This window comes from Devosia sp. CN2-171 (assembly GCF_049354815.1).
In the GTDB taxonomy this organism is placed as follows: Bacteria; Pseudomonadota; Alphaproteobacteria; order Rhizobiales; family Devosiaceae; genus Devosia_A.
This window is the reverse complement of the sequence record NZ_CP186479.1, coordinates 3368258-3424116: the sequence shown is the minus strand read 5'-3', so window position 1 is coordinate 3424116 and position 55859 is coordinate 3368258. Positions and strand designations below refer to the sequence as shown.

The 55859-nt window shown below is 61.4% G+C and carries 59 protein-coding genes and 1 tRNA gene (2 of these 60 running past the window's edge); 39 read left to right on the top strand and 21 right to left on the bottom strand.

The features are described 5' to 3' along the window. Window positions 1-57, top strand: the end of a protein-coding gene (locus tag ACOYW5_RS17010; protein ID WP_423066079.1) for a GMC family oxidoreductase. 1566 nt of this gene lie to the left of the window's left edge; only the last 57 of its 1623 coding nucleotides appear in the window; its start codon lies off the left edge, out of view; it ends in the stop codon at window positions 55-57. A gap of 36 nt (window positions 58-93) precedes the next feature. Next, window positions 94-1545, top strand: coding sequence for an NAD-dependent succinate-semialdehyde dehydrogenase (locus ACOYW5_RS17005; protein ID WP_423066078.1), 1452 nt, complete (start codon window positions 94-96; stop codon window positions 1543-1545). A 122-nt stretch (window positions 1546-1667) separates the two neighbouring features. Here ACOYW5_RS17005 and ACOYW5_RS17000 read toward each other — a convergent pair whose 3' ends face one another. Both ACOYW5_RS17000 and ACOYW5_RS16995 read right to left on the bottom strand, forming a co-directional pair. Next, window positions 1668-2027, bottom strand: a complete 360-nt coding sequence (locus ACOYW5_RS17000; RefSeq protein WP_423066077.1) for a hypothetical protein — start codon at window positions 2025-2027, stop codon at window positions 1668-1670. A 78-nt stretch (window positions 2028-2105) separates the two neighbouring features. Continuing rightward, window positions 2106-3560, bottom strand: coding sequence for an aldehyde dehydrogenase family protein (locus ACOYW5_RS16995; protein ID WP_423066076.1), 1455 nt, complete (start codon window positions 3558-3560; stop codon window positions 2106-2108). A gap of 402 nt (window positions 3561-3962) precedes the next feature. On the opposite strand from ACOYW5_RS16995, the gene ACOYW5_RS16990 reads away from it, so the two are divergent. The 7 genes from ACOYW5_RS16990 to ACOYW5_RS16960 all read left to right on the top strand — a co-directional run bounded on the left by ACOYW5_RS16990 (window position 3963) and on the right by ACOYW5_RS16960 (window position 11249). Beyond that, on the top strand, window positions 3963-4706 hold the full coding sequence (locus ACOYW5_RS16990; protein ID WP_423066075.1) for an SDR family oxidoreductase: 744 nt from the start codon (window positions 3963-3965) through the stop codon (window positions 4704-4706). A 120-nt stretch (window positions 4707-4826) separates the two neighbouring features. Next, window positions 4827-5729 carry an SMP-30/gluconolactonase/LRE family protein gene (locus ACOYW5_RS16985; protein ID WP_423066074.1) on the top strand — a complete coding sequence of 301 codons (903 nt, stop codon included), beginning with the start codon at window positions 4827-4829 and terminating at the stop codon, window positions 5727-5729. A gap of 60 nt (window positions 5730-5789) precedes the next feature. Continuing rightward, window positions 5790-6575: an SDR family NAD(P)-dependent oxidoreductase gene (locus tag ACOYW5_RS16980; RefSeq protein ID WP_423066073.1), complete on the top strand. Its 786-nt coding sequence runs from the start codon at window positions 5790-5792 to the stop codon at window positions 6573-6575. Then, window positions 6460-7941 (top strand): NAD(P)-binding domain-containing protein, encoded by a 1482-nt coding sequence (locus ACOYW5_RS16975; protein WP_423066072.1) that lies wholly within the window; start codon window positions 6460-6462, stop codon window positions 7939-7941. Before ACOYW5_RS16980 ends, ACOYW5_RS16975 begins: the two co-directional genes overlap by 116 nt. Further along, window positions 7934-9496, top strand: a complete 1563-nt coding sequence (locus ACOYW5_RS16970) for a sugar ABC transporter ATP-binding protein (RefSeq protein ID WP_423066071.1) — start codon at window positions 7934-7936, stop codon at window positions 9494-9496. The genes ACOYW5_RS16975 and ACOYW5_RS16970 overlap by 8 nt, the downstream gene beginning before the upstream one ends. Continuing rightward, complete coding sequence (locus tag ACOYW5_RS16965) at window positions 9493-10746, top strand: ABC transporter permease (protein WP_423066070.1); 1254 nt, start codon at window positions 9493-9495, stop codon at window positions 10744-10746. The genes ACOYW5_RS16970 and ACOYW5_RS16965 overlap by 4 nt, the downstream gene beginning before the upstream one ends. 161 nt (window positions 10747-10907) lie before the next feature. Next, a complete protein-coding gene (locus ACOYW5_RS16960; RefSeq protein ID WP_423066069.1) occupies window positions 10908-11249 on the top strand; it encodes a cyclophilin-like fold protein in 342 nt (113 codons plus the stop codon). Between the two features lie 83 nt (window positions 11250-11332). Here ACOYW5_RS16960 and ACOYW5_RS16955 read toward each other — a convergent pair whose 3' ends face one another. Beyond that, window positions 11333-12724 carry a helix-turn-helix domain-containing protein gene (locus ACOYW5_RS16955; RefSeq protein ID WP_423066068.1) on the bottom strand — a complete coding sequence of 464 codons (1392 nt, stop codon included), beginning with the start codon at window positions 12722-12724 and terminating at the stop codon, window positions 11333-11335. 139 nt (window positions 12725-12863) lie between these two features. Here ACOYW5_RS16955 and ACOYW5_RS16950 point away from each other — a divergent pair, with 139 nt between their 5' ends. From ACOYW5_RS16950 to ACOYW5_RS16940, 3 genes are all read left to right on the top strand, one after another. Next, on the top strand, window positions 12864-13091 hold the full coding sequence (locus ACOYW5_RS16950; RefSeq protein WP_423066067.1) for a hypothetical protein: 228 nt from the start codon (window positions 12864-12866) through the stop codon (window positions 13089-13091). Between the two features lie 38 nt (window positions 13092-13129). Next, on the top strand, window positions 13130-14425 hold the full coding sequence (aceA, locus tag ACOYW5_RS16945) for an isocitrate lyase (protein ID WP_423066066.1): 1296 nt from the start codon (window positions 13130-13132) through the stop codon (window positions 14423-14425). 182 nt (window positions 14426-14607) lie between these two features. Then, window positions 14608-15060 (top strand): cyclophilin-like fold protein, encoded by a 453-nt coding sequence (locus ACOYW5_RS16940; protein ID WP_423066065.1) that lies wholly within the window; start codon window positions 14608-14610, stop codon window positions 15058-15060. A 310-nt stretch (window positions 15061-15370) separates the two neighbouring features. Here the strand turns inward: ACOYW5_RS16940 and ACOYW5_RS16935 are convergent, their stop codons facing one another. From ACOYW5_RS16935 to ACOYW5_RS16900, 8 genes are all read right to left on the bottom strand, one after another. Further along, complete coding sequence (locus ACOYW5_RS16935) at window positions 15371-16417, bottom strand: NAD(P)-dependent alcohol dehydrogenase (RefSeq protein ID WP_423066064.1); 1047 nt, start codon at window positions 16415-16417, stop codon at window positions 15371-15373. Continuing rightward, window positions 16414-17355, bottom strand: a complete 942-nt coding sequence (locus tag ACOYW5_RS16930) for an AraC family transcriptional regulator (protein ID WP_423066063.1) — start codon at window positions 17353-17355, stop codon at window positions 16414-16416. The genes ACOYW5_RS16935 and ACOYW5_RS16930 overlap by 4 nt, the downstream gene beginning before the upstream one ends. Window positions 17356-17370: 15 nt before the next feature. After that, the gene (locus ACOYW5_RS16925) at window positions 17371-18369 is read right to left on the bottom strand and encodes an ABC transporter ATP-binding protein (RefSeq protein ID WP_423066062.1); all 999 of its coding nucleotides are present in this window, start codon (window positions 18367-18369) and stop codon (window positions 17371-17373) included. 10 nt (window positions 18370-18379) lie between these two features. Beyond that, window positions 18380-19207, bottom strand: a complete 828-nt coding sequence (locus ACOYW5_RS16920; RefSeq protein WP_423066061.1) for a carbohydrate ABC transporter permease — start codon at window positions 19205-19207, stop codon at window positions 18380-18382. Window positions 19208-19217: 10 nt separating this feature from the next. Further along, the gene (locus tag ACOYW5_RS16915; protein ID WP_423069485.1) at window positions 19218-20051 is read right to left on the bottom strand and encodes a carbohydrate ABC transporter permease; all 834 of its coding nucleotides are present in this window, start codon (window positions 20049-20051) and stop codon (window positions 19218-19220) included. A 110-nt stretch (window positions 20052-20161) separates the two neighbouring features. Then, window positions 20162-22396 carry a methyl-accepting chemotaxis protein gene (locus ACOYW5_RS16910; RefSeq protein WP_423066060.1) on the bottom strand — a complete coding sequence of 745 codons (2235 nt, stop codon included), beginning with the start codon at window positions 22394-22396 and terminating at the stop codon, window positions 20162-20164. Window positions 22397-22520: 124 nt separating this feature from the next. Further along, the gene (locus ACOYW5_RS16905) at window positions 22521-23825 is read right to left on the bottom strand and encodes an ABC transporter substrate-binding protein (RefSeq protein WP_423066059.1); all 1305 of its coding nucleotides are present in this window, start codon (window positions 23823-23825) and stop codon (window positions 22521-22523) included. Between the two features lie 706 nt (window positions 23826-24531). Further along, entirely contained in the window at window positions 24532-25521 is a 990-nt protein-coding gene (locus ACOYW5_RS16900; protein WP_423066058.1) for an aldo/keto reductase, read from the bottom strand. Window positions 25522-26309: 788 nt separating this feature from the next. Between ACOYW5_RS16900 and ACOYW5_RS16895 the strand changes: the two genes are divergently transcribed. From ACOYW5_RS16895 to ACOYW5_RS16885, 3 genes are read left to right on the top strand one after another with little or no spacing between them, the layout of a single operon-like run. Further along, entirely contained in the window at window positions 26310-26924 is a 615-nt protein-coding gene (locus ACOYW5_RS16895; protein WP_423066057.1) for a DUF3489 domain-containing protein, read from the top strand. Continuing rightward, window positions 26921-27466 carry a DUF2924 domain-containing protein gene (locus ACOYW5_RS16890; RefSeq protein WP_423066056.1) on the top strand — a complete coding sequence of 182 codons (546 nt, stop codon included), beginning with the start codon at window positions 26921-26923 and terminating at the stop codon, window positions 27464-27466. The genes ACOYW5_RS16895 and ACOYW5_RS16890 overlap by 4 nt, the downstream gene beginning before the upstream one ends. 28 nt (window positions 27467-27494) lie before the next feature. Beyond that, entirely contained in the window at window positions 27495-29174 is a 1680-nt protein-coding gene (locus ACOYW5_RS16885; protein WP_423069484.1) for a recombinase family protein, read from the top strand. 13 nt (window positions 29175-29187) lie between these two features. Here the strand turns inward: ACOYW5_RS16885 and ACOYW5_RS16880 are convergent, their stop codons facing one another. Continuing rightward, window positions 29188-29391 (bottom strand): hypothetical protein, encoded by a 204-nt coding sequence (locus ACOYW5_RS16880; RefSeq protein WP_423066055.1) that lies wholly within the window; start codon window positions 29389-29391, stop codon window positions 29188-29190. Window positions 29392-29966: 575 nt separating this feature from the next. On the opposite strand from ACOYW5_RS16880, the gene ACOYW5_RS16875 reads away from it, so the two are divergent. Both ACOYW5_RS16875 and ACOYW5_RS16870 read left to right on the top strand, forming a co-directional pair. Continuing rightward, window positions 29967-30512, top strand: coding sequence for a hypothetical protein (locus tag ACOYW5_RS16875; protein WP_423066054.1), 546 nt, complete (start codon window positions 29967-29969; stop codon window positions 30510-30512). 100 nt (window positions 30513-30612) lie between these two features. After that, complete coding sequence (locus ACOYW5_RS16870) at window positions 30613-30939, top strand: hypothetical protein (protein ID WP_423066053.1); 327 nt, start codon at window positions 30613-30615, stop codon at window positions 30937-30939. A 427-nt stretch (window positions 30940-31366) separates the two neighbouring features. Here ACOYW5_RS16870 and ACOYW5_RS16865 read toward each other — a convergent pair whose 3' ends face one another. The 3 genes from ACOYW5_RS16865 to ACOYW5_RS16855 are packed head-to-tail and all read right to left on the bottom strand — an operon-like array spanning window position 31367 to window position 33794. After that, window positions 31367-31969, bottom strand: coding sequence for a hypothetical protein (locus ACOYW5_RS16865; RefSeq protein ID WP_423066052.1), 603 nt, complete (start codon window positions 31967-31969; stop codon window positions 31367-31369). Window positions 31970-31977: 8 nt separating this feature from the next. After that, window positions 31978-32871: a nucleotidyltransferase domain-containing protein gene (locus tag ACOYW5_RS16860; protein ID WP_423066051.1), complete on the bottom strand. Its 894-nt coding sequence runs from the start codon at window positions 32869-32871 to the stop codon at window positions 31978-31980. Continuing rightward, window positions 32868-33794, bottom strand: a complete 927-nt coding sequence (locus ACOYW5_RS16855; RefSeq protein ID WP_423066050.1) for a patatin-like phospholipase family protein — start codon at window positions 33792-33794, stop codon at window positions 32868-32870. The genes ACOYW5_RS16860 and ACOYW5_RS16855 overlap by 4 nt, the downstream gene beginning before the upstream one ends. A gap of 118 nt (window positions 33795-33912) precedes the next feature. Between ACOYW5_RS16855 and ACOYW5_RS16850 the strand changes: the two genes are divergently transcribed. Further along, window positions 33913-34272, top strand: coding sequence for a RusA family crossover junction endodeoxyribonuclease (locus tag ACOYW5_RS16850; RefSeq protein WP_423066049.1), 360 nt, complete (start codon window positions 33913-33915; stop codon window positions 34270-34272). On the opposite strand, the gene ACOYW5_RS16845 is transcribed toward ACOYW5_RS16850, so the two are convergent. Continuing rightward, window positions 34269-35444 (bottom strand): DUF3644 domain-containing protein, encoded by a 1176-nt coding sequence (locus ACOYW5_RS16845; RefSeq protein WP_423066048.1) that lies wholly within the window; start codon window positions 35442-35444, stop codon window positions 34269-34271. The genes ACOYW5_RS16850 and ACOYW5_RS16845 overlap by 4 nt on opposite strands. A 635-nt stretch (window positions 35445-36079) precedes the next feature. Between ACOYW5_RS16845 and ACOYW5_RS16840 the strand changes: the two genes are divergently transcribed. The 6 genes from ACOYW5_RS16840 to ACOYW5_RS16815 all read left to right on the top strand — a co-directional run bounded on the left by ACOYW5_RS16840 (window position 36080) and on the right by ACOYW5_RS16815 (window position 39571). Further along, window positions 36080-36460, top strand: a complete 381-nt coding sequence (locus ACOYW5_RS16840; protein WP_423066047.1) for a hypothetical protein — start codon at window positions 36080-36082, stop codon at window positions 36458-36460. Continuing rightward, window positions 36450-36737 carry a hypothetical protein gene (locus tag ACOYW5_RS16835; protein ID WP_423066046.1) on the top strand — a complete coding sequence of 96 codons (288 nt, stop codon included), beginning with the start codon at window positions 36450-36452 and terminating at the stop codon, window positions 36735-36737. Before ACOYW5_RS16840 ends, ACOYW5_RS16835 begins: the two co-directional genes overlap by 11 nt. A gap of 2 nt (window positions 36738-36739) precedes the next feature. After that, entirely contained in the window at window positions 36740-37039 is a 300-nt protein-coding gene (locus ACOYW5_RS16830; protein ID WP_423066045.1) for a hypothetical protein, read from the top strand. A 68-nt stretch (window positions 37040-37107) separates the two neighbouring features. After that, complete coding sequence (locus ACOYW5_RS16825) at window positions 37108-37764, top strand: hypothetical protein (protein ID WP_423066044.1); 657 nt, start codon at window positions 37108-37110, stop codon at window positions 37762-37764. 401 nt (window positions 37765-38165) lie between these two features. Beyond that, entirely contained in the window at window positions 38166-38459 is a 294-nt protein-coding gene (locus ACOYW5_RS16820; RefSeq protein ID WP_423066043.1) for a hypothetical protein, read from the top strand. A 509-nt stretch (window positions 38460-38968) separates the two neighbouring features. Continuing rightward, entirely contained in the window at window positions 38969-39571 is a 603-nt protein-coding gene (locus ACOYW5_RS16815) for a 2-hydroxychromene-2-carboxylate isomerase (protein WP_423066042.1), read from the top strand. Between the two features lie 157 nt (window positions 39572-39728). Here ACOYW5_RS16815 and ACOYW5_RS16810 read toward each other — a convergent pair whose 3' ends face one another. From ACOYW5_RS16810 to ACOYW5_RS16800, 3 genes are all read right to left on the bottom strand, one after another. Further along, the gene (locus tag ACOYW5_RS16810) at window positions 39729-40859 is read right to left on the bottom strand and encodes a Gfo/Idh/MocA family protein (protein ID WP_423066041.1); all 1131 of its coding nucleotides are present in this window, start codon (window positions 40857-40859) and stop codon (window positions 39729-39731) included. A 105-nt stretch (window positions 40860-40964) separates the two neighbouring features. Further along, the gene (locus ACOYW5_RS16805; RefSeq protein ID WP_423066040.1) at window positions 40965-41798 is read right to left on the bottom strand and encodes a DUF2182 domain-containing protein; all 834 of its coding nucleotides are present in this window, start codon (window positions 41796-41798) and stop codon (window positions 40965-40967) included. A 4-nt stretch (window positions 41799-41802) separates the two neighbouring features. Next, the gene (locus tag ACOYW5_RS16800; protein ID WP_423066039.1) at window positions 41803-42438 is read right to left on the bottom strand and encodes a DUF1326 domain-containing protein; all 636 of its coding nucleotides are present in this window, start codon (window positions 42436-42438) and stop codon (window positions 41803-41805) included. A gap of 288 nt (window positions 42439-42726) precedes the next feature. On the opposite strand from ACOYW5_RS16800, the gene ACOYW5_RS16795 reads away from it, so the two are divergent. After that, window positions 42727-42891, top strand: coding sequence for a hypothetical protein (locus ACOYW5_RS16795; RefSeq protein ID WP_423066038.1), 165 nt, complete (start codon window positions 42727-42729; stop codon window positions 42889-42891). Between the two features lie 258 nt (window positions 42892-43149). Here the strand turns inward: ACOYW5_RS16795 and ACOYW5_RS16790 are convergent, their stop codons facing one another. Together ACOYW5_RS16790 and ACOYW5_RS16785 are read right to left on the bottom strand one after the other, a co-directional pair. Next, window positions 43150-43875: an MBL fold metallo-hydrolase gene (locus ACOYW5_RS16790; RefSeq protein ID WP_423066037.1), complete on the bottom strand. Its 726-nt coding sequence runs from the start codon at window positions 43873-43875 to the stop codon at window positions 43150-43152. Window positions 43876-44438: 563 nt separating this feature from the next. Further along, window positions 44439-44528 (bottom strand) — tRNA-Ser (locus ACOYW5_RS16785). A 95-nt stretch (window positions 44529-44623) separates the two neighbouring features. Between ACOYW5_RS16785 and ACOYW5_RS16780 the strand changes: the two genes are divergently transcribed. From ACOYW5_RS16780 to ACOYW5_RS16715, 14 genes are all read left to right on the top strand, one after another. Continuing rightward, the gene (locus tag ACOYW5_RS16780) at window positions 44624-45079 is read left to right on the top strand and encodes a gamma-glutamylcyclotransferase family protein (protein ID WP_423066036.1); all 456 of its coding nucleotides are present in this window, start codon (window positions 44624-44626) and stop codon (window positions 45077-45079) included. A 245-nt stretch (window positions 45080-45324) separates the two neighbouring features. Further along, the gene (rplU, locus tag ACOYW5_RS16775; protein WP_423066035.1) at window positions 45325-45954 is read left to right on the top strand and encodes a 50S ribosomal protein L21; all 630 of its coding nucleotides are present in this window, start codon (window positions 45325-45327) and stop codon (window positions 45952-45954) included. 12 nt (window positions 45955-45966) lie between these two features. Then, complete coding sequence (rpmA, locus tag ACOYW5_RS16770) at window positions 45967-46236, top strand: 50S ribosomal protein L27 (RefSeq protein ID WP_423066034.1); 270 nt, start codon at window positions 45967-45969, stop codon at window positions 46234-46236. Between the two features lie 134 nt (window positions 46237-46370). After that, a complete protein-coding gene (locus ACOYW5_RS16765; protein WP_423066033.1) occupies window positions 46371-47036 on the top strand; it encodes a Type 1 glutamine amidotransferase-like domain-containing protein in 666 nt (221 codons plus the stop codon). Continuing rightward, window positions 47036-47680 carry a GNAT family N-acetyltransferase gene (locus tag ACOYW5_RS16760; protein WP_423066032.1) on the top strand — a complete coding sequence of 215 codons (645 nt, stop codon included), beginning with the start codon at window positions 47036-47038 and terminating at the stop codon, window positions 47678-47680. Before ACOYW5_RS16765 ends, ACOYW5_RS16760 begins: the two co-directional genes overlap by 1 nt. Continuing rightward, window positions 47671-48228, top strand: coding sequence for a GNAT family N-acetyltransferase (locus ACOYW5_RS16755; RefSeq protein WP_423066031.1), 558 nt, complete (start codon window positions 47671-47673; stop codon window positions 48226-48228). The genes ACOYW5_RS16760 and ACOYW5_RS16755 overlap by 10 nt, the downstream gene beginning before the upstream one ends. Further along, window positions 48225-49268 carry a GTPase ObgE gene (obgE, locus tag ACOYW5_RS16750; protein WP_423066030.1) on the top strand — a complete coding sequence of 348 codons (1044 nt, stop codon included), beginning with the start codon at window positions 48225-48227 and terminating at the stop codon, window positions 49266-49268. Before ACOYW5_RS16755 ends, obgE begins: the two co-directional genes overlap by 4 nt. Beyond that, window positions 49268-50404 (top strand): glutamate 5-kinase, encoded by a 1137-nt coding sequence (proB, locus tag ACOYW5_RS16745; RefSeq protein WP_423066029.1) that lies wholly within the window; start codon window positions 49268-49270, stop codon window positions 50402-50404. Before obgE ends, proB begins: the two co-directional genes overlap by 1 nt. Then, complete coding sequence (locus ACOYW5_RS16740; protein ID WP_423066028.1) at window positions 50404-51699, top strand: glutamate-5-semialdehyde dehydrogenase; 1296 nt, start codon at window positions 50404-50406, stop codon at window positions 51697-51699. Before proB ends, ACOYW5_RS16740 begins: the two co-directional genes overlap by 1 nt. Before the next feature lie 11 nt (window positions 51700-51710). Then, the gene (locus ACOYW5_RS16735) at window positions 51711-52340 is read left to right on the top strand and encodes a nicotinate-nucleotide adenylyltransferase (protein ID WP_423066027.1); all 630 of its coding nucleotides are present in this window, start codon (window positions 51711-51713) and stop codon (window positions 52338-52340) included. A 243-nt stretch (window positions 52341-52583) separates the two neighbouring features. Continuing rightward, entirely contained in the window at window positions 52584-52910 is a 327-nt protein-coding gene (rsfS, locus tag ACOYW5_RS16730; RefSeq protein WP_423069483.1) for a ribosome silencing factor, read from the top strand. Window positions 52911-52935: 25 nt separating this feature from the next. Continuing rightward, complete coding sequence (gene rlmH / locus ACOYW5_RS16725; protein ID WP_423066026.1) at window positions 52936-53415, top strand: 23S rRNA (pseudouridine(1915)-N(3))-methyltransferase RlmH; 480 nt, start codon at window positions 52936-52938, stop codon at window positions 53413-53415. Window positions 53416-53674: 259 nt separating this feature from the next. Beyond that, window positions 53675-55099 (top strand): murein hydrolase activator EnvC family protein, encoded by a 1425-nt coding sequence (locus ACOYW5_RS16720; protein WP_423066025.1) that lies wholly within the window; start codon window positions 53675-53677, stop codon window positions 55097-55099. Between the two features lie 4 nt (window positions 55100-55103). Continuing rightward, window positions 55104-55859 carry the 5' portion of a S41 family peptidase gene (locus tag ACOYW5_RS16715; RefSeq protein WP_423066024.1) on the top strand. Its footprint extends 591 nt past the window's final position, so only the first 756 of its 1347 coding nucleotides appear in the window; the start codon lies at window positions 55104-55106; its stop codon lies off the right edge, out of view.

Genomic DNA, 55859 nt, shown 5'->3' with positions numbered 1-55859 from the left:
AAAGCTGTCGACCTCGTCCTCGAGGATCGGTTGCCTCGGCGTTCGATTGCCAGCTGAAGATCCAACTTGGGCTGTCCTTAGGAGAAAGTGCCAATGGCAATGGGAATCAAGAGCGCGGGCCGGATTGGCCTCTACATAGACGGCGAGTGGATTTTCGATCGCCCCAGCGCGTGTGAGGTGCGGAACCCAGCGACCGAGAAGTTGATCGCTGTCGTACCCGGCGCAACTACGGATGACGTCGACCGGGCCCTTGGCGCCGCGGATCGTGGCTTTCGCGTGTGGCGAGACACACCGCCGCAGCAGCGAAACATCATTATTGCGAGGGCAGTCGCCCTCGTGCGCGCCCGCCTCGAGGAAATCGCCCAGGCCATCACGCGTGAGAACGGCAAGCTGATTGCGGATGCTCGTATTGAAGTCGAACGATCAGCAAGTTTTTTCGACTGGGACATGGCCCAGGCCCTTCGCGCCTACGGCGTGATTGTTCCTGGTGAGGCCCAGATGCAGAAGATGATCCTGCGGCAACCGATAGGGCCGGTGGTCGCGTTTACGCCTTGGAACGTGCCGCTCAGCGCCCCATCACGCAAGATCAGCGGAGCGTTGTGCTCCGGGTGCTCCATCATCATCAAGCCTGCGGGCGAAACGCCAACCGCTGCAGTGATCATGACCGAGTGCTTCGAGGAAGCTGGGCTACCACCCGGCGTGCTCAATCTGGTGTTCGGTAAGTCTGCGGAGATCTCTCCCGTTCTGATCGCTTCCCCGATTTCCCGGCTGGTTACGCTCACCGGTTCGGTGCGGGTGGGCAAACAGCTATCGGAGATGGCGGGCGCCGCTATGAAGCCCGTGCTGATGGAGTTGGGCGGACATGCGCCGGTCATCGTGTGCGAAGGCGTGAACCCTTCTGAAGTCGCGCGAAGGGCCGTGCGTAGCAAGATCCGGATCAATGCGCAGTGGTGCGCTGCGCCTGGTCGGTTCCTGGTGCACCAGAGCATCTACGAGGACTTTGTCGCCGCTTACGCCCAAGAGGCACGATCGGTCCGCGTGTCCGATGGCCTCGACCCCGCCGCCGAACTCGGCCCGGTTACAAGCGCCCGCCGTCTCGACGCAATGCAACACCTCGTCGATGACGCCGTAGCACGCGGTGGTCGGGTTGCCGTCGGTGGCAACAGGGTCGGCGACCGTGGCTACTTCTTCGCCCCTACCCTGCTCACTGACATTCCTCTCGACGCCGCGATAATGATCGAGGAGCCATTCGGTCCGGTTGGAGCTTGCGTGCCGTTTGCGACTTTGGACGAGGCGCTTGCTATCGCCAACAGTCTGCCTGTCGGGCTGGCATCTTTTGGCTTCACCAACAGCCTCGAGGATGCGGAGCGGCTGAGCCGCGAGCTGGACGTGGGTGTACTGTCCATCAACCACTTCGGCGCCCCGGACCCGGACACGCCGTTTGGCGGTGTCAGGGATAGCGGCGTCGGTCGGGAGGGAGGGCCCTGGAGCCTCGACTCCTATATGACCACCAGGACAATCCTGCAGTCGACCGCACGGGTCTGAAGTCGGGCGGCGCTCCGAGGGGAGCCCATTTGCGAAGACGCTTTGGTTGAATAGTCGTCGGCCGGGGGATCAACGCCGGCCCTAACTCAATCCGACGCCCACCAACTACGCCGCTGCTGTACCTAAGAGCGATGCTCGTGGATGGCGACCCAGTCGCCGGCCACCTTGTGGAGCACAATCGTGCTCGTCACGTAAGTTGGTTCGAGCCCTGCAACTGACCAAGTCTTCATGACCAGGCGCTGCGTCACTATTGCTATGTGTTGGACCAACGCCACGTGCTGGTGTGTCGCCCCGAACTCGACCACCGGCAACAGTCGGTCGCGGTTGCCCCCGCTGTGGACCAGCCCCAAATACTGGTGCGGGGTTGACGGGACGTAGTTGCACTCGGGCGCAACAATCGTGGCGTTTGTGGCAAAGCGCGAGGCGTAAGCATCCGACCGACCGCCTGCGAAGTCGTCAACTATCTTGGTTGCGGCCTTCATGGCCTGTACCCTCAACGGCGGCACCGTGTGCCCCCCATAGCCTGCCTACTGCGGCTGCTCCGCGCCATCCCGGCACCTTCAGTAGGCGAGCTCCGGCAGCAGGCCTGCTTCATCTTCGAACCCAAAGACCGACTTGATCTCCAAGTATTCCTCGAGACCGAATACACCCATTGACCGCCCGATTCCGGACTGCTTGTAGCCACCCATCGGTGCGTAAGAGTTGGTGTTAGCGCCGTTGAAGCTGATCCTGCCGGCACGCAGGCCGCTGGCAAATTCATAGCCACGAGTGCGGTCGCCGCTGAAGACATAGCCACCGAGTCCAAAGACCGAATTGTTTGCGATCTCAAGTGCCTGTTCCTCACTCGAATAAGGTATGACGGCAAGGACCGGGCCGAAGATCTCCTCTCGCGCGATCGTCATCTGAGGATCGACGTCCACAAACACCGTAGGCTGCGTGAAATACCCTCGGTTGAGTCCAGCAGGTCGTCCAAGCCCCCCTGCGACAAGCCGCGCACCTTCGTCCAGCCCGGCTTGAATGTACCGTTGCACGCTCTCGAACTGGGCGGCGTTGACCAGCGGCCCCATTGTGGTTTCGGCTACACGGGGATCGCCCAGCCGGTACTTGTTCACCTCATCGACGAGGTACGGCACCACCGCTTCGATTTGACCCTCGTGGATGAGCATGCGCGTCGGGGCGTGACAGGACTGGCCTGCGTTGGTGAAGCAACGTTGGATGTTCCAACGCGCTGCTTTTTCAAGATCGGCGTCCTTGAGCACAATGTTGGCCGACTTGCCGCCCAACTCCAGCGAAACGCGCTTCACGGTTCGCGCCGCAGCCTCACCGACCTTTATTCCGGCACCCGTAGAGCCGGTGAAGGACACCATGTCGACATCCGGATGCGAAGCCAGCGCCTCCCCCACCACCCTGCCGCGGCCGATCACCAAGTTGAATACACCGGGAGGTGTACCAGCCTGATCGAGGACCTCGGTCAGGACAATTGCACTCAACGGTGAGGCGTCGCTGGGCTTGAGCACCATCGTGCAGCCAGCCGCCAGCCCATAGATGAGCTTGATGACGGGCGTTTGGACTGGCCAGTTCCAAGGCGAAATGAGCGCACAAACACCGATCGGCTCGCGTCGGACGATGGTGTCCGCCAGCCGTGTCTCGAAGTGATACTGCTCAAGCAAGTCACGGGCGACTTTCATGTGGCCGACCGGCCCCACCGTTTGGGCACGCATGCTGATTGGGATGCCCACCTCCTGGGCCATAATCTCAGCAATCTCGTCTTGCCGCGCCTCGTAGGCGGCAATAATCCGGTCGATCAGCGCGATCCGCTCCTGAACACTGGTGCGTGAGAAGCTCGCGAATGCGCCCCGAGCGGCTGCAACGGCCCTGTTGGCATCCTCGACGCCACCACCGGTACTGATCGTGGCAAAGGCCTCTTCAGTAAAGGGGTCGATCACCACCCTCTCGCCGCCAGCAGACGGTTCCACCCAGCTGCCGCCGATATAGAGCTGTCGGTAGTTCTTCATCTTACAACTCCGTCGACTCTGCGCTTCAGCCGTCGTCTTCCAGAACTCACCATTTGTTCTGCGGACGCAAAAGCCGGAAATGATTGTTCGGCGCACATGGATCGCTGACGAGCTTGGATACCGGTCCAACCCCGGTAGGTCGAGACTCTAATCGGCCCTTATCTTTGCTTCTGCCGCAAAAATCTTTTGCCGTGTGTCAAGTAGCGCCTCCCCTGGCATGGGGCTAGTCTGGTTATAAGCACGCCGCAGAGGACGATCGTCCTCCGACAGGCGAACGCGTGGCCAGGGCAAAGAACATCACAGCTCGCACACAACGAGTAGATGGTGCCGCCAGGCCTAGGTCCGTCCGGACCGAAAGCGGCTGCAGACAAAGAGCCAAACGGCGTAGGTGGGAGGACAACTTTGACGGAATTGTCGGGAAAGACGGCGCTGATTACCGGAGCGCTCGGTACTATTGGGCGGGCTCTGGTGAAGAGCTATGCCGAACAAGGTGCGAGCGTCATTGCCCTTGACCGGCCAGACGCGGAAGGTGCCGTTGCGACGCTCGCGGCAATCGCTCCCGGCATTCGCTATTTCGGCTGCGACCTTGAGGACCTTGTTGGTACGCAAGCGGCAGTGACCGAGTTGGTCAAGGAAGTCGGTGGGGTCGACATCCTGGTCAACAATGCCGCGTATGTGCACAATCGTCCCTACGACGCATTCAGCATCGAAGAATACGAGCAGGAGTTGCGCATCAACTCCAGCGCGGCGTTCGTCCTGAGCCGTGTGGTCAGCACCCACATGAAGGAGCGCCGCCAAGGCAGAATCATCAACCTCACGTCAATGACGCTGACCGGCCATTGGGACGGCTTCGTGCCTTATATCGCCTCTAAGGGGGCGATGCTCGGGCTGATCAAGGGCTTCGCGCGCGAGCTTGGATCGTTTGGCATTACCGTCAACGGCATATCGCCTGGCGCGGTGATGTCCGAGGCAGAGTTCCGGCACTACGGTGACCGGCAAGAGGAATACCACAACTGGATCCTCGAGCGCCAAAGCGTCAAGCGGCGCATCGAACCAGCCGACATCGCCAACCTCGCCGTCTTTCTGGCTTCGCCACGCGCTGATCTCATCAGCGGCCAGAACATACAGGTGGATGGCGGCTGGTAGCACGGCCGTGGGCGTTCAAGGCGCCCCGTAGAGCCGCGACCGCAGAAAATAGGCCGGGGAGCCGATGAGGGTCCGGGCAACACATGCGACGTTCGCACAAGGCAGCTGAGGAGGTGTCTGATGACGACGTTGAAGGCGCAGCACTTTACTGACGACTTCATCTTTCTTGAGGGGCCTAAGTGGCGTGAGGGTGAGCTCTGGGTGTCGGACGTCTTCGATCATCGGGTCTACGCCATCGCCGCCGATACCAGCCGCAGGGTTGTGTGCGAAGTTCCGCAAAGGCCCTCCGGACTCGGCTTTCTGCCCGACGGATCGCTGATCATAGTTTCGTCCAAAGACCGTCGCCTGCTCAGACTGAAGGAAGGGCACACAACCGAGTATGCTGACCTCAGCAGCCATGCGACCGGCGACGTGAACGACTTCGCCGTCGATCCAATGGGACGAATATATGTCGGCAACTTCGGCTACGACTACGACGCCGGCGAGCCGCGAAAAGCCACTTCGCTGCATCGCGTTGATCCCGACGGATCAATAACTGAAGTCGCCACGGGCGTCGAATTTCCCAACGGGTCGGTGGTGATCGACAACGGCCGGACCCTCGTGGTCGCTGAGACCTGGGCCGGACGGGTTACGGCCTTCGATATCGATGATGAAGGGCGGCTAAGCAACCGCAGGCTGTTCGCCGACATGCCAGGCCGCGAGCCGGATGGGATCTGCGCCGATGCCGAGGGCGCAATCTGGGTCGCCTGCTTCAATACTGGCGAGTTCGTAAGGGTGCTGCACGGAGGAAAGATCACTCATCGGTATCGAGTTGAAGGACGGGGGGTTTCCTGCACGCTTGGCGGGCCGGACGGCCGGCAGCTCTTCCTGAGCGCATACCTGGGTCCTGTCTCGGATTTGGTCCAAGGACGGCGCCTGGGTACGCTTTTGATCGCCGAGGTGGATGTTCCGATGCAAGATTTCGTTCCGGCGACCCTAAAACATGCGGTGTCGAGCAGCGAGATGGCTCTGCGCGCTACATAACAACACAAGCGCGGGCAAAATCGGTCTGCGAACGGCAAGGCATAGTGAGGGGGAATGAGTATGCGGTTGAAGGATAAAGTCGCCATTGTTACCGGCGGAGCGTCAGGTATCGGCAGGGCAGCGATTGATCTCTTCGCCAGCGAAGGCGCAAGCGTCGTTATTGCCGACATCAATGCCTCCGCCATTGAAGCCGCCGTCGGTGAGCTGCGCAACGCTGGTCACAAGGCCGCGGGCCACATGTGTGACGTGACACGGCGCGAGGACACTCACGAGTTCATGAAAATGGTGCATGCCGAGTTCGGTCGCATCGATGTGCTGGTCAACAATGCCGGCATTACCCGCTATCGGCCCTTTGCCGAGGCGACGAGTGAGGATTGGGACGCCGTGCTCGGCGTCGACCTTAAGGGCGTGTTCTTCTGCTCCCAAGCAGCTGCACCATTCATGCGGCGGCAGGGCTACGGCCGCATCGTCAACATCTCATCGGCCCTCGGTACCGGCGCGGCGCCGCACAACACGGCCGGTTCACCTGGCGGGAGTGCCGCCTACGCTTCGGCCAAGGCTGGCGTCATAATGCTGACCAAGACGCTGGCTCGCGAACTTGGGCCTGATGGGATCACCGTTAATTGCGTGGCCCCTGGCACATTCCTCACCCCGATCTCTGCTTCGAACCGGACGCCGGATGAGGTCGAGGAACACCTGGAGCACCGACGCAGGAACCTTCTCTTGCGGCGTGTCGGCACCCTGGACGAGTTGGCTTCTGTCATCCTGTTCTTTGCCTCGGATCAGGCAAGCTACGTCACCGGCCAGACCCTCAGCGTGGACGGTGGACGATCCGACAGGATGTAGGCGAGCCGTGGAGCAAGAAGGAGGACGACGTGAGACAGAAGATCGTGAAGTGGAACAAGTGAGCGTCGGCTATATCGGGCTTGGCGCCATGGGAGGGTCCCTGGCGCGTCATCTGGTCGCCGGTCACAACCTGGCCGTGTATGACCTCAACTCTGAAACTCTCGCCAGCTTCACCGAGCTTGGCGCTCGTGTTGCAGCGTCCTCCCGCGACCTCGCGGCAACGACCGATATAGTCATCATCTGTTTGCCGAGAAGCTCCGATGTGGAAAGGCTTCTCTTCGGCGAGAATGGGATCGCATCGGCGCTCTCGCCGGGCCAGCTCATAATCGACCAGACGAGCGGCGAACCCGCACTCACCGCGAAACTCGCCGGCAGGCTAGCAGAGGGCGGCGTCCTCTACATGGACGCTCCTGTTAGTGGCGGTATCCCAGCCGCGCAAAACCGCTCGGTTACGATAATCGCCTCCGGTTCCGAGGCGGCTTGGACGCGGGGCGAGGTCGTCTTGCGCGCCATGAGCACCAAGGTCTTCCGTTGCGGCGCCCGGGTTGGTGACGGGCAGGCGATGAAGCTTGTCACCAACGGCATAGGTGCTTGTTACCGGTTGGCAACGCTCGAAATGGCGACGCTATGGTGCCGCTTCGGCTTGCCGCTCGAACAGTTTGTGGCAGCACTCAACGCCAGCGCCGGTGCCAATTTTACTTCGCGCAACATGCTGATTGGCTTGGTCGAAGGCAGGCCGACCACGAACTTCAGCATGCCGCTCATGGTCAAGGACCTTAACGGCATCATCGATGTAGCCGCCAGGCTCGGTATTCCCATCCCACTCACCAGCACGGCGCGGAGCCTGATGCAGGGTGCGATCGGCTTGTTCGGCAAGGAGGCACGCCTCGAAGACATCGTCCCGTTCACCGAGATGTTGTCCTCAGTCGGCCTGAGACCCGCCCATCGCACGGAAGGGATGAACCTTCCCTCCGGACTCACGCCGAGTGAGCTCTCGACTTTGCTGATTGAGGCTATCGTCGCATGCAACGTGATCGGGGTTCTTGAGTGCACCCGCGTCGGACTGGGCTTTGGGCTTGAACTCGAGGCAATCGCCCGCGTCATCGACATGGGGTCTGCCTGGAGTGAAGTCGCGCAACCTCTGCTTTCTGCACTCGGAGCCGATGGGTTCGACCCCGGAAGGTACGCTGCTGAACGCATGTCGCTCGCCGCGACGTCCAGTCTGGCGCGGCAGGTCGGACTGCCCTTCATCGTGGCCTCGCTCGCCGAGTATCTCTGGTGCAACCTCGAGATCAGTTCGGAAGTTGGCGTCGGGGGAGCACCGACGCCGTACGGGACCAAGTTTCGGAGCGCCATCCATGGTTGACATCGCACCGCTCATGCGGATCGAGGGGGTGGTCAAGGCTTTTCCCAATGGCACTCTCGCCTTGAAAGGCGTCGACCTGGATATTGAGCGTGGCAAGGTACATGGCCTTCTGGGAGCCAACGGCGCCGGCAAGTCAACTTTGATCAAGATCCTATCTGGGGCCTATGGCGCGACCTTGGGGCGCATCCTTTGGAAGGGTAACGAGGTAACCTGGGCCACTCCGAAGGCCGCCAACGAGATGGGCATCGCAACCATCCATCAGCACATTCCGCTCGTTCCAACACTATCGGTCATGGAGAATGTGTTCCTCGGCGACAGCAGCCGAGGATGGCGCCGCGGCAGGCAATACGAGCGGAGGTTCGAGACCATCTGCTCAACAATCGGGTATGATATCGACCCTAACGATCTGGTGGGCGACCTGCCAATCGGTAAGCGCCAGATGGTCGCCATCCTTCAGGCGGTCGGCGCGGGCGCCGATCTCATCGTCATGGATGAACCTACCGCATCCCTTGCTGCAGAAGAGCGCGAGCTGGTTTACAGCACCGTTCGGAATCTCTCTGCGCAGCAAGGCAAAGCGGTCCTCTTTGTCTCTCACTTCCTTGATGAAGTGATTGCCCTCACCGATTGCGTCACCGTCCTCCGCGATGGACAGGCGGTGCTCAGAGCCGACACCAAGGATCTGGACGAGGCGCGCATCGCCGAAGCGATCGTGGGTCGTCAGATCGTCGCCCTCGAGGCTGGTGGCCTCGCCCGTGCAGCAGCTGCTGCCCGCGACACTACGCCGGCTCGGCCGCTGCTCGAGCTTAGCCATCTCAAATCCGGCGAGGCAAAGCTGGCTGAGACAAATCTGACGCTGCACGCAGGCGAAGTTGTCGGCGTCGCCGGACTGCTCGGGTCTGGTCGGAGCGAACTGTTGCACGCTATTTTCGGCTCAGATCCCTGCGCCAGCGGAGGCGTGGTGCTCGATGGTGTGAATGTTGGACGTTCTCCGTCCGCCGCCGTGAAGAGTGGTTTGGCACTGGTCCCCGAAGACCGACTTCGGCAGGGTCTCGTGCCTGACTTTGAAATATGGCGGAACACCACGCTGCCGGCGCTCGACCGTGTCTCCTGGCTGAAATGGATGCCGGTGCGCTCGCGGGAAGTCGAGCGGGGTGCTGACGCCATCCGGGAACTGAAGATCAAGGCCCAGTCGCCCGACATTCTCGTGAGCGAGCTGAGTGGCGGCAACGCACAGAAGGTCACCATCGCCAAATGGCTGTACAGCGATGTGAAGGTGTTTCTGCTCGATGAGCCGACCGCTGGCATCGACATCGGTGCCAAGACCGACATCCTGTTCCTCGTGCGCAAACTCGCTGAGACCGGCGTCGGCGTCATCATCGTGTCCTCCGAGTTTGAGGAGCTCCTCGCGGTCAGCGACAGGATCATCGTGATGCGTGATGGGCAGATCGTGGCTGAGCGCATGGTCAATGAGACGTCGGAACATGAACTAGTGCTGCTGGCGGGAGGGCAGACTCCCGAAAAGCAGCACGTGACCCCCACGAGGCACGTGACATGACAGTTAACGCAAACAGCCCAGACTTTCCGGCCGCGCCCCCAGCAGCTTCCCCAGCTGAAGGCGGCGCCGCGACATCGACAGGACCATCGCCTGGCAATCTGCTGGTCGGTGAGTGGCGCCGGATCCTCAGCCTGCGGGAGATGGGGGTCTACTATGCCCTCATTCTCCTCGTCGTCGTCCTTTCCTTGGTCACGGGATACCTGGGCAAACCCAACTACCTGAGCGCGCTCAATCTCACCAACATCCTCTACCAGACCTCGCTCGTTGGCATCGTCGCCGTGGCGATGACGGTAGTGCTGATCACCGGCAATTTCGACCTTTCAGTCGCGTCAGTGGGCGCTCTGTCAGCGGCCGTCCTCATTGGAACAGCGGACGTCATCGGTTTTTGGCCGGCGGTGTCTGTATCGCTGATGGTGGCGGTCGCAGCCGGACTCTTCAACGGCATCATCGTGCAGTACCTCAAGATCAACGCCTTCATTGTGACCTTAGGCAGTCTGACGGCCATCCGTGGGCTTGTGTTGATCTATACCGATGGCCGATCTATTTCGACCAAGAACCCGGAAGTGCTGGACGCAATGAAGGCGTTCGAGTCCGGTCGCATCGACATAGGGTTTGTTGTCCTGGGTATCGGTATCGTCATGTTCTGCGCAGGCCTACTACTGGCGTATATGCGAGCGCGGCGCGGCGGACTGCTCAACCCTGCAGCGACCGGTCTCTCATTGGGCGGGATAGTTCTAGCGGCAATCGGCTGGCTTGGCGGGTCTCAGCTTGCCGTGGGCAAGCCTGTAATCTACATGGCGATCTTCACCCTCAGCGTATGGTTCGTCCTCAATTTCACCAACGTCGGACGCCGGATCTATGCAGTGGGCGGCAACCCTGAGGCGGCACGGCTTTCCGGCATTAACGTCACACGCTACAGGCTCCTTGCCTTCGTGTTTTGCAGCGCGGCGGCGGGCTTTGCCGGCATCCTGTTTGCAAGCCGACTGAGGTCTATCAATCCGGCGGCCTTGTCAGGACAGGAACTGACCGTCATCGCGGCGGCAATCCTGGGCGGTACTTCATTGTTTGGCGGCGCCGGCAGTGTCATCAAGACGCTCGCGGGTGCACTCCTACTCTACACGTTGACCAACGGGTTCAACATCACGAACCTCGGTGCCAATTACCAGGGGCTCATCGAAGGCTTAGTGGTGATCACCGCGGCTGCGATCTATACCGTTGGCGGAAACAAGCGGCGGTCAAAAACCGGCTGAAACAGTAAGCCTGGGCTCGAGTGTGGCCATCCTTCCGCTAGCTCATGGCCGGTGTGGATGTCTGTCGGGCCACCTATTCGGCTTGGTCGGCGCGACGACCGTGAGCCGGCCAGACCGACTGTCGCGGCCTGACGGCCATTTGTCCAACCGGAGGATCGCAAATGTGGATGACGGTCGGCGAACATCGTTTCGCCCTCACCTTGGCCAACACCGAAGCAGCTCGCGCGTTCGCCGCCATGCTGCCGCTGTCGGTAGATATGGCCGACCTCAACAACAACGAAAAGCACGCGGATCTGCCGAAATCTCTGCCGACAAGCGCCAGCCGGCCTGGAACGATTCGCAAGGGTGATCTCATGCTGTACGGGTCAAGAACGTTGGTCGTCTTCTATCTGACGTTCGAGTCGTCCTATTCGTACACGCGTCTCGGCCGAGTGGATGACCCCTCAGGCCTGGCGCAGGCGCTTGGCCGGCAGGGCGCACGGGTCGCTTTTTCCAGGACGTAGACGCCGAAGTTACGCAGCTGTTGCGCCGCGGAACGATCGCGTTTCCCGACGTCCTCTGGTCCAGATCGATCGACCCGGAACGCTCATATCATCTTTCCGTAGATACTCTCGGGCCGCATGGCTTCGTCCAACCGGAAGCGATGATCTGCCGGCGGATGGGCCCGTTGTCCGCATTCCATCCGCGGACATATGCGACAGCCGACGCCAACCGGCACGATCTGGCCGGGATTGTTTAGGTCGATGCCGTCTGAGTAGATCATCTCCTTTGCATGCAGGATCGAGCAGCCGAGCCCGATCGAGAAGTGCCGCAGAGGCGCATTGTGACGGTAGTCACCCTTCGAGAATGCCCGCGCGACGCAAAAATAGCGCTCCCCGTCCGGCATCTGCGAAATCTGCACATTGATCCGCTCCGGACTCAGGAACGCCGTGTAGACGTTCCAGCGCGGGCAAGCGCCAGAGTGGCGCGGAATATGGATGCCCGAGAGCGAGAAACGCTTCGATATGTTTCCGGCAATGTCGGTGCGGACAAGGTGCAGCGGTATGCCCAGAGCCCCGGGGCGTTGAAGCGTTGTCATGCGGTGCGCCACCTGTTCGAAGCTCGCGCCAAACCGCCGCCCGAGCCGCTCGATATCGTAGCGATAGTCGCGGCAGGCACGGTGAAACGGCCCATAGGGCATGATCAGCGCCGCCGCGAAGTAGGCAGCCAGCACGTTTCGGCCGAGCGCTGGCGCATCCCCTTCCGGCAACTCGGCGACCAGCGCCCCAATCTCCGCATTGGCCGCCATCTGCCCCAACTGGTGGGCAATAAGGAAGGTCGCCGACTCTGCAGGCACGATGTCCGAAATCAGCAGCTGGTTGCGCGCCCGGTCATAGGTGCGGGCGATGCCGTGGGGCAGCGAGGCGAGCTTTGTCTCGGTGCCGAACACGTTGAACAGGTAAACGCGCAGGCCGTAGGCGAAATCATCGGCGCTGCTGTCGATATCAGCGCGGATGCGCTCGGCCGCCTCCTCCACACCGGCGAAGTGATTGGAGTGCTCCTGCAGGAAATCTGCGATGCGATCGGTCGCGAGGTGGAAGTGCTCGTGCTCGTCCTCGCGATTGACCGGAGCGCTTCGGTTCCCGGCGCGGAAGCGGGCGTAGAGGGTGAGCACGGCCCGCGCCGCAGCGGGGTTGGCGTGTGCGAGGTCGCGCACCTCGACATTTGTCATATCGCTATCGGCAAACACGTCGTCGCCGAACATCTCCATAAGGTCGCCGACCAGCCGGCCTTCGTCGCTATCGGCGAGTTCTCCGGGCTCGACACCAAAATAGCCTGCGACCTTAAGCAACAGCGGTACGGTGATCTTCCGCCGATTGTGCTCGATGAGATTGAGATAACTCCCCGAGATGCCGATAGCCGCTGCGAGGTCGGCCTGCGAGATCGACCGCTGTCGCCGCAATCGTCCGATCCGGCCCCCGATCTGCAATTCCTCCACGCGCTCCTCCTTTACAAGATTTACAGAACTGATCGTGCTGCTTTACAGCTGTTTGACCAGTTTTCCGGCGAGTACGCAGTCTTGTGTTGCGCTCGCATCTAATCTGTCAAATATTTACATCGCAAGCCAGGAGGATGCAATGACCAGGACCCGCTCAGAAACCGAGGAATTCGTCACCATCATCGCCCCCTCGACGGGCGACGCGATGCGGCAGTTCAAAGCCCAGGGCCTCGACCGCCAGGGCTTCGCCATCGCCGGCCGCATCGGGCAGCACCGGTTCTCGCTGGTTGACGGTCCCCACGCGGCCGATCCGTTCCCTGGACAGTCGCTGGTCGCCGCCACGTTCTCGCGGCGTGTTCCAGTCTAGCCGCATCGTTTTCGACACACCTCAGGAGGAGATTCCAAATGCTCGACAAGCCCACGCCCGCCGGAGCTTTCCCCGCCCCAGACTATGCCCCCGACCGCTGGCGCAACGTCGCCCGAACCTACACCCCAGCCGATGTGAAGAGGCTCGCTGGGTCACTCCCCATCCGACACACCCTCGCCGAGAATGGCGCGCGCCGACTGTGGCAGCTGCTCCAGACCGAGGACTTCGTGCCGACGCTGGGCACATTTACCGGCAACCAGGCAGTGCAGCAGGTGAAAGCCGGCCTGAAGGCCATCTATCTCTCGGGCTGGCAGGTCGCCGCCGATGCCAATTCATCGGGCAACATGTACCCGGACCAGAGCCTCTACCCGGTCGATAGCGTCCCGGCGGTCGTCCGTCGCATCAACAAGGCGCTGCAGCGCGCCGACCAAATCCAGGCTATGGAGAAGGCCGACGGCATCGCCACCACCGACTTCGACTTCTTCGTGCCCATCATTGCGGATGCAGAGGCCGGGTTTGGCGGTTCGCTCAATGTCTTCGAACTGATGAAGGCGATGATCGAGGCCGGCGCCGCGGCGGTCCATTTCGAGGATCAGCTCGCTTCGGAGAAGAAGTGCGGCCATCTCGGCGGCAAGGTGCTGGTCCCCACCGGCCAGTTCATACGTACTCTCAATGCGGCGCGTCTCGCGGCCGACGTGATGGGCGTTCCCACCCTCATCATGGCCCGCACCGACGCCGAGGCCGCGCGCCTCATCACCTCGGACATCGACCAGTACGATGCCCCGTTCGTCACCGGCGAGCGTACGCCCGAGGGGTTCTACCGGCTCAAGGGCGGGATCGACGCGGCCATAGCCCGTGGCATCGCCTACTCGCCCTATGCCGATCTCATCTGGTGCGAGACATCCAAGCCGGATCTTGCCGAGGCGAGGAAGTTCGCCGAAGCGGTGCGCAAGGAGCACCCCGAGCAGATGCTCGCCTACAATTGCTCGCCGTCGTTCAACTGGGCCAAGCACATGGACGAGGCGGCGATGCGGGTGTTCCAGCGGGAGCTAGGTGCCATGGGCTATAAGTATCAGTTCATCACGCTGGCCGGCTTCCACAATCTGAGCCTCACCACGTTCGAGCTCGCCCGCGGCTACGCCGCTGAGGGCATGGCGGCCTACTCCCGCCTGCAGCAGGCCGAGTTCGCCGCCGAGGTGCACGGCTTCTCGGCCACGCGCCACCAACGCGAAGTGGGCACCAGCTATTTCGACGCGGTATCGATGACGATCAGCGAAGGCAGGAGCGCCACAACCGCCATGGCCGACTCCACGGAACTCGCCCAGTTCCACTGAACAGGCCAGCGTCTGTGGCGGCCATCGCCACAGGCGCTCCATTCCTGCAGGGCCCGCGTCGATACACTGCTCTATTGATGCTGTAGTCCGATAAGTTCATGCGTCTACGGAGGTCTAATCAGACGGAGCCCGCGGTGCTAGATCTATTTGGGAGAAGTTACGACACACGCACGGAGAGCACAGTGAAACGCATAATCCTCTTTGCCGCCATCCTGGTGGCCGGGCTTACTTACTGGAGCGCCACCCACGCTCAGACCACTGATGGGCAGATCGTTGGTGCGGTCGTTCGGTTTACCGCTGGCTCGACGTCAGTGGACGTGACGATCGGCCAAGACAACCCAACCGTGAGAGACTTTCTCTCAATGCTCCCCCTCACCATGACGCTCGAGGAGTTCGCTGGGCGAGAGAAGATCGGCTATTTCTCACGCCAGTTGGACACCGAAGGATCGCCTGGTTCCGACCCCGAAGACGGAGACCTGATCTATTTCGCCCCATGGGGTAACATCGGCTTTTACTACAACACATCTGGTATCGATTATTCGGACAAGACTATTCACATCGGTAAATACGATGCATCGCGTGATGAACTCGAAGAACTCGAGGGTAGGCCGGTGACCGTGGAGATAGTCAGGTAATCGGGATCGATCGGGCGCAGCGAGCGAGCACGAGCATGATGTCGGGATGCGCCAATCGGAGGCATGGCTGCCATGGGCTTCAATGATGTGCCCTCGCATTTCTATGGCGTCCGCTCCGCAACCGGGATGATTTCGGCCTTTGGCCTCATGCCCGTGACAACTACCAAGACTCTGACATTCGCTGCGAGCGAACCGTCGAAAATGAGCCAGCGACGACGTTTCATCCGGGTCGACTTCCCAGAAGCGGACATCCGAGCGGCTAGTTGCAATGTGCCTTTGCGCCAAAAGCTGACATCGTCGACACTACTGACTACTCGGCAATACTGATCTGGAGCTTTACATCAGTTGGCCGCGCCTCTACGGCACGATCGAACGCTTGGACCGATTTTTCGAAGGGGAAAGTCGCCGAGATGAGCGGCCTCAGATCGACGCGCCCTGAGCCCATCAGCGCAATCGCCCGATCATATTGGTGCGCGTATCGAAAGACGTTTTCAATCCGCAGCTCCTTGGTCGATGCCGCGGCGATGTCTACGGGCACCGGCTCTACGGGCAGACCAACGACGACAATGGCGCCGCCCGGTCGGGGTAGGTCCATGATCGTTTTCCATGCGTGCGGCGACCCCGAGCATTCGAACACGACGTCAGCGCCCCAATCATCGGTCAGCCGTTTCACCTCGGAAACGATGTTCTTCTCGCGGATATTGATCGGGATGACGCCTTGATATCTCGCCGCAATGTCGAGCTTGGGCTGTGCCAGATCGGCGACAATTGCCCGTGCGCAACCGCCGGCCAGCGCGGCGATGGCAACCATTGTGCCAATTGGTCCGGCGCCGAGGACGACCGCCGTATCGCCCGGCGTTATCTTGGCCTTGGCCGCCGCCTGCATGCCGACTGCGAACGGCTCCACCATTGCGCCCTCGGCAAAGCTCACGTTGTCCGGCAGCTTAAAGGTGTAGTTGGCCGGATGCACCACGAACGGCGTCAGCACACCGTGGATCGGCGGCGTCGCCCAGAAGGTGACGGCTGGATCGACATTGTACAGACCCAGCCGGCTCGCCCGCGAGGTCGGATCGGGCACGCCTGGCTCCATGCACACTCGGTCGCCGACTTTCAGGGTCTTCACGCCCTCCCCGATTTCAACCACGGTCCCCGCCGCCTCATGCCCAAGCACCATCGGCGCATTGACGACAAAAGGGCCAATCTTGCCATGCGTGTAGTAGTGCACGTCGGAACCACAGACGCCGACAGTGTGGATCCTGATCTTCACCAAGCCCGGGCCGACTTCCATTGGAAGGTCGATATCGCGAAGCTTCAGTTCGTGCTGCTTTTCCAGCACCAGGGCACGGACGGCGGTCATGGCGAAGTTCCTTGTGTAAAGGGAGTAGTAATACTGGATCGATCACGTCTGTCCCGGCGAAATTTAGATGGAGTCGTGCCCTTGATATTCCTGAACGACCGATTGAAGTTCGACAGATTTCCGTAACCGACGGAATAGCAGATGTCCGCAATTGGAGCGTCATTCTCTTCAAGTAGTTGGCATGCCTTGCCGATTCTGATCTGCAGAATGTAGTCGCTATAGGTAATTCCAGTGCAGCGCTTGAACTGCCTGCTAAGCTTGTTGGCGCCAAGGCCGACGAACTTTGCGACATCGTTCAAGGAGATCGGCTCGCTCACATTCTCGCGGATGAATGCAATAGCGTTCTGTGTGGTTCTAATGCCGGTGACGTCCACTTCGGGGTTGAAGGTATCGGAGGACAGCACACGAGACTTTTTTGCATGAGCCATAAAGGAAAGTAGTTCAAAGAATCGCGCTAAGCGCTTCAACCCGTTTAGCTCACCAATCGATTCAGCGAGCTTGGCAGCTTCTTGTGCTGCTTCTCCTCTGATCTCAATTCCCCGCAAAGCGCGATCAAGGAATGGGACAATCTCGCTCAATTCGGGAAAGTGCGCTGCAGTCTCTTGCAGACGTTGCCTGTCAAATTGGATCACCAGATCTCTGCCAGGGATTGTTTCGTTTCGAGCGTGGTAGGAGACCCAGTCGTGCGGAAGCCAGCTACCAACGATGACAAGGTTTCCAGGGCGAAATTCGCCCACATAGTCTCCAACGAACGCCGTACCGGTGCCCTTGCGGATCAAGTGAATCTCGTACTCGGGGTGGCTATTCCAGACAGCTCGTTCCATGGGGTAGTCGTCGATGCGAAATACGAAAGATGCTTCATCCGGGGTGATCACCCGCTCCAAGTTTGGAACTGCAGTCATCCCGGCAACGCCGCGTGCTCTTGGGTCGTTCTTCATTAGTGCCGGCGGCCGCTAGATTGAGCGGCCCTCCTTGTTGAAGCGGTAGATGCGGTAGGGGTCAGGGCTCAGCCAGACCGGATCGCCGTGCGAAAAGCTGTTGTCGCCCTCGGTGCGAACTGTCTGGAGGCCAGCGCCATCCACATGGACGTGGAGGAAGGTATCGGAGCCCAGATGTTCGGCAACCCCGACGCGGCCGGCCCATTCGCCGGACTCGCGGGATATCCGAATGTGCTCGGGCCGGACGCCGATGCTCGCTGCGCCATATTTGGTGGCGGCGGCACCTTCGAAGAAGTTCATCTTGGGCGAACCGATGAAGCCGGCGACGAACTTGTTGGCGGGGCGCTTGTAGAGATCCATGGGCGAGCCGTACTGCTCCACGCGGCCGGCGTTCAGCACCACGATCTTGTCGGCCATGGTCATGGCTTCGACCTGGTCGTGAGTGACGTAGACCATGGTGGTCTTGAGCTGCTGGTGCAGTTCTGTGATCTCGAGCCGCATGTTGACGCGCAGCGCGGCATCGAGGTTCGAGAGCGGTTCGTCGAACAGGAACGCCTTGGGCTCACGCACGATGGCACGGCCGATGGCGACACGCTGGCGCTGCCCGCCGGAAAGGGCACGCGGCTTCCGGTCGAGGTAGTCGGTGAGGTTGAGGACGCGCGCGGCGTCATCGACCTTTTTGTCGGCGACGGCCTTGTCGATATTGGCCATCTTCAGCGGGAAGTTGATGTTCTGGCGCACCGTCATGTGCGGGTAGAGCGCATAGGACTGGAACACCATGGCGAGGCCGCGATGCGCCGGACCCTTGTCGGTGACGTCGACGCCGTCGAGCTTGATCCGGCCGCCGGTCGTGTCCTCGAGGCCGGCAATCAATCTGAGGAGAGTAGATTTGCCGCACCCCGAGGGCCCGACGAAGACGACGAATGCGCCGTCTTCAATCTCCAGCGAAACATCGGGGATGACCTGGTGGCCGCCGAAGGTCTTGTTAACGTGTTCGAGAGTGATGGAGCCCATTTGAAATCCCCTATTTCACAGCGCCGAAGGTGAGACCGCGCACCAACTGCTTCTGGCTGATCCAGCCGAGCACGAGGATCGGTGCGATGGCGAGGGTCGAGGCGGCGGAAAGCTTGGCCCAGAACAGCCCCTCCGGGCTCGAGTAGGACGAGATGAAGGCGGTCAGAGGCGCGGCCTTGGCCGCCGTCAGGTTGATGGTCCAGAACGCCTCGTTCCAGGCAAGAATGACGTTGAGCAGCAGCGTCGAGGCGATGCCGGGCACCGCCATCGGCACGAGGATGTAGACCAGTTCCTTCCAGAGGATCGCGCCATCCATGCGGGCGGCCTCGAGGATGTCGACCGGAATTTCCTTGAAGTAGGTGTAGAGCATCCAGATGACGATCGGCAGGTTGATCAGGGTCAGGATCATGGTCAGCCCCCACACCGTGTCGAGCAGGCCAAGATCACGGAAGTTGAGGTACATCGGCACCAGTACGCCCACCGCCGGCATCATCTTGGTCGACAGCATCCACATCAGCACGTCCTTGGTCTTGGGCGTGGGGGTGAATGCCATGGCCCAGGCGGCGGGGATGGCGATGAGCAGGGCGATCAGGGTCGAGCCGACGGAGATCCAGACCGAATTCAAGAAGTGCCGGAAATAGTCCGAGCGATCCTGCACCTCGAAATAGTTCTCCAGCGTCCAGGTCGGAATGATGACCGGCGGAGACGCGATGGCCTCGGCTTCGCTCTTGAAGCTGGTCAAGATGGTCCACAGGATCGGAAAGAACAGCAGGAAGGCCACCAGCCAGGCGAGGGCGGTGAAGGTTAGCTTGCGGGGCATTGTGACTTCGCGTGCCATAATCTGCTCCTCAAGCGTCCAGGTTCTTGCCGACGGCGCGCATCAGGAAAATGGCGACGATATTCGCAAGGATGACGGCGATGACTCCGCCGGCGGAGCCACCGCCCACATCGAAGCTTAAAAGCGCCGTGCGGTAGACAAGGAAGGCGAGGTTAGTGGAATTGTAGCCGGGGCCACCATTGGTGGTGACGAGCACTTCGGCGAACACCGCAAGGAGGAAGATGGTCTGGATCAGGATAACCACTGTGATCGCCCGGGCCATGTGGGGCAGGATGATGTAGATGAAGCGCCGGACGGCGTTGGCCCCATCCATTTCGGCGGCTTCCTTCTGCTCCTCGCTGAGCGATTGCAGCGCGGTAAGCAGGATCAGCGTTGCGAACGGCAGCCACTGCCAGGCAACGATGATGATGATGGCAAAGAGCGGATACTGGGCAAACCAGTCGACCGGCGGCTGTCCGAGCCCGCGGGCGATGTCGGCGAAGAGGCCGTATTCCGGGTTCATCAGCATGTTCTTCCACACCAGCGCCGCGACCGGCGGCATGACGAAGAACGGCGAGATGACGAGGATGCGGACAATCCCCTGGCCGAACATCGGCTGATCGAGCAGCAGGGCGAGAAAGATGCCGCCGATGACGGTGATGGCGAGCACGCCCACTACCAGGAGAAGGGTGTTGGCAATGCCTTGGAGGAACGCAGGGTCGGTGAGGAAGTAGTGGTAGTTGGTGAAGCCGGCAAAGCTCGTGACCGGGTTCAGCAGGTTGTAGTTCTGGAAGCTGAACCACAGCGTCTGCACCAGCGGCACGATCATCCAGACAAGCAGGACGAGGACCGATGGCGCCATCATGATGCGCGCAGCGGCGCGCGCCTGTCGAGTACCCACTTTACACCCCTAGCAACCCAGCAACGCCCACAGCGTTGAGCTGGCAGAAACTAACCCAGTAGCTCTCTCGTTCATCAAGCGGAACGGAGGTGCCGGTCGAACCCGGACGCATCGTAGTTGGTGCTGGCAACCTGATCGGCGCGCGTCCTAAACACAGCGACTAATCTATCAAGATCGCGAACTTGCGACTCCGTCTGTTCGATTGCAGCGTTGATCTGTTCTACGAGAGCAGCGTTATGTTGGGTCACTTCATCCATGGACTGGAAAGCAACCCGCACCTTCTCGATAGACGTGGTCTGGTCCCGACTGCCGCGCGAGATCTGGGCGAGGGAGGTATCGTTCTCCTGTACCGCTCCCCGCATTGCCATAAGTTTCACCGATGCGTTTTCTACAAGCTGCCGCCCGACCGCCACTTCGGCGATACTTTCCTCGATCAGGTCCTTGACACTGGAGGACGCCTTGGCTGCGCTTTGCGCCAAGCGACGGACCTCGACCGCAACGACCGCGAAGCCGTTGCCCGCTTGGCCTGCTCGTGCCGCTTCAACGGACGCATTTAGTGCCAGCAGGTTGGTTTGGAACGCAATATCATCGATCATGCCGATGACTCCTGCGATCTTGGACGATGAAGCCGTGATGCGCTCCATTGCCAAGGTGGCTTCAGTCATCGCTTCACCACCCTCGAGAGCAGTCTGGGATATCGCTTGCGCCTTTTCAGATGCCTGTGTCGCGGAGTTGGTGTTGCCGAGAGCTGTGCCAGCCAGTTCATCGACCACAAGTCGCGTGGCCTCGATCGCAGTCGACTGCTGGCTGGTCCGCTCCGATAAATCGTTTGCTCCCGACAGGATATCGGCGGTCGCTGTCTTTAGGCTGGAGGATGTATCCTGCAGTTGGCTCACTAGATCACCGAGTTTATCTGCAACGGAGTTGATGTCGTTCCTAAGCTTGTCGAATGCCCCATGGAATTCACCGGTCATGCGCGGCGTGAGATCGGCGTCAGCGAGACCCGAAAGCACGCTGCCGGTCTCACTCAGCCCACGATCGACTGTTTTGAGCAGTGCATTGACGCTATTTGCCAGGCCGTTGAGCTCGGCATCAGCAAAGTCGGCTGCGACTCGCTTGGAAAAATCACCGTTCGTCGCAGCGCTGACCGCTTCGCCAAAGGCGTAGCGCAGATCTGCCATCATGCGGGCCCGGTCCTGACGACGGCTTTCGCTGGCGAGGCGGTCGCTCTCAGCGAGCTCGGCGATGCGGAGGCTATTTTGCTTGAAGACCTCGACGGCTGACGTCATGCGAGCTACCTCGCCTCCGCCAGCCACCTGATCGAGTTCAACCTCGGCGGAGCCCTGGGCAATCGCCTCCATGTTGCCGACGAGCCGATTCAGTTGCCCGGAAATCGAGCGCGAGACGAGCCAGCAAATCACCAGGCAACCGACTATGGAGCCGCCAATCACCAGACTCATCAGCAAGGTGCTTCTGGCCAGCGCGGCGTTCAGCCCGGCCGCCGCGGCTTCTACCTCGAAGTTCCGCGCAACGACCGATCTGTCGAGAGCCGCGATCGGTGCCGAGAGGATTGTGTTGGCGTCCGCCGCGGCCTTGTCCAGTGCAAGCCGTAGCCGCGCAAACTGCGCCGCACGATTGCGAAAATCGACGACCGCCGCTGTCAGTTCCTGTTTCATGTCCGGACCCAAGAATGAGGCGTCAATGGCGCGCTGCATTGCGGCGCTGAGCTCATCGACCTTGGCGGCTCGGTCAGCAGACCCGTCTGCACGATACAGGGCCTCCTGCAGCACCATATCGTTGTAGTTCTGGGCAATCGCCGGCGAAAGCGGATCGCTCATATCCAGCCGGTCAGCAATCAGCAGACGTAGCTGTTTGGTGGCAGTTGCCAGCGTTGCAAGAATGCCATCAGCCTCATCAAAACCCACCTCATGTTGGCGTGCCAGCACGTCTCCAACCGGAGCGAGCAGAGCCGCCACGGCGTCTGCGGTTGTCGCGCCATCGCTCCACAAATCTGGCCGAAGCGATTGGACCTGATCGATCGATTCAACCAGCGCAGCCTCGGTGGCCGTGGCCGGAGCCGAGACAAACGCGGCCGTTGCAAGTTGCAGGGCCGCCAGCCTGTCACGAGCACCTTTGGCTTCGGTTAGTGAAGCGACAGCGCGCTGCGAGGATGCGCTCATCACGTCAACATCAGCACGAACAACATAGAACAGTGCCAAGCTGGCAATCATGGCGATGAGCGGAATGGCGACCGCAATGGCCATGCGCGTCGAGATGTGGAGTACGGCAAGTTGGTTGAAAACCCGCATGTCTGCCCGTCCGCTGCTTTCGATTGTCGCTCCAGCAAGCGCAATGGCGCCAGGCTTTAGCGGTACAAAGGCAAAATGCCCGGAGCCTAAAGAAAGCCCCGGGCAGTCCGTCGCGGGAGAAAGTCTATTTGATGTACCCGGCCTTGGTCATTTCACGGGTCGTGACGTCCTGGGCCTGCTTCAGCGCATCATCAACGCTCATTTGCCCGGCAAGGGTTGCGGAGAACAGCTGACCAACCGTCGTTGCGATACCCTGGAATTCAGGAATGGCGACAAACTGCACGCCCGTATAGGGGACCGGCTTGACGGTCGGCTTGGTCGGGTCAGCCGCGTTGATCGAGTCGAGGGTCATCTTGGCGAAGGGCGCCGCAGCCTGGTAATCCGCGTTGGCGTAGAGCGAGGTACGGGTACCCGGCGGAACGTTGGCCCAGCCTTCCTTGGAGGCGACGAGTTCGGTGTAGCCCTTGGAGGTCGCCCAGGCGATGAACTTCTCGGCGGCGGCGGCCTTCTGGGTACCGGCCGGGATTGCAAGGCTCCAGGCCCAGAGCCAGTTGCCGCGCTTGCCGAGACCCTTGTCGGGAGCGAGGGCGAAACCGACCTGGTCGGCGACAGTCGAGTCCTTGCCGGTGACGAACGAGGCGGCGACTGTGGCATCGATCCACATGCCGCACTTACCCTGCTGGAACAGCGCGAGGTTTTCGTTGAAACCGTTGGACGAAGCGCCGGTCGGGCCGTCGGCATTCATCATGTCGACGTAGAACTGCAACGTGTCCTTCCACTCAGGCTGGTCGAACTGGGGCTTCCAGTTCTCATCGAACCAGCGGGCACCGAAGGAGTTCGAGGTGGCGGTGAGGAAGGCCATGTTCTCGCCCCAGCCGGCCTTGCCGCGGAGGCAGATGCCGCTGATGCCGGCGGCCTTGTCGGTCATCTTGTCGGCGGCCTCGCGGATGAAGTCCCAGCTCGGGGCGTCGGGCATGGTCAGCCCGGCCTTTTCCATCAGGTCCTTGCGGTACATGACCATCGAGCTCTCGCCGTAGAACGGCGCGGCGTATAGCTTGCCGTCGAGGCTCAGACCGCCACGGATAGCGGGGAGCAGGTCGTCGACATCATAGTCGGCACCGAGGTTGTCGAGCGCGACGAGCCAGCCCTGCTTGGCCCAGATCGGCACTTCGTAAGTGCCGATGGTGACGACGTCATATTGGCCCCCCTTGGTAGCGATATCGGTGGTGACCTTCTGGCGCAGAGTGTTTTCTTCGAGGGTGACCCACTCGAGCTGGATATCGGGGTTCTTGGCGGTGAAGTCGTCTGTCAACTTCTGCATGCGGATCATGTCACCGTTGTTGACGGTGGCGATGGTTATGGTTTCGGCAGAAGCCGAGCCGACGAGCGCGACGAGCATTGCGCCCGCGAGGAGCGGTACGATTTTCATGGATTTCCTCCCAGTTCAGACTGTGAAAAGACGCCGCCCGATCTGACGCGATGGTTATGGGACGTCTTTCCTGCATCACAATCGCGTGGCGCCCTTCTCATCGTCTAGAGTTCCACATGCGGGGTACTGATGATTTTATGCGCGATTTTCGCCGTCGAGGGGCGAATTCGTGCACAATTGCACTGCTCCAAACTCAGGAGGCACCCGAAGCCCCTTACGGAGACGGGCCAGCAAGAAGCCGCCACGGCCGAAGACGCGCCGGCTTGTTGACGCGAAAAGTATCCAGCTGGAATGGCCGCCGCTAACACGACAGCCCCCGGCATCAAAGCGCCGCAAGCGCCAAGGGCGACTTCATGCGAGATTGCGGCTGCAACGACGGGCCCAAGGTGGCCGGAACACGCGACTGGGGTAGCACCCGATGGTCGCAATGGACCAACAAAGCTGTTGCAGTTTCGGTTAGATAGGGCGGCCACTTTTTGGGTCTGGAAATGCAGATGCCCTGCGCACGGAGGGGCCACTGGGCCACCATAAACTCACCCATGCCCAGTGCGTCATTCTCGCCATCCCAGCACGCGCAGCGCAATCTACACCCGAGCGGGCATCGTTTGATTGAGCAGGAGGCAACGTTGCAGGTTCTTTGTGGGTTGGCCTAAGTTGTGGGTGTTGCCAGCGACGCTGACGTGGTGTTGTGTGCCCAAAGGGCTATTCACAATCCAGAACGCCTCAACACCGCTTCGGGGTAGCGATCTCCCTGTATCGGAATGGCGGCGGATCCTGCATCAAGGTCAGCAACGTCGGCGCTCGAAAGTTGCACTCGCAGGGCGGCGGTGTTTTCTTCAAAGCGCTCCAGCCTTCGTGTGCCGAACAGCGGCACGATCCAAGGCTTCTTCGCGAGAAGCCACGCCAGGGCGATTTGCGCTGGGCTGGCATCATTTCGACCAGCAATGGTGCGAAGGAGATTGACCAGCGCCGCATTGGCCTCACGAGCTTCAGCGGAGAAACGAGGGATCTGGCCGCGAAAATCGTTATCGGCAAACTTCGTTCCAGCATCGATCTTGCCAGTGAGGAACCCCTTGCCTAGCGGGCTGAACGGGACCAGCCCAATACCGAGTTCCTCAAGCGTGGGGATGACCTCTGCCTCCGGCTCGCGGGTCCAGAGCGAATACTCGCTCTGCAGCGCTGTTACTGGCAGAACGGCGTGGGCTCGACGAATGGACCCAGCACCGGCCTCTGACAGGCCAAAGTGTAGGACCTTGCCCTCGGCTATCAAGTCCTTGACCACACCGGCGACGTCTTCCATCGGCACGTCCGGGTCGACGCGGTGCTGGTAGTAGAGGTCGACATAGTCGGTGCCGAGCCGCTTGAGGCTGCCCTCGAGTGCACGACGGATTTGAGCCGGTTTGCTGTTGACGCCCCCTCGATGCACACCGGTGTCCTGGTCGATGTCCCAGCCGAACTTGGTGGCGATCTTGACCTTGTCGCGCATCCCGGAGAACGCCTCGCCGACCATCATTTCGTTGGTCCAGGGGCCATAGACTTCGGCGGTGTCGAAAAAGTCCATCCCACGGTCGACTGCGGCGCGGAGGAGAGCGATCATCTCTGTCCGGTCGTCGATTTCCTGCGATTTGCCGTAGCCCATCGCACCAAGCGACAGCGCCGATACCTCAAAGCCCTGACCGAGTTTCCGCTTTTCCATGCCGATGCTCCTTGCTTTGACGACGGCTTCGCCGGGCTGGTCGATGGCGACGGCAACTACTTGCGATCCGCCTCCGTGGAAAGCCCATATTTGTCTTAGGCCTTTTTCATCGCGCCGGAGACGCGATGCTGAGTCCGGTTGGATCGGCGGCCATCCACCGGGAGGGAGGGCGACGTCGCGGCCATGTCCGAACCACGCAGCAGTCTCCCGCTGCGTCGCGGCGCGATGTGTGCGTCGGCATTGGGCTGACGCCACTCCTCGCCATGGCCAAGCCACTGAAGCGGCAGGGTCTGGCCCTCTCGATGCATCTTTGCTCGGTCGGCCGAGCACCCGCCCTTTTCCACCGACGTAGCCGCTCTTGGTCACGGCGTCACCCATATTTGGGGCTTTCCGCCGAATTGCTCTGGACTGTTCTTTGTTCTGATCGGCCCGCACCGGGTGCCCGGCGATGTTAGATAACCCAGGCATGACCCGACAGGACTCCAATGAGATTGTCGAGGAACTGCGCTGCCAGCAAACGGGCGCTGGCGAGACGGGAACGGTGCTACGGCGTCTCTAGCGGGGTCGCCGTGCCCATCTTGCAACGATCGCCTCCTCCGCCGCTACCTCTAGCGCCCCGGGGGCCGTGATTCCAAATACCTGTTACGGGTGGACTGGACTTCATAGACACAGCAAGCATTGCTGTTCCTCGTCTCGCCACTAAGGCCCCTCCCGCCCGGCTCCACTCCGGGCTTCGGTCAGTGCAAGCCCTGCGGTTGTCGCAGGGCTCCTGATCGAAGGAGGGCCAGATGGCCACCACCAAACTTACCGACGCCCAGCGCGTCATCCTCGCGGCCGCAGGCGCGCGCGAAAGCGGCCTCGTCCTGCCGCTACCCAAGTCGCTCGGCGACAACCGCGGGACGCTCGGCGTGATCCTCAAGAGCCTGCTCACCCGCGAATTGGTGACCGAGCGGCCGATCCTGCAGGACGAAGAACTCTGGCGCGACACGGCAGAGTTGGGGCGCACCACTCTGGTGATCTCGACCGAAGGGCTGAAGGCTATCGGGATCGACCCGATCGAGCACTTCGTCCACGAAACTGACGGCAGCCTGCTCGTCGACGAAACCCGCGAAACCGCCGTCACCGGCCGGCTCGGCGGCAGCGCAGAGACGACCAAGGCTGACCCCGCGGACGCTGGCCTGCCGAAGCCAGGCACAAAGCTGGCGTCCCTGATCGCAGCCCTGCGCCGGCCGGAGGGCGCCACGATCGCGGAGCTGATGGAAGCCACCGGCTGGCAGGCACACTCAGTCCGTGGCGCGATGAGCGGCAATCTCAAGAAGAAGCTGAGCCTCGAGGTTACCTCAGAGGTCGTCGAGAACCGGGGCCGTGTTTATCGCATCACCACAGTAGGGGCGGCCGAGTGACGAAGCGGCTGAGCAAGGATGAGGTCGAGCGCGAGATTGCCGCGCTCGACACTCTCGACACCAAGGCGCTGCAGCAGAAGTGGTCTGCACTTTACGAGCGAGATCCACCCTCGCGCATCCGGGCTGGGCTGCTCCGGCTTGGCATTGCCTACCGACTGCAGGAGAAAGCATTCGGCGGGTTGAAGCCGAAGACCATCCGCCACCTCCAAAAACTCACCGCCGAAGTGCGAGCCGCGCGAGCGACAGCCGAAGCACAGGTCAATGCAGAGATTCCTGTCCGCCCGTCGGTTGTGCAAACTCTGACCCTGACGCCAGGCACGCGCCTGATGCGTGAGTGGAACGGCACAACGGAAGTCGTCGACGTCGTCGCCGACGGTCTTGTGTGGCGGGGGGCGACCTATCGAACGCTGTCGGCCGTCGCGGTGGCGATCACCGGCACAAAGTGGTCCGGGCCGAAGTTCTTTGGCCTCACACCTCCCAAGCCTCAGCTTCGGGGAGCCCGAATGGGCTTAGCGACCGAACCCGCGACGGAGGTGTCGTGATGGGCGACAGAAGACGTTTCGCTGTGCCATCTACACCCGCAAATCGTCGGAAGAGGGTCTCGAGCAGGACTTCAACTCGCTGGAGGCGCAACGGGAAGCCTGTGAGGCCTATGTCCGCTCGCAGGAGCATGAAGGCTGGAAGCTGCTGCCCGACCGGTTTGACGATGGTGGATTCTCCGGTGGCAACATGGAGCGCCCTGCTCTGCATCAGCTGATCGAGTTGGTGAAGTCGGGCCGCATCGACATCATCGTCGTCTACAAGATTGACCGGCTGACGCGCTCTCTCACCGACTTTGCCAAACTGGCCGAGGTGCTCGACAAGCACGGCGTATCCTTCGTCTCGGTAACGCAGCAGTTCAACACCACGACCTCAATGGGTCGCTTGATGCTGAACGTGCTGCTGTCGTTTGCGCAATTCGAGCGCGAGATCACCGGGGAGCGTATTCGCGACAAGATCGCGGCATCCAAGAAGAAGGGCATGTGGATGGGTGGCGTGCCACCCATGGGCTACGACGTTGTCGATCGGCAACTGGTGGTCAACGACACCGATGCCGGCACCATCCGTAGGGTGTTCTCGCTCTACCTGGAGGAGAAGAGCGTACCTGCCCTGCTTGATCGGCTTGAGCGTGAAAACATTCGAACCGCTGCCCGCTACTCGGCCAAGGGCAACCACTATGGCAATCGGCCCTTCACCCGCGGACACCTCTACAAGCTTCTCGCGAACCCGATCTACATCGGACGGGTGCCGCACCGCGACACGTCACATCGCGGTCAGCATGCCGCGATCATCGACAAATCGACCTGGGACGCAGTGCAGTCGTTGCTGGCAGAGAACACCCAGGGCTCTCGGTCCCGGCGCCGGCGCGCCAAAGCCCAAACGCATCTTCTGGAAGGATTGCTGCACGCCGAGTCAGGCGCTCGGTTCATCCCGAGTGCTGCCAACAAGGGTTCGAAGCGTTACCGCTACTATGTCCAGCAGCCCGAAGCCGGCGAAGCAGAAAGTGATCGACTCCCGCCAACCCGCTTGCCGGCGACCGAGATCGAGGGTGCTGTGATCACCGGGGTACAGAGCGTTCTTGCTGACCAGCGTGGTCTTTTGCACCGTCTGGAGGCAGGTGGCGCCACCGAAGCGCCCGTAGTGATGGATGGTGCACACCGTCTGCTCCAGGCGCTCGGTGGGCGGATCGATGTAGACCTTCAATCCAAGCTTCGCCAGATCCTTCGCAAGGTGATCGTTGGCCACAACCGGATACAGCTGGTGTTCTCGGTGGCCAGCACGCGAGCCGTCCTCGGCGTTGCCAAGCCCACTGGCATATGGCCGACCAACGAGCCTGACGATAGTGAGTTCGCAGTGGTCGTGCCCTTCGTCACCGCACGCCGCGGCCGGCAGATGAAACTGGTGCTACCTGGCACCAATAGCGGTGCGGCACCTAACCCGTCCTTGGTCACTGCAGTCGTACGCGCCTGGGACTGGGCTGAAGGGCTCAAGACCGGAACCGTGTCATCAATGGCGGAAATCTGCGCCGCCGAGGGTTTCACCGACACCTATGTCGGCCAAGTCCTGCCGCTGGCATTCCTCTCGCCGGAACTGGTCGAGCAGATCCTGACGGGGCGGCAGCCGGCGGAGCTGACTGCAAACAAGCTCATTTGGCGCGAGCGGCTGCCGCTGAGCTGGGATGAGCAGCTGGCGATGCTTGGGGCTGGGTAGGTCTCGCCGTCGATCAGTCGAGGCTGGTGGCGATGCGCTCGGCGGCGAGGCGGCATCGCTCGATGGCACGCAGCAGGCGGCGTTGCAGGTTCCTCTGCTCGGCGGGCGTCAAACGTGGACTTTGGCCAGCGATCGCGATGCCGTGCGCGTCTTCGAGGCGGGCGGTGGCGAGAGCGAAGAGGTGTCCGACTTGATTTTCGCGCTGAGGCCGACCCATTTTGCGTTGCTCCCTTAGGTGAGGGAGTACCGCTTGGTCGTCGCAGCAAGTCCAGGTCGGACCCGGGTGAACTCACTGCAGCAATTCAGGGCGGCCCATAACGCATATTATGCGAATGAGACGGAGCCGGTGCCAGCCGGAGAGCCTGCCCCCCGAGGCCCACACATATCCCGAGCGGATCACTGCGGGATAGGCGAGGCCCGCTACGACCGTGCCGGAGAAATAAACTCATCACGAAATCCTTTAAGTTGCCGGCGGACTTAAGGATAGCAAAGTCTGGGCTGCCGTCATCCACGTGTTGCTCGACGAGCGCGCGGATCACCTCCGACTCTGGCGTGACCACAAAGGATTGATCGCCGTGACATGGCTCGTACGGGCCGCGGTACCGTAACCAACCGGCTGAAGGAGCAGTGCCCTATTCCTCGAGACGGGTGCATTCTGGCTCTCCACAACGGGGCTCTACCTACCCAAGAAGAACAAGCTACAATAGCGGCAAAGGCTTCGGCTTTCACTGCAAGGGCTTCGGCCAAGACGCCTCCTAAATGGGCGTCTTTGTCGTTTTGGGGGAAGTAAAAATGGCAGGCATGCTCGACCGAGCTCAGCACGAGTTTGGGCATAACATCGTCGGCCGCGCAGTGGGCTTCGATACAGGCGACGTATCCGCCGAGATTTCGGGAAGCACCGGAGGCACGGCCGCAGTCATCACCAACCGCGCCGTGACGAGCATCGCTGAGGTCGAGAGCTTCTGTGAGGACCGGATCAAGGTCCTGTATGCGGGTGTGTTGGCCGAAACGCTGAAAGCTGGCGTCCTAAATCAAACCGCCGCCATCAAACTCACCCAGGATACGGGCAGGGGAGATCACATGATGGTCACTCAGCTCTGCAACTTGCTCCGGAACATCCGCTATCATTCAGAGCCGATCGCTGAGGCCGAGAAGAAGATGAAGGCCGACGAAATCCGGTTGTGGAACGAGAGCGCGCAGATGGTGACCAAATACGCCCCCGTGATCCAGTCAATGGCGCAAGAGCTCTATGAGCGTCGCAGCGTGCACGGCAAACAGGCGATTATGACCAAAGCCGAACTGGACGCTCATCCCCTGATAGTCGCCACATTCCCCTAGTTGTTATCCCCAGCAAAGCCGACGATCTATTGCCCGTGTGCTATTGTATGTGCACGGGTCGATATTTATTGCAGACCTCTCGGAGGCGGACCCGACCTGCTTGCGTCATATCAAGCACGACATGTGGGGGATTTTGCTTCGAGCTATCCCGGAAATACCTGGTCTACGTCTGGCATTGGTCGAGGGACGCGTTGACGGCTCAACATACTCAGGTGAGTGCGCCTGTCTTTGTGGAACCATCGCAAACATCAGGAAGTGCGACTTTACGCAGCTCGACTACCGCGACTCCCACTCACTTGCTGAGCGCTGGTTCTTTGCGATTGGCAAAGGTCAGACTCCAGAGAACAACAGCGCCTGCAAACTCGCAGTTGAATGGATTGACGAGTTCACCGCCCTTATCGAGGCTGGAACCAATCCGGCTGCGTGACGGTCCAGAGTTGGAAAACCAACCGACGAAAAAATGGCCCTAGACAGGGGCCATTTTCGTTCTACCTATTCGTAAGGGTATCGTTTGCTAGATACCTATACAAAACGCGCCCCAATTTGAAGTTTTGGAACAAACCGCGGGCTTAGCGTTTTGACTCACGGGCACACGTTAATGAGCAATTAACAAGGTCCGTGCATGTTTACCTCTTGGTAACTCATGTCGCGGACGCTACGTGCGAACGCTCGCTTTGGAGTTGGTCAGATGGACCCCAATGTCGCTATTGCATTGATTGGAGCGGTGGCAGCGCTTTTGGTAGCGGCTACACCGTTCCTTGCGGAACTTCGCAGGTGGCGCACGCCCGCGAACCGCCGCCGTCAGAAGTCTTTGCCGCCTTCAAACTCGCAGGAGGGCTGAGGCACAAGCTATCTTAGTTGAGCACAGAGTCGGGCTTACTCAGCGCGTTTCCTAAGCGCTCAATCCGACCGTGCATCCGATGAAAGTAAGCTTGGTAGACAGAGAAGATTGCGAGCAGGAGACCGATACCAGCAGCTTCATCCTTTGAGAGATTGTCTTTGATCTCCTGCAGAGTGGTGCCGATAAATTCCTCGCTTTGATTGAAGAGGGCGGCTGACCGCTTGATCCATAAGCGGCAAAGCTCTTGAGTGATTTTCACTGCGCTTGGGTGCACAAAATCGACGCGCGCTCGATGCGCAAACAGGTTGCGGAGTGACTTTATCTGACGAAGGAGCGCTGCATCTTCGGGGACGATGATTCCAACGAGCAAAGCGGCCTGGATACGCGCTCCAAATGATCCAACGGGCGCACGTCCATCACCATCAACGCCGAGGAACGGCTCGGCCTCTTTCGGTAAGTCCATTAGGCGGAGTGACAGGAGCTCAGCCAGCGCGGAATCGAGCACCGCTGCAGACACGATCACGAGCTCGCGCGGTGGGAGGTTGCGGTACTCCAGATAGACCTGTTCCTCGCCGGGAAACACCTCGGCCAGCCAGCGTTCAATTTTCCAGGCCATAGCGCTCGTTAGCTCCAGTCATCCCAATAGCCGCCGAGCGCATTGAAGAACTTCGTGAACTGATCCGTGTCCCAGCTTGTGGCCTCGCCTTTGCGAAGCAGCCAGGCTTGGTAGTTCGCGCAGACAAGCTGCGTTTTGTCGGCATCGTGGATGAAGGAGAAGCACTTTAGGAACGTGTCTTGGTATGACTTTCCGAAGCGATCGTTCGTCACGTTCCAGAGCAAACCTTCGATGTAGTACGAAGGGGCGCTGATGCCTTCGAGCAGGCCGTCATCCTTCATGCGGTTGCGCATGTTCTTCCAGATGCGAACCATGGCCTTGAAGTAGCCATTGGTGTCCTGGTGCTTCTTCACACAGTTGTCGTAGTGGAGCTTGGGGAAGTTGGGGATCAGCGTACCGTTGGGCAGTTTGAAGCAGATGCCCTCGATAAACGTCGCATCCTCATGGCCATTGAAGCGCGTGTAGCGGCGGTAGTTAGAGCAAGCCAGCACGTCGGCCGATCGCCGGTTTCCGTTAGCGTTGATCGTGAGGGCTTTCTCGCCTGGATCAAAGTCCGCGCCGTATTGCTTCTGAAGCCAGCTTGATACGTCGGTCCGGAACTCCTCCTGCGAGTACGTCGCATCGGTATGCACCCGCTTGTAGTGCGCCTTCTGGTCGTCCGGGAGCTTTTGGAGGTCGGGGTAGTAGATCGAACTCGTCTTCAGGACGATGTCCACGTCGCTTTCGACGCCGCGCACGTTCGTGTCGTTGCCGTACGACCCCTGCAGGAACGACGAGATGCTCCGGTTAGAATAGGGAGCGTTGGCGCTCTCGATCACCGCTTTGATCGATTGGTACGTCTCTGCTGACTGTGTGACGGAGCCTTGCTTGGCCCAGGTATCGAGTTGGCTTTCCGGGATCATAGCAAAAACGCCTTCAGCTGATCTTCGTTCTCTTGGAATGTCTCCCGTCCGCGCTGCAGGAGGGTGTTGAGCTTCTGCATATCCTTCTCGAACAGGTCCGTTGCCATGTCCGGATGCGAGAAGCTCTTGCTGATCCGCAGCGTCTCGATGTCCTTGAAAAGGATACGCCGCAGCTGGTCCATGGACTGCGTGTTGATCTCAAGCGTCTTCTGCAGCAGTTTGACGCTGAGGAGCTTCTCGTACCACCAGGTCTTCTGCCACGGCAGGACCTTGGCCGGCGGGTACTCCCCAACCCCAATGCTCACGATCCTGATCTTCTCTCTCGGGATCTTCAGCGGGCCGATCGCGTCCGCAATGGCGTAGAGCGTGGGATTGTTTGCGCAGTAGCCGCCATCGATCAGCACTACGTCCTCATTGAGGCTCGTGTGGACGATCTTCTTCTCGAAGAACGGATACGCCGAGCAGGACGCTTGGACAGCGTCTCCGATCGTCACGCCGAACCCTGGCACGAAGGTCGACTGGCTGCCGTGCGCCTGAGCGACACTGCCCTTGAACACCATTGGCTTTTCAGTGGCCCAACGGGTGGTGACGATGCCGACGCCAGTCTTCACCGCATCGAACTTGTCGTCGCCAAACACCTTCTTCGCGAGCTCATCGAGCGCGATGGATTTGTCTTTAGCCTCCTTGGCGCTCACGACCTTCAGGACGTGCTTGTTGTACACGTCGATGATCTCTGGGACCGGCCGACCGAGGCCAAGCATGGCGGCGATGATCGCGCCCGTTGATGTGCCGAAGATCAGGTCGAAGCGTTCGTAGATCGGACAGCCGATCATGGCCTCGATCTGTCGCAGTACACCGAGGGTGTAGAAGCCTTTGGCTCCCCCACCATCAAGGCTCAGAATACGAAAATAGTCCGCTGGCACGGTGACGCTCCCCCGCCATTGCAATCGAACAGCCTGTCTGCCTGCCGAGTGCTAGAGTCGAGCACATTCCGCGACTTATCCCCGGCCTGCACAGGTATTCGCATGGTAAGATGGGAGCGTGAAAGTAACTCTCAAGGGGGAGCCCAAGAGCACCAACCACATTTACAAGTACGCCTGCAGAGGAAGCTTTCCCTGCATGTACATGTCGGCAGATGGAAAGGCGCTCAAAAAGGAGTACCAGTGGCAGGTAAAAACCCAGTTCCGTGGTGAGCCGCTCAAGGGGCCGCTCTCCATCACGGTGACCATCTACCTCCCCACTAAGCGCCGGTCCGATTGGGACAATTTCCATAAGCTAAGCATGGACGCGCTCTCCGGCATCGTTTGGGAGGACGACAGCCAGAAACAGGATGCCAGGGTGCTTAAGTCGTACGACAAGGAGAACCCACGGATCGAGATCGAGGTACGGGAGCTCGCCTAGAGCTTCTCCGCTCTGATGGCGGCGAGCTTCACCGGGTCTGCAGCAGCCTCGATGAGCCGGTCCACCCACGCTTGCGAGTACGTGTAGTCGCCGTGCGCCTGGTGATAGAGGCAGAAGTTCTTGTCGGTGTTTTCCGGATGCGCGACATCCTTCTTCGGTCGCACCTTGTAGTGGCGCCAGGCCTTGGTGTGATCGTTCGAGGTGAACGCGTGCCCTGCAGCGACCACCGCCTCCACCACCTTTCCCGGCTTGTGCGGATACATCTCATCCGCTGCCTTCAGGTATCCGAGGACGTTGTGGATTTCCTTGCCTTCAGCCGAGTCGGGATGAATGAACTCAAAGTGCGCTTTGCTTTTTGAGGCTGCTTCGAGCGTGTAGATCACGCGGAACTGGAACTCGAGATTTGCAAGCTGCGCTTCCGTCATGCCCTCCATGAGGAGCGCATCGAGGGCTGCAATATGTGCCGGCACTTCGTACTTTTGCACCATGGAGGCCTGTTCGATGCTCAGGCGGGCAAATTGGAGCGCGTAGGATAGGTCTTTAGAGAGGCTTAGCCGTTCGCCGAAGAGGTCTGTAAGAGCCTTATCGAAGTTCAGACAGCACGCCTGGAATAAGGGGAGCCAGGTCAGATCGGCTTTTCCCAAGATCAGGTGCTCAACCCGATCGCGAAGCTTCTTCATGGCCCGCAAGTTGTCTCGGATGCCGGCAGAGAGTGGGCAGTCTTGCCGCTCGATCATTTGGCCGAGAAGGAGCGAGTTGCCGTTGGCGTCAACGATCGCAACGCCCAGCCGGTGGTAGTGCTCGTGAAGCAGATAGGTCCAGGCGATGTTCGACAGGACCGTGAAGACCTCGGTTTTGAACTTGAGGGCGCCGCTGTTGAAAATCTGGACGGCGAGCACCATCGCTTCGCGCGATCGGATCAGCCGCTCATCATCGTACGGATTGAGACCAGTCTGAGTGTCGTATGACTGCCTGTGGAGGATGAACTGGTCCACCTCCTCCTGGCTCGCCACAGCTTGACCGGCGTCGGCCTTCACGCCGGCAATGCGCCCGAAGTTGACCGTGGTCGCTCGACCCACGTTTACCCAGACGTGGATGTCCTGATTGCGCCATCCCTTGGCGATCAGCGCTTTGACGATCTTCTTCTCTGCTGCAGTCAGCGATCCGGCCATCGACGCCCCCCGGCTATCCACATATCCACTCGGTTATCCCCACCCGAGCAGTTCGCGCTTGAGCAAGTTCTCGCGTAGAATACTTGGGTATGCAAACAGCAACACAAATGAACGTCGTCACAGCAAGCTCAAGCTACGAGTTTGCATACACATTCTCATGGGCTTGCGCTGAGGACGTTCAAAGAAAGCACGCTTAACCGGCGTGCTTTTTCGTGTCCCTGGAGGATCGGGTCGGCGTATCCACGCTCCCCCTCTGGAAACCAGTTAAAGCGTGGAACTCACAGCCATGATGACCCGGACAGCATTCCGGGACCCACACCGCATGAGGCCTCTACTGCCGTAGCCTAGACCCTTGGGCGGCAGCACGTACCGGGCAGAGCACAATGGTGACTTTGCTTAGAGCCAGAGGGGAGACGACGCGGGGAGAAAACCGCGCACAGTCGTCGAGGTTGGGTGCGTTATTAGAACGGCTTTTAGCCCCACTGTACCCGGCCGCATAATTTCAAAACATATGGAAAAACTGGACATAGCGAAGATCGTCAGCACCCCGAACCGTGATCCTCAACGACAGCTTGAGGTTGAGACGGCAGAGAAGGTGAACGAGATCGTTGAGTGATTAACTCACAACCGAAGGTATGAACCCGACACAACAATTCATCGAGGACGCGATAGCGGGAGGGCTTGAGGTCTATGGAGGTACTAAAGGTTGGGAGGTACCGCCAAAGGAAATGGGGGAAGAAGCGGTCGAACTCAAAGGCGACTATGTCTATTGCTGGGGGTACGACAAGGACGAAGTGAAAACCTACACGGCTATTCACCTCTACAAAGTCCTCCTCGACCCTCTTGCATGGCAGGCAGTAGGGAAGCAGCGAGGCTGGGCACTCACCCCCGAGGCCGTCTATGACAAGCAATCACATTGGACGACATGGTCTCAGCGCTTCTTCGAGAACCTGATGGTCCGTCGTATGTCGATCGATGAGGCATTAGCAGAACTAGGAGGGCAACATGCCGGGTAGCTCTTGGGAGGAACTGGTCAGGCGAGTGCACGGCCTGGGTTGGTACGCCGGCACGCACGACCTGATCACGGTCCGCGTACAAGGTGGGTTTGAGGCCTTCAACCGCCGCGCCAGCGAGGACTGGGAGGTGCAATTCGTCATCACCACCACCGAGGTCAAAGACGACAAGGGCACGGTGATTTGGCCAAAGGTCGAGGCGAAAGCATCCAAGCTGGAGGACGCCGCAAGAGAAGCGCTCCGCAAGATCAATAACCCGGAGATCGACATCCCCGTCTAGGTATGAAGTCACTCAACTTCGGCCCGGAGCGGTACTCGACAGCCACCACCGACGCCCCCCACGAGCTCGCTGCAGCGGTAAACCTCATCGAAAAAGCCGGTCTCCTCAGCGACGACTACGACTACGCGTTCTGGTTGCGGAAGGTGAAAGAGGCGCGGTTTGATCACCCGGAGGAACAGGTCCGGCTGTTGATCGAGAAGATGCTCAGCACCAAGGCCTGGCTGTTGAGCAAGCGCGGAGAGGCCATGAACTGCGGCGGCTGGCTCACCAACCGGCTGAAAGAACAGGCCAACGGACCATAGCCACGCACTTAGCTCGCCGTTGCTTTTGCCGGCGTCTCAAGGTGAAATACCGCCAGGGGGACGTTACGATGGCCAATTGGAGACGCGGATTCTTCCGCCTTTGGGTGCTGCTGACGATACTTTGGGTCCTGCTTGTCGGGCTCCTCACCAGCAACACCGTCCTGAATCCCTACGTCTCCGAGACCCTCTTCACGTTCAACAAGGCAGACGAGCTCGAAGTCATTCCGCTCTTTTCGGACAAGTACTCAAAGATGCTCGGCGACGAGACATCCGGGTACTACACCCGCGTTGGCTTCAAGGATGATGCGCCCCGCATGTTCTACATGGCGCCGAACGCCTTTCAGGTGACGATCCGGGGCAAGAAGTTCGAAGCGCTCCTCAGCAACGAGCGCCTCAACAATCCCGATCATGAAGGCCTGGTCGGAGCGCTGATGGACTTCATCGCCAAGAACGACCTCAACCTCGATCCACCCGTCACGGCCGAAGAGGTGAGAGCCGCCATCCCCGCCGAACTGCAGCTGCAGTACAAAGAGCCTTGGGTGAAATTCAAAGTCCACGACTTCGCCATCGCCACGCAGGCGACGTTGACCGAGGAAGCCCGACGCAACGCGATCGTCGCTGCTGCATCCGGGATCATCATCCCGCCGCTTGTGGTCCTGGTCCTTGGTGCTGCGCTGGCATGGGTGCTCAAGGGATTTCGCCGCGAGCGGGCGACGGCCCCTTGACGCTCGAAACGGCCATTCCCATTTGTATAAAACGCGACCGCAAGGCCGCAACGATATAGCCGAAGTGTGTAAGGGGTCACCTCGTCAGGCTAGCCCGAGAAAAACCCCAAGCATGCTGGTCTAAGCGCGAGTTTCGGCTACTACATGAGACCCGCACCGATAAGGAGAAGTGGACATGTCCACGTTCCTCTTTTTCGAAGCCAGCAAGCCGGACGGTACGACCTATCGCCTCGCCTTTGCACTCCATGTGCAGCTGGCTTCGTGGTTGGTCTCGATCAGCCGGTTGTTCTAAAGTCAGAGCGTCCTGGAAACAGGGCGCTCTTTCTTTTTGGCCACCCGTACGCCACGAGAGCGTTGCAAACCGGGAGCCTTTTTGCTCTAACGATCGCGCTGAAGCCCTCTTGTATCTCTATGGCTACGACAATCCCGACGAAACGCCGGAAATGAGCGTCAACTTCGTGCTGACGATCGGCACGGGCGATGAGAGCGACGCCGTCTTCAACCAGATGCATAGCTCTCTCGGCGCGTTCGTCGAGAACTCGACCATCGAGAATGACATTGAGGTTGAGGCCCGAGCTGGATACCCGCATGAGCCTGCCCAGACGCAACTGTCGTTTCGTCCCATCGCAGAGTCTCCATGGGGCGGAGCGACGCAGGCCGGCACATCGCCCCTCTGGTACAACGACCGCTTCTGACGCAAAGCGGACCTTCTACTCCGCTACTGCGTGCCAACGAGTCGGTTCAGCGAACTGGTGGTGGAATGAAGCGCCCCAATGCCAAGTGCGAAATAGCCCATTAGAGAACGGCCGGACTGCATCGTGAAGTCGGGCTCCGAATTCGCCGTCTCCAGTTGGGTTCGCGCGGCTGCGAGGGCGAATAAACTCGACCTTTCCGAGGGTTAGCCGACGACTCCTCGGAAGACGCAAAACACGAGTAATATCAATGAATTAGTGGCGGTCCGGGAGGGATACGATAGTTGTACAGTGTCGTGGCGACAGCGGCGCCAAGGACCTTCGACACGTGGGCCATTTTCAGTTCGCAGGCGAACATCGGTTGCATTCAGCGGACACTCCGCTAGTTGCCTCCGACCATGACGGACGTGCTCACTCTACGGGAGACATTGCTGGGGTCCCGCGCTAGCATCTGGCCACTGGTGGTGACCATCTGACCTGCCATAATGTGGCCTCGGTGATTGAGGTGAAGCATGGCGGCGCTGGATTTCTGGTTCTCGATCGGCAGCACATACAGCTACCTGAGTGTGATGCGCCTCGCTGACGTTTCCGCCCAAACCGGCATTCGCTTTAACTGGCGCCCTTTCAACGTTCGGGCAATCATGCGCGAAATGGATAACATCCCGTTCGCGAATAAGCCGGTGAAGGCCGCTTACATGTGGCGCGACGTTGCCCGGCGTGCCGCGAGGTACGGTTTGCGTCCCCAGTTGCCGGCGCCATATCCCATTTCTGAGCTGGAGCGGGCAAACCGCGTGGCCCTTGTGGGCATGAGTGAGGGGTGGGGCGAGGCCTATGTGCGGGCGGCCTACATCCGATGGTTTGAACACGGCGAACCGGCTGGCAGCGAGCCTAATCTCGGTGCCGCGTTGCGAGCCGCCGGCCAGGATCCCGACAGCGTTCTGCCTCGAGCGGATGGACCCGACGGAATTGCACAGCTTGATATTGCGACGGCGAAAGCACGCGCTTTGGGCATATTCGGGTCCCCAACCTTCGTGGCTGATCGCGAGTTGTTTTGGGGCGACGACCGACTTGAAGATGCGATCGACTGGCTCGGTGGCCGACTAGTGGTTCCATGATAGCTGTTGAGGCCGACGACTAGCTTCGGCCAAAGCAAAATGCTGGCCTCGCATGGGACGGGTGATTGGCAGAGTCTGCCCCACCCATGACCAGAGAACCGGAAAGGCATGATTGCGAAATCCCACCGTTGCCTTGGCTGCAACGCAACGGTGGTCGCTAGCCCTCGTTCCAAGTGGTGCCACTAGGTCGCACTGATGGGTGGTAGCCAACGTCGACCCACCGGCGTTCAGCGTTAGAGAGCAAGGCGGCATCGACCAGTATCTGAGCGCGCCACCCGTCATCGAAACTCGGAGCTGGTTCAGTACCGTTGCGGAGTGAAGAAGCAAAGCCTCTGACCCCAACGGGTTGGCTGCTGTATATGCCCAGGGCGTCGCTTGACGCGGCCCCATACAACTCTGCGGGAACGGTGACCTCAACCGTAGCTCCCCCGGACTTGAATATCCGCATCCGAAGGTTCTCTCCGGCCCCGAAAAGCACATGGTCGAGCTCCAATGAGGCCGTCTCGCCCTCGATCCGCAGGACGTGCTGGACGATCCGGTCCCCGTCGTGGCTGACATTGGTCACATCGACAACGCCTTGGCAGCCGCTCGCATAGCGGAAAACGACGTGTGCGAAATCGTTGTTGCTTCGCCCTGTATCATGCCCGGCGATATGGGTCCGCGACACAGCCGTGCCGAGGTCGCTACTCACCGAAACGATCTCGTCACCACATAACCATCGTGACAGGTCGAACATGTGTGAACCTAGGTCACCCAAGACTCCATTGGCGCGCATTGGGTCCAAACGCCACTGGTAGAGGCCGTCGTGGGCGAAGTTGGTGATGAACGCGATCTGAGTGCGATAGAGACGGCCCAGCGCTCCGTCAGCGATCAGCGACTTCACATACTGAAAGTGCGGCTGCCACCTCCAGGTGAACATCACCATGTGACGGACGCCCGCTCTGGTGGCCGCATCGAGCATTTCCCGTGCATCGGTCGCCGTGTTGGCGAGCGGCTTCTCGCAGAGGACGTGCAGGCCATGATCAACTGCGGCCAGTGTGACTTCCTTGTGGAGGTCGTCCGGCACCACTACGGCAACGGCGTCCAGATCGCCTCGAGCGAGCAGGTCGCGATAGTCGGTATGCCTGCCGGGAATTCCGAATCGCTCGGCCAGATCCGAAAGACGATCAACATTCCGGCCACATAGCGCAACGAGCTCGGCGTCGGGACAGTCACGGAGTGTGCTGAGATAGAGGAGCTCCGCCCAATTGCTTGTGCCGATGATACCGAGCCGGACCTTTTTTGCCATACAGCCCTCCTGATGACCGAGCTTGACTGAAACTAGGTTCTGTCAGTGCGCCTCTCGTGCCCACGGCTTGATGCTGGCCCGAGCGAACATCGGGCGATATCAACGTCACGCCGTCGCGAGCACCCAGACTCCCGCGCCCAGCAGTAGTGCCCCTGCGCCCCGCGACACCCAGCGAGCGGCCGGCGCCAGTTTTTCCACGAGAACCAAGGCGACAATGCCGGCGATCCACACCGGGTTCATGACGCCGCCCACAAACAAGAGAACCATCAGGGCCCAGCAGCATCCGACGCAGTAGAGGCCATGCAGCAGCCCCAATCGAAGCGACCCCGCGGCGTCGCGCCGGAAGCCGCCATGCTCCTGGATGAAGTTCAACGGTGCGCGGCATTGCCCAAGGCACGCATTTTTGAGGGGTGTGAACTGGTAGATCCCGGCAGCGACGAGTATGCCGCCTCCTAGAAGGCGGTTCGTCGACTGCATCATGGGACCGAGCAAGGCCAGTTGCTGAAGTCCCCATTGAGCCCCTGTCGCCACCAGGGCGAAGCCAGTCCAGGCGAGAAGGTAGCCAGCTGCAAACCAGGCGGTGGATGCGAAAGGCTTGCCCTGTGCTGCAGCGCTCCGCCCCACGCGGGCATACAATAGGATCATAGGTGCGGCGGACGGGGTCATCATTCCCACCATCATTGTCGTCCACATGGCGGCGAGGAAGAGCAGGTCCGTGACTGACCAAGGGCTGGAGGAGAGCCTCATGTCCATTGGCTGACTTGCCATGGAGTGCCCATCCATCCGCATATCCATGCCCGTGTCTGTTAACACCGGCGGCATAGAGATCGTCCCAAACCAGGCGACGTAGCCCCAAGCCAGAATTGCGACAAGCGTAAGCGCCACCGCCGTAACCAGCCGGTCGCGCCTAAGGACTGCCTCGAGCGCCGTGTCGCTCATGGGGTCAATGTATCACGCCCTGTCCAGTCATTCTCAGCTTACAGAAGTGTGCGTGGGAGTCGGCAAGTTCGAAGGCAATTGGACCGTGTGTGGATGCCCAGCCGCGACCAACTTCGGCGAGCGAATACTCGAACCCGTTTGGCAGGTCGATACGAGCCCTCGACGGCTCTCCAGTCACAGGGTTACGGATTGGCTCGCCTCGCGCCTCGATAAGATTGGGCACGGCCAGACGGGCATTTCTTCCGTCGATGTCGACGCTGAATTCTACCCGGGTGAAGATCGGATCGTTGACCTTGTCCAATGTCGTCGAAAAGACCTGGAAGATGGTCGCGCCAGGTTCGGTGTCTTCGCCACTCATGATCCGGAGGATCGCTTCCCGCTGCGGCTGGGTCGCATTCTCGTCGATCGCGAGCGTGGCCTCGCCGTGCCCCTCATGGATCGCCTTTGGCCAGGAGAATACGCCCGCCAGTCTGACACCATCCAATACCGTATCGCCGTGGAAGCCTTGGCCTATGGCAATTCCTACAACGGCGCGACAGTAGCCATGGGTCGGCAGCGCGTTGAACTGGCAAGGGCAGCCGTATGCGCAACTGCAGTGAGAAAAACTGTCTGCATCGATCATCCACTGCACATCAGCCATCGATCCCTCCTCGAATGCTGCTTCATGGTCAGTCGTAGTAAATCACATCGACGCCCGCGGAGCGGTCACCAGTTCCGCTGGCACCCTGCAAGCCTGCCGAAAAACCCGCAGCACAGGTCATAGCGCTTTTTGAAGACGATCCTGCTGCGATGACATAGTATATCCATTGCTCAGGTCATATCAACAATGGAGGATAAGTTGATCGCCGTCATCATGAAGTACCCAACTGTCGGAGACAGGTCGAAAGACTAGCTATTTCATCGGTTTGTTCGCGAGACGCCTGGAGTCTTGAGCGCCTATCAGTTGGAGAGCCCGGAGGGTGGAGCGACCGTCACGATTTGGGAGTCGCAGGAGGCGCGTGACGCCTACATGAAAACGTTGCTCAAGACCGACGTAGACGCCGCCCTACCCGGACTGACGCGCGAGGTGTACTCGGTGATCAACACCAAGTAGCGCTGCGTTCCTTTAGGACGGCTGGCTATCCGCTCGACACTCACCTCTGGAACGCCCTGAACGGCCCGTTTGCCGCGCACAGCCGGGCTGTTGGTCGTGCTCTCGGCCGATATCGGGCATCCGCGGTCATGGAGGAGATTCCACCGGTAAGTTGCTCGCGCTTTGCCTCGGCCGGTGGAACCGGTGATGGTTTGCGGAGCGATTGACGTGCCCCGCGTCAAGGATGGCAAAAAGCGACCTTAGCGGGCTCAACGGGCGTCACGCCAACTGACCGTCCTCGAACCAGAACGAAGACCCGCGTCGCGAGATGCTTCCTACCGAAGGCAGCGGGAAATGCGAAGTCATGACGATGCTGCCATTGTCGGCGCATGCCTCCAGAAATGCCCACCGCGTCTGTCGTGCCTGGTCGGGGTCCGCGTCGTGCAAGAAGTTCCAGTCCGGATAAATGCACTGCATCGGCCAATGCATGAGGTCGCCTGAGACCACGCCGCGGGCTCCCTGAGACCTGAGGCCGATGGCCACGTGTCCTAGGGTGTGGCCGGGCGTCGGTTCCAGCCTCACCTCGTCATCGAGCTCGAAGTCCATATCGACGACCACCGCCCGGCCGGCCTCGACGATCGGCAGCACGTTGTCTTCGTAGGTGCGTGAGCCGGTGCCGCCGGCAGTCGCCTCAGAAGCCTCCAACTCGCGTCGCGCAATAACATAACGGGCGTTCGGGAAGGTCGGTACCCAGCGCCCATCCACCAATCGTGTGTTCCATCCGCAATGATCGATATGAAGGTGGGTGCAGAGCACATAGTCGACCTGTTCGGGCGTAACCCCTGCTTTCGCGAGTCGCTGCAGGAAGGTGTTGTCCCGGCGACGATGCCAATCCGGGAGCCAGCCGCAGGTCTTGTCGTTCCCAACGCAACTGTCCACCAGGATGGTATGGCGAGAGCTGCGAACCAGAAAGGCCTGGATCGGAAGGACAAGCTTCCCAGTCACCGGTGATATTAATCGCGGCTTGAGCCAATGAAGGTGCGGCTCGAGTGCTTCGTCGGTACAATCGGGAAACCATTCAAAGGGCGTCCGAAGAGGGGAGCACATCTCCAGAACCCTGGTTACATGGACACTCCCAATCATCCAGTGATCCATGATGCGGTCGCTCTGCCCCGGTGCCATCAACGGTCGCCGAAGATATCACTCGCGATCAGTGAGAGACAGAGGTCCACATTTCCATTAGCCCCCTGTCCTGCGAGCTGACGCAGGATGCTGATACCTTACGGCAGCTCTTGGGCAATGACCGCTTCTGGCGCTTTGCAGACGCTCAAACAACGGACTGCCTACCATGAAGTCCGCGCGCGAACTGGTGGTGGAATGAAGCGCCCTTATGCCAAGTGCGAAATAGGGCATTAGAGAATGGCGCAACTGCATCGCGAATTCGTGCTCCGAATTGGCCGTCTCCAGTTGGGTACGCGCGACCGCCAAGGCGAATAGACGCGACCTTTCCGCAGGTTAGCCAAGGCACCCTCGCAAAAACAATAACATTAGCAATATCAAGGACTTAGTGGCGGAGAGGGAGGGATTCGAACCCCCGGTGGAGTTGCCCCCACGCCGCATTTCGAGTGCGGTGCATTCGACCACTCTGCCACCTCTCCGCGAGGTCGAACACGCGTTGCCGCGGCTGGTCGAGACGGGCGGGCTTATGGCATAGCAATCTTGCCCCTGCAACACTCTTCGGCGCGCGCCCGACATGCACCTGCCTCTGTTCGTTTACGGCACCCTGCGTGACCCCGACCTCTTGGCCGCCGTGCTTGGCCGGCCGCTTCGGGCGGACGGCCTCCACGTCGCCCGCGCACCGGGGTTCCGCGCCGTGCACTATCCGGGCCGGATCTACCCCGCCTTGATCCGCGTTCCCGGCGCCGCCGCCGAGGGCCTGCTGCTGACCGACCTCACGCCATTCGAGCGCGACCTGTTCGATGCCTTCGAGGGCGATGAGTACCGGCGCGAGACCATCGCCGCCGTTCTGGCCGACGAGCCGGAGCTGCACGAGGCCGATGCCTACATCCCGGCCATTGCCGTGCCAAACAGCGGCGAGGACTGGTTGCTGGCCGACTGGCAGCGCCTGCATAAGCGGCGCGTGCTGGGGGCAGAGGCGGCCACGGCCGATGAAATCCGGCTCAAGCTGATCGCCGTCCGCCCGAACTGATTGCCGGCCCGCCGAAATCCCCCTTAGGCGCAAGAGTCTCACCTTGACTCTCCGGCCGTTTGCCACGATAAGGCCGCTCGAATTGCGTGTGGGGTTTCCTGCGCGCATTTTTTGGTTTGTTCAACCGCTGTCCGAGGCCGCCGCCGACACCTCTTCGTCGGTCGACTTCTGAAGCCGCAGGATCAGGCATCGCCTGCGGCGCCACAGGGCGCGATAACATGGAGGCCGGGACTTCCGGCACGCACATGACGTTTGCAGTGATCAAGACCGGCGGCAAGCAATACAAGGTTGCCGCCAATGACGTGGTGAAGATCGAAAAGATCGCGGGCGAGCCCGGCGATGTCGTGACGTTCGACCAGGTTCTGCTGGTTGGCGAAGGCGACAATGTCACCGTTGGCGCGCCGCTGGTTGCCGGTGCCCTGGTCGCAGGCCAGTTCATCGCCACCGAGAAAGAGCGCACCGTCATCATCCTGAAGAAGGAGCGCCGCCAGCACTACGATCGCCGCAACGGCCATCGTCAGCGCCTGTCGACCGTGCGTATCACCGAGATCCTGACTGGCGGCGCCAAGCCGACCACCAAGGTCGACGAGATCGCCAAGGCCCGCCACGAGAAGCGCATCGCCGCGCTCGCCGCGACCAGCACCGCTTCGGTGACCGAGGCTCCGAAGGCCGCCGCCAAGCCGGCTGCCAAGATGCCCGCCGCGAAGAAGGCAGCTCCGGCTGCTGACGCACCGGCCGCCGAGGCCAAGGCTCCGGCCAAGAAGGCAGCGCCCAAGAAGACTGAGACCAAGGCCGCTGCCGACACCGCCGAGAAGCCCGCGACTGCAAAGAAGCCGGCGGCCAAGAAGGCCGCTCCCAAGGCCGACAAGGAATAAGGAGAGTACCCGATGGCACATAAGAAGGCAGGCGGTTCCTCCCGCAACGGTCGTGACACAGCTGGTCGACGCCTCGGCGTCAAGAAGTTCGGCGGCGAAGCTGTGGTCGGCGGCAACATCATCATCCGCCAACGCGGCACCAAGTGGCATCCCGGCACCGGCGTCGGTATGGGCATCGACCATACCATCTACGCCCTCATCCCGGGCACCGTGGCATTCAAAACCCGCGCCAACGCCAAAGTGTTCGTGTCGGTACTCCCGGCAGCAGAAGCAGCAGAATAACCCGGTGAGGCGTAGAAACCCCTGCCGGAGACCAGCTCCCCGGCAAGGCGACTAGGCAGTCCGCCGCGCGACAAGACCCAAGGGGAGCCGGAATCCGGTTCCCCTTTTGTCTTTTCGTCGTGAGGGCGGCTGAAATGAGACTGTACCTGAGCTCCTACCGGATCGGCGACCGCGCCGGTTCGCTCCTGGCGTTGCTGGGAGGCGGCAGGCGCGCCGCCGTCATCGAGAACGCGCTCGACAATTTCTCGGCCTCGGCCCGCGAGATCTATCGCCGCGAAGCCTATGATCCCGTGGACGAGCTGGCCCCGCTCGGCATCGCCGGCACCCCGCTCGACCTCCGAGACTATTTCGGCGATCCCGAAGGTTTGCGCGCAAAGCTCTCCGGCTTCGACCTCGTCTGGGTCACGGGCGGCAATGCCTTCGTCTTGCGGCGCGCCATGAAGCAGTCGGGATTCGATGACGTGATCACCGAGATGCTCGACAACGACGAGATCGTCTATGGCGGTTTCTCGGCCGGCGCGGTGGTCGCTACGCCGAGCCTCGAGGGCATCCATCTGATGGATGACCCCGACGAGGTGCCGCATGGCTATGACCGCGAGGTCGTATGGGACGGTCTCGGGCTCATAGATCATGCCATCGTTCCGCACTATCGCTCGCCGCATCCGGAGAGCGCGGCCGCCGATCGCGCCGTGCGCCATCTCTGCGGGCGGGGCCTGCGCTATCGCGCCCTGCGCGACGGCGAGGCGATCGTCTGGATCGAAGACCGGCAGACCACGTTCGATGCGCGGAGGATCGCGTGATGAAAAAGCCCGAGGACGACGACATCCTGCCGCGGCGGCGGACGAGCCTGATGGGGCCGGCCGCCCAGGCCAAGGCGCTGGCCGAAGCAACGGCGAAGCTGACGGCCCGGCGCCAGCGCGATGCCCTGCCCCACCGCATCGAAACACCGCGGTTGGTGCTGCGGGCCCCGATCCGCGGCGACGTGCCCGACCTCGTCAAGCTGGCCGACAACCGCGCCATCTACGAAGTACTGGCCCGCCTGCCCCATCCGTATACCCGGGCCGACGGCATCGCCTTCGTCGAGATCTTCGCCCAGCGTCCGGACGAGCGGCCCTATGCGATCACCCTCGGCGATCGCTTCATCGGCGTCGTCGGCTTCACCTATCCCGAGGGGGGCGAACCGCCCGAACTCGGCTACTGGCTGGGCGAGCCCCATTGGGGCCAGGGCATCATGAGCGAGGCCGTAAAGGGCTTGCTCCACGCCGCCTTCGCCACCCATCTCTATCCGCGCATAAAATCGCGGGCCTTGTCGAGCAATGCCGGATCGCTCAACGTCCTGAGGAAGGCCGGCTTCGTGGTCGTGCAAGAGGGGACCGAGACGATCGGCACCGGCGCCGGCAAACCGACCACCTATCTCACTCTGGAGCAGCCGAAATGGATGTGACGCTTCGCACCCCGCGCCTCACCCTGCGCCAGCCGGTGATGGAGGATGCCGGCCGTATCGCCCGCTTTCTCGACAATTTTGCCGTCGCCGGGAACCTGTCGCGCGTGCCCTATCCCTATCGGCTCGCCGACGCCAAGGCATGGCTGAGGAGCTGGCGTCCGGATCGTCCGGCCAGCGAAACCGGCTTCGTCATCGACCTCGATGGCGAAGGCGTGATCGGCAATGTCGGCTTTCATCGCGATGTCGAAGGCACGGTGATCGGCTACTGGCTGGCGCAGCCGTTCTGGAACCGCGGGCTGATGAGCGAAGCGGTACGCGGTTCGCTCGACTGGTATTTCGAGACCACCGCGGCGATGACGCTGGCCTCCGGCGTCTTCCATTTCAACAAGGCTTCGCTGGCCATCCAGAAGAAGATGGGCTTTACCGAGATCGGCACCTCCACGCGGCTTTGCCTTGCGCGCGGTGAGGAGGTGCGCCATATCGACACCGAACTGACCCGCGGCGCCTGGATGGCCCATCGGCAGCACGCGGAAGAAGGCAGCAAATGAAATTTCTCGACCAGGCAAAAGTATTCGTGCGTTCCGGCAATGGTGGTGCCGGCGCGGTTTCTTTCCTGCGCGAGAAATTCGTCGAGTTCGGCGGCCCCAATGGCGGCAATGGCGGGCGCGGCGGCGATGTCATCATCCGCTGCGTCGATGGCCTCAACACGCTGATCGACTACCGCTTCCAGCAGCACTTCAAGGCTGAGACCGGCACCCATGGCATGGGCAAGGATCGCCACGGCGCCAAGGGCGGCGACGTGATCCTGAAAGTCCCGGTCGGCACCCAGGTGTTCGAGGAAGACGGCGAGACGCTGATCGGCGATTTCACCGAAGTCGGCCAGGAAATGGTGCTGCTCGAGGGCGGCAATGGTGGCTTCGGCAATGCCCACTTCAAGACCAGTGCCAACCAGGCGCCGCGACGCGCCAATCCGGGCCTCGTCGGCACCGAGAAGTGGATCTGGCTGCGGCTGAAGCTGATCGCCGATGCCGGTCTCGTCGGCCTGCCCAATGCCGGCAAGTCGACCTTCCTCGCGGCCGTTTCGGCGGCGAAGCCCAAGATCGCCGACTACCCCTTCACCACGCTCCACCCCAATCTCGGCGTCGTCTCGATCGGCGAGCGCGATTTCGTCCTGGCCGATATTCCGGGCCTGATCGAAGGCGCGCATGAGGGCCAGGGGCTGGGCGATCGCTTCCTTGGCCATGTCGAGCGCTGCGCCATCCTCGTCCATCTCATCGATGGGACGCAGGAGGACGTAAAGACTGCCTACAAGACCATCCGCGGCGAGCTCGAGGCCTATGACGAGGAGCTGGCGGAAAAGCCCGAGATCGTCGTCCTCAACAAGATCGACTCCATCGAGCCGGAGGAGGTGAAGGAGAAGGTCAAGGTGCTGAAGCGCGCCAGCAAGGCTGAAGTCTTCACCTGTTCCGGCGTCACCGGCGAGGGCGTCGACAAGGTGCTCTACCGCATCATCGCGCAGATCGATGCCGACAAGGCCGAGCGCGAGGAACTGGAGCGCCGCAAGCAAGAGCCGACCTGGGTGCCCTGATGAGCAACGCGCTGGCGCCCTATCGGCGCCTGACCATCAAGATTGGCTCGGCCCTGCTTGTCGACGGCAAGACCGGCAAGCTGCGGACCGAGTGGCTTGCCGCCCTCGCCGAGGACCTGGCTGCACTCAAGGCCCAGGGCGTCTCGCTGGTCATCGTCTCGTCCGGCGCCATTGCGCTCGGGCGCCGTCTGCTTGGCCTCGACGCCAAGGTGCTGCCGCTCGACCAGAGCCAGGCGGCTGCCAGCGCCGGCCAGATCGCCCTTTCGCAAGCCTGGGCCGAAGCGCTCGGCCGCCATGGCATCGTCACCGGCCAGATCCTGCTGACGCCCAACATCACCGAGGAGCGGCGCTACTTCCTCAACGCCCGCACGACCATCTCGACCCTGCTCGGGCTCGGTGCCATCCCGATCATCAACGAGAACGACTCCGTCGCCACCGCCGAAATCCGCTACGGCGACAACGATCGCCTCTCGGCCCGCGTGGCGACGATGATCGAGGCCGACTGCCTGATCCTCCTCTCCGACGTCGACGGCCTCTACACCGCCCCGCCGGCAAAAGACCCGACGGCTGCGCACCTGCCATTCGTAGCTGCCATCACGCCCGAGATCGATGCCATGGCCGGCGGGGCTGCGAGCCACCTGAGCCGCGGCGGCATGACCACCAAGGTCGAGGCCGGCAAGATCGCGACCCAGGCCGGCACCGCCATGATCATCGCCAAGGGCACCGAGGCGCATCCGCTGCGCGGCCTGACCGAGGGCGTGCGTCACACTCTCTTTGCTCCCGTCGAAACCCGGGCCCAGGCGCGCAAGCGTTGGATCATGGGCCATCTCGAATTGGTCGGCGCCATCCATGTCGATGCCGGCGCCGCGCGCGCGCTACTCGACGGCAAGTCGCTGCTGCCCATCGGCATCACCCGCGTCACCGGCGACTTCGACCGTGGCGACGCCATTGCCATCTTCGATCCGGACGGCCGCGAGATCGCCCGTGGTCTCGCCGGGCTCGGTCGCGAAGCGGCCGACATCGTCAAGGGCAAGAACTCGAAGGCGGTGTCCGACCTGCTCGGTATCGGCACGCGCTCGGAAATGGTCCATCGTGATAACATGGTGGTCCTGATGGGGCTGGAGGCCAAGGTCTGATGGCAATCATTCAAGCCGTATTCGGCACTGAAGAGCAGAGCCTCGAAGCGACAATGCTGGAGATCGGCCGTCGCGCCCGCGCCGCCGCCGCAGTGCTTGCTTTCGCCACGCCCGAGGCCAAGACCCGGGCACTGGAAGCCGCTGCCGACGCCCTCAACGATCGCCGCGACGATATCCTTTCGGCCAATGCGCTCGACATGCGCGCCGCCGAGGGAAAGGGCATCTCCAAGGCCTTCCTCGACCGCCTGCAGCTCACCGACAAGCGCGTCGATGCGATGATCGAGGGCCTCCGCACCATTGCCGCCCTGCCCGATCCGGTGGGCCGCGTGATGGCCGAGTGGACGCGGCCGAACGGCATGACCATCCGCCGCGTAGCGACCCCGCTCGGCGTCATCGGCGTCATATTCGAGAGCCGCCCCAACGTCACCGCCGATGCGGGCGCGCTGACGCTGAAGGCCGGCAATGCCGTGGTCCTCCGCGGCGGTTCGGACAGCGTGAACTCGTCGCGCGCCATCCATGCCTGCCTCGTCGAAGGGCTGGTCGCCGCGGGCCTGCCGGCTGCCGCGATCCAGATCGTCCCCACCACCGACCGCGCCGCTGTCGGCCAGATGCTCTCCGGCCTCGGCGGTAGCATCGACGTCATCGTGCCGCGCGGCGGGAAGACGCTGGTCGCGCGCGTGCAGGACGAGGCGCGCGTGCCGGTCTTCGCCCACCTCGAAGGCATCTGCCACACCTATATCGACAAGTCGGCTCAGCTCGATATGGCGGTATCGGTCACGCTCAACGCCAAGATGCGCCGCACCGGCGTCTGCGGCGCGACCGAGACGCTGCTCGTCCACGACGACGTGGTCGGCACGCACCTCAAGCCGGTGATCGACGCACTGATCGCCAGGGGCTGCGAGATCCGCGGCGACGCGACCGTGATGGCGCTGATCCCCGAGGCCATTCCGGCGACGGAGCAGGACTGGCACACCGAATACGAGGACGCGATCATCTCGGTGAAGATCGTTGCCGATGTCGGCGAGGCCATCGCGCACGTCAACAAATACTCCTCGCACCATACCGAGGCGATCATCACCGAGGATCCCGCCTCGGTCGCCCGCTGGTTCAACGAGATCGACAGCGCCATCCTGCTCCACAACGCCTCGACCCAGTTCGCCGATGGCGGCGAGTTCGGCTTCGGCGGCGAGATCGGCATCGCGACGGGCAAGTTCCACGCACGCGGTCCGGTGGGCGTCGAGCAGCTGACGAGCTTCAAGTATCTGGTCGAAGGCACGGGGCAGACGCGGCCTTGAACCCAGAGAGCTTGGCCGGTCCCCTCGCCCCCGACATCACCGCCCTGCCCCCCTCCGGCTCGAACCTCCGCGTCGGCCTCTTCGGTGGCAGCTTCAATCCCATCCACGACGGCCACCGTCTCGTCGCCGAGCAGTGCCTGAGGCGGTTGAACCTCGATGCCGTCTGGCTGCTCGTCTCGCCCGGCAATCCGCTCAAGGACCATTCCGAGCTCGCCCCGCTCGAGGCCCGGGTCCGCGCCGCCCGCGAGCTCACCGCCAATCCGCGCATCCACATCACCGGTGTCGAGGCGGCCCACAGCTTCCGCTACACCATCGATACGCTCGAATGGCTGGTCGGGGCCTGCCCGGACACCCGCTTCGTCTGGATCATGGGCGCCGACAATCTGAGCCAGTTCGACCGGTGGGAACGCTGGCAGGATATCGCCGCGCTGATGCCGATCGCCGTCTACGCCCGGCCCGGCTCCACCTTCCGCGCCACGGTGAGCAAGGCAGCCATCGCGCTCAAGAAGCACCGCCTCCCCGAGGCCGAAGCCGAGTCGCTCGCCACGCGCGAACCGCCCGCCTGGGTGTATCTTCACGGCATCACTTCGCCGCAGTCTTCATCGGCCATCCGGGCCCGCGGCAAGGCTGAAGCAAATTGACTGGACCGCTCGCCTTGCGAAATAGCAGACGAAGCGTCATATTGAGGGAGTAGTGGTTATTCGCCACTGAGGATGGGATTGCACCGATAGCTACGCATCTGCGAGCCTTTCGACCCCGGAACCAAGGACAGCTGAAACACGCATGACCCGTGCTTGTCTTGCATGGGCTGAGGCCAATTGATGGCATCGCCCAAGAAGAAGACCGAAACCGCCCCGGCGCCCGAAGTCGCCGTTGAACCCCACATGATCGATCTGGTGCTGAAGAGCCTTGACGATGCCAAGGCCGAGCAGACCGTTGCCATCGACATCACCGGCAAGTCGTCGCTGACCGACCACATGGTCGTCACGTCCGGCCGGTCGAACCGTCACGTCAGTGCGGTTGCTGACCAGCTGGTGACGGCGCTGCGCGATGCCGGCTTCGGCAAGCCGCGGATCGAAGGACTGCCGCACGCCGACTGGGTGCTGGTCGATGCCGGTGACGTCATCGTCCACATCTTCCGGCCCGAAGTGCGCGAGTTCTACAACATCGAGAAGATGTGGGCGGTCGATTTCGCCGCCGACGGCCGCTAAGTAGTCCAGCGGCGGCCGTTCCACCTTGCGCATCGCCATCGCCGCCATCGGCCGCATGAAGCAGGGCCCCGAGCGCGAACTGGTGTCGCGCTATCTCGACCGCGCCAAGGCGGCGGGCAAACCGCTGGCGCTGACCGGCTTCGACATCCTCGAATTCCCCGAATCCCGGGCGACCACTGTCGACGGCCGCAAGGCCGACGAGGCGGCGACGCTGCGCTCCGCCCTGCCGGAGGGCATCCGCATCGCGCTCGACGAACACGGCAAGACCATGCCGTCCGCCGCTTTCGCGCAACAGCTCGGTCGGTGGCGCGATGACGGCCGTCCGGCAGTAAGCTTCATCATCGGCGGCGCCGACGGGCTCGATCCGGCCTTCGTCCGCGAGGCCGATCTGACGCTCAGCTTCTCCCCCCTCACCTGGCCGCATCAGCTCGTCCGCATCATGCTGGCCGAACAGCTCTATCGCACCACGACGATCCTCTCGGGGCATCCGTATCACCGGGAGTGATCGGACTGCCTGTGGCATCGCAACGTTGCCCTCCTCCACCGGCTGTCATCCTTGCGAAGGCAGGGATCCATCTCTCCGCCGGCGCCAGGTGGGGCTTGGATCCCAGCCTTCGCAGGAATGACACCGAGTTTTGATGGACTCTCAGCTCTTTGCCTCCAGCCACGCAAAAGACAAACGCCCGGACTATCGGGCTTCTGCGCTATGTTCGCGTGATCATGATTCGGGTGGATCTCTACTCTTGATGCCGGCAGGAAGCTGGTTGGGACGTGTAGTCGCGTTGAGCGCCGCACTGGCGCTTGCCTGCGGCCCGGTTGTGCTTGCCCAGGAACCACCGGCGACAACGCCTCCCGCCGCCGCACCCGAAACCAGCGCCCCCGCCGCAGAGCCGGCTGCGACGCCGCCATCGGCAAGCGAGCTTGGCCTCAAGCCCTCGATCGACTCTACTGCGCCTGCGACGCCTGGCGACCCCGAAATGGCGGCGCAGCAGAAGGCTCTCAACGAGATCGAGGCCTCGATCTCGCTGTCCAAGGAGCGGGCCGACGCGTTGAAAAAAGAGATCGCCGATATGCAGGGCGATCGCACCAAGCAGAACGCGGCACTGATCGCCGCGGCCGAGCGGGTGAAGCGGGCCGAAGCCGATATCGTCGGGCTCGAGGACAAGCTCGGCGACCTGATCGTCCAGGAGCTGGAAGTCCGCGGCCGGCTCGATGGCGCCGACAACAACATTTCCAATGTCCTCGCCGCGCTCGAGCGCATCTCGCGCAACCCGCCGCCGGCCCTGATCGTCAACCCGTCCGACGCACTTGGCTCCGCCCGTTCTGCCATCCTGATCTCCGCCATCCTGCCCGAGCTGCAGAAAAAGGCGGACGCGGTGATGGCCGACCTGACCAGGCTCGGCGAGATCAAGGCCGAGGCGCTGAAGCAGCAAGAACAGCTCGAGGCCAATCTCGAAATCCTCGAGGAAGAACAGCTGCGTATCGGCACCCTGATCGCCGCGCGCAAGGAAAACGAGAACCGTGTCAGCGCTGCTCTGGCAGGCGAAGAGGCGGCGGCTCAGGCCCTCGCCGACAAGGCGACATCGCTGAAGCAACTGATCGACGAACTGCAGCAGCGCGCCGCCGCGGTGCAGACGGCGGCCGAGGCAACGGCTGCCGCCAATGCCGGCGGCAGTGCCCCGGCCCTCGACCCGGGCACGGTAAAGCTCGCGCTCGCCAATACCAACCGCACCGAGCCGGCCGTACCCTTTGCCCAGGCCAAGGGTTTCCTCTCCATGCCCTCAAGCGGGGTGACGGTGATCGATTACGGTGCCGGCGACGGCTTCGGCGGCATCTCGCGCGGCCTCTCGGTTGTCACTCGGGCCGACGCCCAGGTGGTCTCTCCGGCCGATGGTTGGGTGCTGTTCACGGGCGACTACCTCAATTATGGCCAAATCATCATCCTCAATACCGGCCAGGACTACACGATGCTTCTCGCCGGGCTGGCCAAGGTCGACGTGCAGATCGGCCAGTTTGTAATGATGGGGGAACCCGTCGGCAGCATGGGGTCACAGACAATTGGCCGTACCGTTGCGACCAGTGCTGGTGTCTCTCGCCCGACCCTCTATATTGAGATGAGAAAGAACAACGAGCCCGTCGATCCCACCGGCTGGTGGGCCCCGGCCGCCGTTCCAACCCAGAGTGGATGATTATATGCGCCTGACGCCCCTCCGCATTGTTGCTACGATGGCCGCAGTGTTCACCCTCGGCCTGGCCTGTGCCCCGCTGATTGCGCAGGATCAAACGACGACACCCGCCGCGCCGGTGAGCGGTCCGCGCAGCTCCGACGAGGTCTATTCCGACCTCGATCTCTTCGGTGAGGTGTTCGACCGCATCCGCGCCGAGTATGTCGAGGCCCCCGATGAGCGCAAACTCATCCACGCCGCGCTGCAGGGCATGCTGACCTCGCTCGATCCGCACTCGAGCTACATGGAACCGGTCGAATATTCGGACGTCCAGGAAGACACCACCGGCCAGTTCGGCGGCCTCGGCATCGAAGTGCAGATGGAAGAGGGCGTGATCAAGGTCGTCTCCCCCATCGATGACACCCCCGCCGCCAAGGCCGGCATTCTCGCCGGCGACTTCATCGTCGAACTCGATGGCGTGCAGATTCAGGGCCTCACCCTCGACCAGGCGGTCGAGAAGATGCGCGGCCCGGTCGGTAGCAAGATCAAGGTGACCGTCGTCCGCGAGGGCGTTACGGAGCCGCTGAACTTCGAGCTAACCCGCGACATCATCGCGACCCGCGCCGCCCGCCTCACCATGCAGGGCGACGTCGCCGTCGTCCGCCTCGCCCGCTTCTCCGAGCAGGCCTTCCCGGGCATCCAGAAGGCGCTCGACGATGCCTACAAGCAGCTCGGCAAGGCCCCCAAGGGCATCATTCTCGACCTGCGCAACAACCCGGGCGGT

Bases quoted from the DNA above. Each gene is read 5' to 3' on its own strand.
- ACOYW5_RS16840 (WP_423066047.1), top strand. From the start codon at position 36,080: ATGAACCCGACACAACAATTCATCGAGGACGCGATAGCGGGAGGGCTT.
- ACOYW5_RS17005 (WP_423066078.1), top strand. From the start codon at position 94: ATGGCAATGGGAATCAAGAGCGCGGGCCGGATTGGCCTCTACATAGAC.
- ACOYW5_RS16970 (WP_423066071.1), top strand. From the start codon at position 7,934: ATGGTTGACATCGCACCGCTCATGCGGATCGAGGGGGTGGTCAAGGCT.
- rplU (WP_423066035.1), top strand. From the start codon at position 45,325: ATGACGTTTGCAGTGATCAAGACCGGCGGCAAGCAATACAAGGTTGCC.
- obgE (WP_423066030.1), top strand. From the start codon at position 48,225: ATGAAATTTCTCGACCAGGCAAAAGTATTCGTGCGTTCCGGCAATGGT.
- ACOYW5_RS16765 (WP_423066033.1), top strand. From the start codon at position 46,371: ATGAGACTGTACCTGAGCTCCTACCGGATCGGCGACCGCGCCGGTTCG.
- ACOYW5_RS16925 (WP_423066062.1), bottom strand. From the start codon at position 18,369: ATGGGCTCCATCACTCTCGAACACGTTAACAAGACCTTCGGCGGCCAC.
- ACOYW5_RS16875 (WP_423066054.1), top strand. From the start codon at position 29,967: ATGGCAGGCATGCTCGACCGAGCTCAGCACGAGTTTGGGCATAACATC.
- rsfS (WP_423069483.1), top strand. From the start codon at position 52,584: ATGATCGATCTGGTGCTGAAGAGCCTTGACGATGCCAAGGCCGAGCAG.
- ACOYW5_RS16905 (WP_423066059.1), bottom strand. From the start codon at position 23,825: ATGAAAATCGTACCGCTCCTCGCGGGCGCAATGCTCGTCGCGCTCGTC.
- ACOYW5_RS16810 (WP_423066041.1), bottom strand. From the start codon at position 40,859: ATGGCAAAAAAGGTCCGGCTCGGTATCATCGGCACAAGCAATTGGGCG.
- ACOYW5_RS16915 (WP_423069485.1), bottom strand. From the start codon at position 20,051: ATGATGGCGCCATCGGTCCTCGTCCTGCTTGTCTGGATGATCGTGCCG.
- ACOYW5_RS16865 (WP_423066052.1), bottom strand. From the start codon at position 31,969: ATGGCCTGGAAAATTGAACGCTGGCTGGCCGAGGTGTTTCCCGGCGAG.
- ACOYW5_RS16930 (WP_423066063.1), bottom strand. From the start codon at position 17,355: ATGAAGAACGACCCAAGAGCACGCGGCGTTGCCGGGATGACTGCAGTT.
- ACOYW5_RS16825 (WP_423066044.1), top strand. From the start codon at position 37,108: ATGGCCAATTGGAGACGCGGATTCTTCCGCCTTTGGGTGCTGCTGACG.
- aceA (WP_423066066.1), top strand. From the start codon at position 13,130: ATGCTCGACAAGCCCACGCCCGCCGGAGCTTTCCCCGCCCCAGACTAT.
- ACOYW5_RS16740 (WP_423066028.1), top strand. From the start codon at position 50,404: ATGGCAATCATTCAAGCCGTATTCGGCACTGAAGAGCAGAGCCTCGAA.
- ACOYW5_RS16920 (WP_423066061.1), bottom strand. From the start codon at position 19,207: ATGGCACGCGAAGTCACAATGCCCCGCAAGCTAACCTTCACCGCCCTC.
- ACOYW5_RS16755 (WP_423066031.1), top strand. From the start codon at position 47,671: ATGGATGTGACGCTTCGCACCCCGCGCCTCACCCTGCGCCAGCCGGTG.
- ACOYW5_RS16760 (WP_423066032.1), top strand. From the start codon at position 47,036: ATGAAAAAGCCCGAGGACGACGACATCCTGCCGCGGCGGCGGACGAGC.
- ACOYW5_RS16965 (WP_423066070.1), top strand. From the start codon at position 9,493: ATGACAGTTAACGCAAACAGCCCAGACTTTCCGGCCGCGCCCCCAGCA.
- ACOYW5_RS16980 (WP_423066073.1), top strand. From the start codon at position 5,790: ATGCGGTTGAAGGATAAAGTCGCCATTGTTACCGGCGGAGCGTCAGGT.
- ACOYW5_RS16910 (WP_423066060.1), bottom strand. From the start codon at position 22,396: ATGCGGGTTTTCAACCAACTTGCCGTACTCCACATCTCGACGCGCATG.
- ACOYW5_RS16805 (WP_423066040.1), bottom strand. From the start codon at position 41,798: ATGAGCGACACGGCGCTCGAGGCAGTCCTTAGGCGCGACCGGCTGGTT.
- ACOYW5_RS16900 (WP_423066058.1), bottom strand. From the start codon at position 25,521: ATGGAAAAGCGGAAACTCGGTCAGGGCTTTGAGGTATCGGCGCTGTCG.
- ACOYW5_RS16845 (WP_423066048.1), bottom strand. From the start codon at position 35,444: ATGGCCGGATCGCTGACTGCAGCAGAGAAGAAGATCGTCAAAGCGCTG.
- ACOYW5_RS16860 (WP_423066051.1), bottom strand. From the start codon at position 32,871: ATGATCCCGGAAAGCCAACTCGATACCTGGGCCAAGCAAGGCTCCGTC.
- ACOYW5_RS16815 (WP_423066042.1), top strand. From the start codon at position 38,969: ATGGCGGCGCTGGATTTCTGGTTCTCGATCGGCAGCACATACAGCTAC.
- proB (WP_423066029.1), top strand. From the start codon at position 49,268: ATGAGCAACGCGCTGGCGCCCTATCGGCGCCTGACCATCAAGATTGGC.
- ACOYW5_RS16895 (WP_423066057.1), top strand. From the start codon at position 26,310: ATGGCCACCACCAAACTTACCGACGCCCAGCGCGTCATCCTCGCGGCC.
- ACOYW5_RS16830 (WP_423066045.1), top strand. From the start codon at position 36,740: ATGAAGTCACTCAACTTCGGCCCGGAGCGGTACTCGACAGCCACCACC.
- ACOYW5_RS16835 (WP_423066046.1), top strand. From the start codon at position 36,450: ATGCCGGGTAGCTCTTGGGAGGAACTGGTCAGGCGAGTGCACGGCCTG.
- ACOYW5_RS16935 (WP_423066064.1), bottom strand. From the start codon at position 16,417: ATGACCGCCGTCCGTGCCCTGGTGCTGGAAAAGCAGCACGAACTGAAG.
- ACOYW5_RS16880 (WP_423066055.1), bottom strand. From the start codon at position 29,391: ATGGGTCGGCCTCAGCGCGAAAATCAAGTCGGACACCTCTTCGCTCTC.
- ACOYW5_RS16960 (WP_423066069.1), top strand. From the start codon at position 10,908: ATGTGGATGACGGTCGGCGAACATCGTTTCGCCCTCACCTTGGCCAAC.
- ACOYW5_RS16780 (WP_423066036.1), top strand. From the start codon at position 44,624: ATGCACCTGCCTCTGTTCGTTTACGGCACCCTGCGTGACCCCGACCTC.
- ACOYW5_RS16950 (WP_423066067.1), top strand. From the start codon at position 12,864: ATGACCAGGACCCGCTCAGAAACCGAGGAATTCGTCACCATCATCGCC.
- ACOYW5_RS17000 (WP_423066077.1), bottom strand. From the start codon at position 2,027: ATGAAGGCCGCAACCAAGATAGTTGACGACTTCGCAGGCGGTCGGTCG.
- ACOYW5_RS16985 (WP_423066074.1), top strand. From the start codon at position 4,827: ATGACGACGTTGAAGGCGCAGCACTTTACTGACGACTTCATCTTTCTT.
- rpmA (WP_423066034.1), top strand. From the start codon at position 45,967: ATGGCACATAAGAAGGCAGGCGGTTCCTCCCGCAACGGTCGTGACACA.
- ACOYW5_RS16800 (WP_423066039.1), bottom strand. From the start codon at position 42,438: ATGGCTGATGTGCAGTGGATGATCGATGCAGACAGTTTTTCTCACTGC.
- ACOYW5_RS16995 (WP_423066076.1), bottom strand. From the start codon at position 3,560: ATGAAGAACTACCGACAGCTCTATATCGGCGGCAGCTGGGTGGAACCG.